44 protein-coding genes, 1 tRNA gene and 1 riboswitch (2 of these 46 cut by a window edge) are annotated in these 57,671 nt (G+C 60.1%); of the genes, 22 read left to right on the top strand and 23 right to left on the bottom strand.

From position 1 onward, the window contains the following. Nucleotides 1-835: the 5' portion of a potassium/proton antiporter gene (locus U9R61_RS11805; protein ID WP_322489015.1), read on the bottom strand. The gene continues 695 nt to the left of window position 1, outside the view; only the first 835 of its 1,530 coding nucleotides appear in the window; the start codon lies at nt 833-835; its stop codon lies off the left edge, out of view. A 79-nt stretch (nt 836-914) separates the two neighbouring features. Next, nucleotides 915-1,730, bottom strand: a complete 816-nt coding sequence (locus tag U9R61_RS11800) for a hydroxypyruvate isomerase family protein (RefSeq protein WP_322489014.1) — start codon at nt 1,728-1,730, stop codon at nt 915-917. A 272-nt stretch (nt 1,731-2,002) separates the two neighbouring features. Between U9R61_RS11800 and U9R61_RS11795 the strand changes: the two genes are divergently transcribed. From U9R61_RS11795 to U9R61_RS11785, 3 genes are all read left to right on the top strand, one after another. Beyond that, nucleotides 2,003-2,449: a hypothetical protein gene (locus U9R61_RS11795; RefSeq protein ID WP_322489013.1), complete on the top strand. Its 447-nt coding sequence runs from the start codon at nt 2,003-2,005 to the stop codon at nt 2,447-2,449. A 107-nt stretch (nt 2,450-2,556) separates the two neighbouring features. Next, nucleotides 2,557-2,808 (top strand): hypothetical protein, encoded by a 252-nt coding sequence (locus tag U9R61_RS11790; RefSeq protein WP_322489012.1) that lies wholly within the window; start codon nt 2,557-2,559, stop codon nt 2,806-2,808. 24 nt (nt 2,809-2,832) lie between these two features. Beyond that, nucleotides 2,833-3,552, top strand: a complete 720-nt coding sequence (locus tag U9R61_RS11785) for a Crp/Fnr family transcriptional regulator (protein ID WP_322489011.1) — start codon at nt 2,833-2,835, stop codon at nt 3,550-3,552. 248 nt (nt 3,553-3,800) lie between these two features. On the opposite strand, the gene U9R61_RS11780 is transcribed toward U9R61_RS11785, so the two are convergent. Beyond that, entirely contained in the window at nt 3,801-4,778 is a 978-nt protein-coding gene (locus tag U9R61_RS11780) for a deoxyhypusine synthase family protein (RefSeq protein WP_322489010.1), read from the bottom strand. 424 nt (nt 4,779-5,202) lie between these two features. On the opposite strand from U9R61_RS11780, the gene U9R61_RS11775 reads away from it, so the two are divergent. The 4 genes from U9R61_RS11775 (at nt 5,203) to U9R61_RS11760 (ending at nt 9,521) form a co-directional block, all read left to right on the top strand. Continuing rightward, on the top strand, nt 5,203-5,484 hold the full coding sequence (locus tag U9R61_RS11775) for a DUF4212 domain-containing protein (RefSeq protein ID WP_322489009.1): 282 nt from the start codon (nt 5,203-5,205) through the stop codon (nt 5,482-5,484). A gap of 39 nt (nt 5,485-5,523) precedes the next feature. Further along, nucleotides 5,524-7,683 (top strand): sodium:solute symporter family protein, encoded by a 2,160-nt coding sequence (locus U9R61_RS11770; protein ID WP_322489008.1) that lies wholly within the window; start codon nt 5,524-5,526, stop codon nt 7,681-7,683. A gap of 102 nt (nt 7,684-7,785) precedes the next feature. Then, on the top strand, nt 7,786-9,096 hold the full coding sequence (locus tag U9R61_RS11765) for a DUF5010 domain-containing protein (RefSeq protein WP_322489007.1): 1,311 nt from the start codon (nt 7,786-7,788) through the stop codon (nt 9,094-9,096). A gap of 107 nt (nt 9,097-9,203) precedes the next feature. After that, nucleotides 9,204-9,521 (top strand): helix-turn-helix domain-containing protein, encoded by a 318-nt coding sequence (locus tag U9R61_RS11760; protein WP_322489006.1) that lies wholly within the window; start codon nt 9,204-9,206, stop codon nt 9,519-9,521. A gap of 46 nt (nt 9,522-9,567) precedes the next feature. Here U9R61_RS11760 and U9R61_RS11755 read toward each other — a convergent pair whose 3' ends face one another. Both U9R61_RS11755 and trxA read right to left on the bottom strand, forming a co-directional pair. Then, a complete protein-coding gene (locus U9R61_RS11755; RefSeq protein WP_322489005.1) occupies nt 9,568-9,891 on the bottom strand; it encodes a metal-sensitive transcriptional regulator in 324 nt (107 codons plus the stop codon). Continuing rightward, complete coding sequence (trxA, locus tag U9R61_RS11750) at nt 9,888-10,220, bottom strand: thioredoxin (RefSeq protein WP_066788653.1); 333 nt, start codon at nt 10,218-10,220, stop codon at nt 9,888-9,890. Before trxA ends, U9R61_RS11755 begins: the two co-directional genes overlap by 4 nt. A 222-nt stretch (nt 10,221-10,442) precedes the next feature. Here trxA and U9R61_RS11745 point away from each other — a divergent pair, with 222 nt between their 5' ends. Then, the gene (locus tag U9R61_RS11745) at nt 10,443-11,174 is read left to right on the top strand and encodes a metal-dependent hydrolase (protein ID WP_322489004.1); all 732 of its coding nucleotides are present in this window, start codon (nt 10,443-10,445) and stop codon (nt 11,172-11,174) included. Between the two features lie 102 nt (nt 11,175-11,276). Continuing rightward, the gene (gene glyA / locus U9R61_RS11740) at nt 11,277-12,533 is read left to right on the top strand and encodes a serine hydroxymethyltransferase (protein ID WP_322489003.1); all 1,257 of its coding nucleotides are present in this window, start codon (nt 11,277-11,279) and stop codon (nt 12,531-12,533) included. A 38-nt stretch (nt 12,534-12,571) separates the two neighbouring features. On the opposite strand, the gene U9R61_RS11735 is transcribed toward glyA, so the two are convergent. Further along, nucleotides 12,572-13,957 (bottom strand): peptidase MA family metallohydrolase, encoded by a 1,386-nt coding sequence (locus U9R61_RS11735; protein WP_322489002.1) that lies wholly within the window; start codon nt 13,955-13,957, stop codon nt 12,572-12,574. Nucleotides 13,958-14,114: 157 nt separating this feature from the next. On the opposite strand from U9R61_RS11735, the gene U9R61_RS11730 reads away from it, so the two are divergent. Further along, nucleotides 14,115-15,308, top strand: coding sequence for a DUF3095 domain-containing protein (locus U9R61_RS11730; protein WP_322489001.1), 1,194 nt, complete (start codon nt 14,115-14,117; stop codon nt 15,306-15,308). Here U9R61_RS11730 and ppk1 read toward each other — a convergent pair. Next, nucleotides 15,292-17,394 (bottom strand): polyphosphate kinase 1, encoded by a 2,103-nt coding sequence (ppk1, locus tag U9R61_RS11725; RefSeq protein ID WP_322489000.1) that lies wholly within the window; start codon nt 17,392-17,394, stop codon nt 15,292-15,294. The genes U9R61_RS11730 and ppk1 overlap by 17 nt on opposite strands. A gap of 205 nt (nt 17,395-17,599) precedes the next feature. On the opposite strand from ppk1, the gene U9R61_RS11720 reads away from it, so the two are divergent. The 7 genes from U9R61_RS11720 to pgl all read left to right on the top strand — a co-directional run bounded on the left by U9R61_RS11720 (nt 17,600) and on the right by pgl (nt 28,015). Then, nucleotides 17,600-17,676, top strand: a tRNA-Val gene (locus U9R61_RS11720). A gap of 91 nt (nt 17,677-17,767) precedes the next feature. Then, on the top strand, nt 17,768-19,006 hold the full coding sequence (locus U9R61_RS11715; RefSeq protein ID WP_322488999.1) for an MFS transporter: 1,239 nt from the start codon (nt 17,768-17,770) through the stop codon (nt 19,004-19,006). A gap of 165 nt (nt 19,007-19,171) precedes the next feature. Continuing rightward, nucleotides 19,172-19,459, top strand: coding sequence for a hypothetical protein (locus U9R61_RS11710; protein ID WP_322488998.1), 288 nt, complete (start codon nt 19,172-19,174; stop codon nt 19,457-19,459). Between the two features lie 333 nt (nt 19,460-19,792). Beyond that, complete coding sequence (locus tag U9R61_RS11705) at nt 19,793-22,237, top strand: flippase activity-associated protein Agl23 (RefSeq protein WP_322488997.1); 2,445 nt, start codon at nt 19,793-19,795, stop codon at nt 22,235-22,237. Nucleotides 22,238-22,406: 169 nt separating this feature from the next. Further along, entirely contained in the window at nt 22,407-25,778 is a 3,372-nt protein-coding gene (locus tag U9R61_RS11700) for a flippase activity-associated protein Agl23 (RefSeq protein WP_322488996.1), read from the top strand. Continuing rightward, on the top strand, nt 25,775-26,764 hold the full coding sequence (locus U9R61_RS11695) for an aminoglycoside phosphotransferase family protein (RefSeq protein WP_322488995.1): 990 nt from the start codon (nt 25,775-25,777) through the stop codon (nt 26,762-26,764). Before U9R61_RS11700 ends, U9R61_RS11695 begins: the two co-directional genes overlap by 4 nt. A 510-nt stretch (nt 26,765-27,274) precedes the next feature. Continuing rightward, nucleotides 27,275-28,015, top strand: coding sequence for a 6-phosphogluconolactonase (gene pgl, locus U9R61_RS11690; protein WP_322488994.1), 741 nt, complete (start codon nt 27,275-27,277; stop codon nt 28,013-28,015). 89 nt (nt 28,016-28,104) lie between these two features. Here the strand turns inward: pgl and bchL are convergent, their stop codons facing one another. From bchL to bchM, 16 genes are all read right to left on the bottom strand, one after another. Beyond that, on the bottom strand, nt 28,105-28,923 hold the full coding sequence (gene bchL / locus U9R61_RS11685) for a ferredoxin:protochlorophyllide reductase (ATP-dependent) iron-sulfur ATP-binding protein (protein ID WP_066789072.1): 819 nt from the start codon (nt 28,921-28,923) through the stop codon (nt 28,105-28,107). A 150-nt stretch (nt 28,924-29,073) separates the two neighbouring features. Continuing rightward, complete coding sequence (locus U9R61_RS11680) at nt 29,074-30,360, bottom strand: Coenzyme F420 hydrogenase/dehydrogenase, beta subunit C-terminal domain (RefSeq protein ID WP_322488993.1); 1,287 nt, start codon at nt 30,358-30,360, stop codon at nt 29,074-29,076. Then, the gene (locus U9R61_RS11675; RefSeq protein WP_322488992.1) at nt 30,357-32,003 is read right to left on the bottom strand and encodes a ferredoxin:protochlorophyllide reductase (ATP-dependent) subunit B; all 1,647 of its coding nucleotides are present in this window, start codon (nt 32,001-32,003) and stop codon (nt 30,357-30,359) included. The genes U9R61_RS11680 and U9R61_RS11675 overlap by 4 nt, the downstream gene beginning before the upstream one ends. 12 nt (nt 32,004-32,015) lie before the next feature. Further along, nucleotides 32,016-33,293, bottom strand: coding sequence for a ferredoxin:protochlorophyllide reductase (ATP-dependent) subunit N (bchN, locus tag U9R61_RS11670; RefSeq protein WP_322488991.1), 1,278 nt, complete (start codon nt 33,291-33,293; stop codon nt 32,016-32,018). Between the two features lie 238 nt (nt 33,294-33,531). After that, a complete protein-coding gene (gene hemF / locus U9R61_RS11665) occupies nt 33,532-34,440 on the bottom strand; it encodes an oxygen-dependent coproporphyrinogen oxidase (protein WP_322488990.1) in 909 nt (302 codons plus the stop codon). 155 nt (nt 34,441-34,595) lie between these two features. Next, on the bottom strand, nt 34,596-35,912 hold the full coding sequence (hemL, locus tag U9R61_RS11660; RefSeq protein WP_322488989.1) for a glutamate-1-semialdehyde 2,1-aminomutase: 1,317 nt from the start codon (nt 35,910-35,912) through the stop codon (nt 34,596-34,598). After that, nucleotides 35,909-36,979, bottom strand: a complete 1,071-nt coding sequence (gene hemE, locus U9R61_RS11655; RefSeq protein ID WP_322488988.1) for a uroporphyrinogen decarboxylase — start codon at nt 36,977-36,979, stop codon at nt 35,909-35,911. The genes hemL and hemE overlap by 4 nt, the downstream gene beginning before the upstream one ends. Before the next feature lie 61 nt (nt 36,980-37,040). After that, nucleotides 37,041-38,099 (bottom strand): porphobilinogen synthase, encoded by a 1,059-nt coding sequence (hemB, locus tag U9R61_RS11650; RefSeq protein WP_322488987.1) that lies wholly within the window; start codon nt 38,097-38,099, stop codon nt 37,041-37,043. Between the two features lie 149 nt (nt 38,100-38,248). Then, a complete protein-coding gene (locus tag U9R61_RS11645) occupies nt 38,249-39,004 on the bottom strand; it encodes a uroporphyrinogen-III synthase (RefSeq protein WP_322488986.1) in 756 nt (251 codons plus the stop codon). Beyond that, nucleotides 39,001-39,975: a hydroxymethylbilane synthase gene (gene hemC / locus U9R61_RS11640; protein WP_322488985.1), complete on the bottom strand. Its 975-nt coding sequence runs from the start codon at nt 39,973-39,975 to the stop codon at nt 39,001-39,003. The genes U9R61_RS11645 and hemC overlap by 4 nt, the downstream gene beginning before the upstream one ends. Nucleotides 39,976-40,190: 215 nt before the next feature. Continuing rightward, nucleotides 40,191-41,540 carry a glutamyl-tRNA reductase gene (hemA, locus tag U9R61_RS11635; RefSeq protein WP_322488984.1) on the bottom strand — a complete coding sequence of 450 codons (1,350 nt, stop codon included), beginning with the start codon at nt 41,538-41,540 and terminating at the stop codon, nt 40,191-40,193. Between the two features lie 178 nt (nt 41,541-41,718). Further along, nucleotides 41,719-43,017, bottom strand: a complete 1,299-nt coding sequence (locus tag U9R61_RS11630) for a BCD family MFS transporter (RefSeq protein ID WP_322488983.1) — start codon at nt 43,015-43,017, stop codon at nt 41,719-41,721. Then, complete coding sequence (locus U9R61_RS11625) at nt 43,014-46,751, bottom strand: magnesium chelatase subunit H (protein WP_322488982.1); 3,738 nt, start codon at nt 46,749-46,751, stop codon at nt 43,014-43,016. The genes U9R61_RS11630 and U9R61_RS11625 overlap by 4 nt, the downstream gene beginning before the upstream one ends. A gap of 128 nt (nt 46,752-46,879) precedes the next feature. After that, nucleotides 46,880-48,007, bottom strand: coding sequence for a magnesium-protoporphyrin IX monomethyl ester (oxidative) cyclase (acsF, locus tag U9R61_RS11620; protein ID WP_322488981.1), 1,128 nt, complete (start codon nt 48,005-48,007; stop codon nt 46,880-46,882). Between the two features lie 62 nt (nt 48,008-48,069). Continuing rightward, nucleotides 48,070-48,405, bottom strand: coding sequence for a hypothetical protein (locus tag U9R61_RS11615; protein ID WP_066789123.1), 336 nt, complete (start codon nt 48,403-48,405; stop codon nt 48,070-48,072). 44 nt (nt 48,406-48,449) lie between these two features. Continuing rightward, on the bottom strand, nt 48,450-49,130 hold the full coding sequence (gene bchM / locus U9R61_RS11610; RefSeq protein ID WP_322488980.1) for a magnesium protoporphyrin IX methyltransferase: 681 nt from the start codon (nt 49,128-49,130) through the stop codon (nt 48,450-48,452). Between the two features lie 510 nt (nt 49,131-49,640). Between bchM and ltaE the strand changes: the two genes are divergently transcribed. The 5 genes from ltaE to cobN form a co-directional block, all read left to right on the top strand. Further along, a complete protein-coding gene (gene ltaE / locus U9R61_RS11605; RefSeq protein ID WP_322488979.1) occupies nt 49,641-50,714 on the top strand; it encodes a low-specificity L-threonine aldolase in 1,074 nt (357 codons plus the stop codon). Between the two features lie 21 nt (nt 50,715-50,735). After that, nucleotides 50,736-52,511: a sensor domain-containing diguanylate cyclase gene (locus tag U9R61_RS11600; protein WP_322488978.1), complete on the top strand. Its 1,776-nt coding sequence runs from the start codon at nt 50,736-50,738 to the stop codon at nt 52,509-52,511. After that, on the top strand, nt 52,498-54,015 hold the full coding sequence (gene ilvA / locus U9R61_RS11595; protein WP_322488977.1) for a threonine ammonia-lyase, biosynthetic: 1,518 nt from the start codon (nt 52,498-52,500) through the stop codon (nt 54,013-54,015). The genes U9R61_RS11600 and ilvA overlap by 14 nt, the downstream gene beginning before the upstream one ends. Nucleotides 54,016-54,091: 76 nt before the next feature. Beyond that, nucleotides 54,092-54,237: riboswitch (cobalamin riboswitch) on the top strand. Nucleotides 54,238-54,362: 125 nt separating this feature from the next. Further along, the gene (gene cobO, locus U9R61_RS11590; RefSeq protein ID WP_322488976.1) at nt 54,363-54,965 is read left to right on the top strand and encodes a cob(I)yrinic acid a,c-diamide adenosyltransferase; all 603 of its coding nucleotides are present in this window, start codon (nt 54,363-54,365) and stop codon (nt 54,963-54,965) included. Between the two features lie 155 nt (nt 54,966-55,120). Then, nucleotides 55,121-57,671: the 5' portion of a cobaltochelatase subunit CobN gene (gene cobN / locus U9R61_RS11585; RefSeq protein WP_322488975.1), read on the top strand. 1,670 nt of this gene lie beyond the right edge of the window; the window shows 2,551 of its 4,221 coding nt (coding positions 1-2,551); it begins with the start codon at nt 55,121-55,123; its stop codon lies beyond the right edge, outside the window.

Below are 57,671 nucleotides of genomic sequence, written 5' to 3'. Positions count from 1 at the left end.
TCTGGCTGAGCCACGCGACGCCGTCGTGGAAGCGCAAGATCGAGCGCTTATGCACGATGTTGGCGTTGCCGAGCACAATGCCGGCCAAGTAGACCGCCAAAAAGCCGTTGCCGCCGATGAGCGCGGTAAAGCCGTAGGTCAGCAGCGTCAGCGCCATCGTCAACACGACGTACAACCCCTCTTGTTGCAGCCGGATGCGATTGACGACCCAGATCATCAAGCGGCCAAAAGCGTAGCCGCCGGCTACGCCCAGTACCATTTGGAAGATAAAGGCCGGTACAAGGCTGATGATGGAGCCTTGCGGGTTGATGAGTAATTGCGTCAGCCCGATCGTCAGAAAGACCGCAATCGGATCGTTACTGCCCGATTCCAGTTCAATCAGCGGTTCGAGCCGGTGTTTGAGATGAATGCCGCGGGTTCGCATCACGCTAAAGACTGCCGCTGCGTCGGTTGATGAGACGATCGCCCCTAATAACAATGCTAGCGGCCAGTCGAAGCCGAGGATGAGCCGCGCCCCCGCCGCGGCAATGATCGTACTGACCAATACGCCAACATTGGCGAGGATCAATCCCTCAGTGAGCACTGGCTTGATAATCGGCCAGTCAGTATCGAGCCCGCCGGAAAAGAGAATGTAAATCAGGGCGATGACGCCGATCAGTTGGGCTGCGGCGGCGTCGGTGAAGGCGATACCACCCGGCCCGTCAGAACCAGCCAGCATGCCAACGGCCATAAAGAGAATGAGCGCCGGCACGCCAAACCGGTTCGAGGCGCGGGTGGCGGCAACGCTAATCGCCAGTAACAAGCCGGTAATGAGTAACAATGGTTCGGTTGCCATGGTTGTGCTCCGCTATACAATGCATAAGTAGCATAACATGTATAGCAGTTGCGAACACGGCTGGCCGATGAAGTCTACTCTATTCTGCCCATTGCAGCCTTGCCGGGTCAATCGGTTCACGCCGGTTGGCCGGCAGCCAATTGAAACATGCCTCTATGTCACCGCGCGGCACAAACTCTAATCCGATGTAGCCGGTGTACCCGCTATCGGCAATGGTGCGGAAGATGAAGGGGAAGCGCAATTCGCCAGTGCCGGGTTGGTGGCGGTCAGGCGCATCAGCCACCTGTATGTGCCCGATCCGGTTGATGTGCTGGCGAATGGTGCGGGTAATGTTGCCTTCCATCAATTGCATGTGGTAAACATCGTATTGGTAATGCAGATTGGGTGCGCCAACCCGATCGAGTAAGGCAAGCGTCTCAGCGGTGGTAGTCAATAGATAGCCAGTGTTCTCCCACGCGTTCAGTGACTCGACGACTACTTCGATCCCGGCTGTTGCAGCCTGTTCGCATACCCAAGCCAGGTTGTCACAAACACGTGCCAGTTGGGTCTCGCATGGTTCGTTGGGTAAGAGTTTACCCACCAGCGCGTTCATGCGCCGGCAGCCGATCTGATCGGCAAATGCTAACGCTTGCGGGATGGCAGCCCGCCATTCGTATTGGCGTATGGGATGGTTGAGTAGACCTCGTTCGCCGTGACTAAGCTGACCGGCAGGAAAATTGATGAGTGCGACCTGCAATCCGGTATCGCGGATGTGACGGGCCAGCACAGCGAGATCGATATCGTCAGGCCACCAACATTCAATGGTACCAAACCCTAATCGGGCAGCGGTGTCAAGCCGTTCATGCCACGGTGTTTCTCGCATTGTCAACGAAACATTGAGTGCAAAGTAGAGCATAGCAACTCTTGAATCGAACCTTTTTCTGAATGATCGGCAGGATAGCAAGCATTGTAACCGACGTTGTGCAGCACGTGCAATATGTTCGTGTGCGTTTTTCGGATGGTCGGCAGGATAGCGAACATTGTAACGACTGTCAAGTCAAGTGAATATCTCGGATGCTGAAGGATTTGGCTTTTGCTCCAGAAATGTAGGCTAGCTCACAGAAAGCGAATTGTGCTCGTGTTACTGTGAGATTGCCGAGTGAGCAGTTGCAACGTGGAGGTGTGAAAATGATGGATGTCGTTCACCAACAGCAAAGTGTCTCGCAACGGATTATTGCCGGCGTGATCGGTGGTTTGGTTGGCGGAGTAGTTTTTGGCATGATGATGGCGATGATGGGTATGCTGCCGATGATTGCATCGATGGTGGGGAGCAGCTCGGCAGTCGTTGGATTTCTAATTCACATGGTGATCAGTGCGATAATCGGAACCGGTTTTGGCCTCTTTTTGGGCGGGCAAAGCACCGATTTGCGGCAGGGTTTGCTGTGGGGTCTGGGCTACGGCTTCCTCTGGTGGATTCTTGGACCACTGGTATTGATGCCGTTGATGATGGGTATGGGTGTTCAGTTCGGTGCAGCCTTTACCCCACCAATGTTGATGAGCCTAGTCGGCCATCTGGTCTATGGTGCAATTACCGGTATAGGTTGTGCGTGGTATTTACACGGTCGGTCACGCTAATTCGTCTGCCGGTTGCAGCACGACATATGCTTTTGCCTGATCTGCAGCCGGCCTTTTCATTGCGTTTATAACCGGCATCTGCTAAGATAGGAGCGGAGATTTCTGCCATGCTTCCCCTTCGCATCTACGTCTCGGCCACCTGTGCGGTTTGTCAGTACACCTACGAACTTGTGTGCAATGTGCAACGGCTACGTCCACACTACCCAATTGAAGTGATCGATCTCGATGATGAACATGCTCAGAAACCGGCCTTTGTATTTGGAACACCGACCTATGTCTTGGGTGAGACGATCATCGCACTCGGTAATCCTAATGTGGATTTCTTGGTACAACTACTTGATCGAGTGATGCAGCTATAGAGGGGGTAACAACAAGGAGAAGTTATGAATGATTTATCACCAGAAATCATTCAATATAAAGTGCATTATTTACGTACTATCGACATTTTCTGTGATCTTGATCCCTCTGAAATTGAATTGTTAGGCAGGCAAACGCCGATGCAGCGTGTGCCTGCCGGTACGGTATTCTTTTCACCCGAGCAGCGAGCAGAGGTGCTTTTCCTCTTGAAAGAAGGTCGGGTGCGTATTTATCGTCTCTCACCCGATGGTAAAGTACTAACGACGGCTATTCTTGAGGAACGAACAATCTTTGGCGAAATGACATTGCTCGGTCAGCAGTTACATTCTCACTATGCCGAAGCGCTGACACCATGCCTGTTGTGTCTGATGAGTCGCGACGATGTCAAACGACTGCTACTCAGTGATCCGCGCATTGCGACGAGGATTGTTGAGATTCTCGGTCAGCGATTAGTGAGTGCCGAACAACGTTTATCCGATTTTGTTTTCAAGAATCTTCCACAGCGTCTGGCCAGCTTGTTGTTGCAATTGAGCCAAGCACCGAAGCCGCGTCTATTCCGGCCATCATCTGCCCAGCGGGAGATCAGTCTCACCCATGAAGCGTTGGCAGAGATGGTTGGGGCTTACCGCGAAACGGTTACAAAGATATTGAATGAACTGCGCGGACAAGGTTTAATCGAGCTGCGCCGTGGGCGGATTATTTTGCTTGATGAGGATGGTTTACGGCGGTTAAGCGAGCAGGTGTAACTTCAAAGGTCGGGGGCGCTACGGGGTTGGGCGTGTCAAAGGGAAAGCCTCGTCACAACCGAGCTGCACAGCCCAACCCTCACAGGCCGGGCGCTGCGGGGCCAGACGACAGTTCCCGGCATCTCAAAGGTTGGGCTTTCTTCTTCACAGAGAATTGATTGAGCTGGAGCGTCTACTTGACGATATGTTCCCGGCACCTCAAAAGTCGGGATTTCTTCTTCACGAGCTGGTGCTTCTTTATATTCTCATCACCATCCCAACACCATTGCAAAGATCAACGGTGCCACAATCGTCGCATCCGATTCAATAATAAACTTTGGTGTATCGACGGCCAACTTGCCCCACGTAATCTTCTCGTTGGGGACGGCGCCGGAATACGAACCATAGCTCGTCGTCGAATCGCTGATTTGGCAGAAGTAGCCCCATACCGGTACCCCTTCACGACCGAGGTCTTGATGCAGCATCGGCACGACGCAGATCGGAAAATCGCCGGCGATACCGCCACCGATCTGGAAGAAGCCGATGGAGGCCTCGGCTGAAGTGCGGGTGTACCAATCGGCCAGATCGATCATGTATTCGATCCCGGTGCGGACGGTATGGACATTCTTAATCTCGCCGGTGATACAGTGGGCCGCGTACATATTACCGGTGGTTGAATCTTCCCACCCCGGTACGTATATCGGTAAATTACGCTCCATCGCGGCATAGACCCACGAATCGCGCGGATCGATCTGATAATATTGCTCAAGCTTACCCGAACGCAACAGGCGATAGATAAACTCGTGCGGGAAGTAACGCTCGCCGGCACTATCGGCTGTCGTCCACTCAGCGAGGAGTGCCTTCTCAAGCCGACGCATCGCCTCTTCTTCGGGAATGCAGGTATCGGTCACGCGATTCATGTGGCGTTCGAGCAGGGCTTGCTCATCGTGTGGGTTGAGATCGCGATAGTGGGGCACCCGCTCGTAAAAGTCATGGGCAATCAGGTTAAAAATATCTTCTTCAAGGTTGGCACCGGTACAAGAAATGGCATGCACCTTGTCTTGCCGGATCATTTCGGCCAATGAGAGGCCAAGTTCGGCCGTGCTCATTGCACCGGCGAGGGTGATCATCATTTTGCCACCGTTAGCCAGATGTGCGTTGTAGGCATCAGCCGCATCGACCAACGCAGCCGCGTTGAAATGGCGAAAATGATAGCGGATAAATTGGTTGATGTGTCCATTAGTCATGAATTGTTTCCTTTCGTCGTTGGAGCACAGCGGCGCTGCGCCCGTACTGCGTGTCGTGGGGACCAGCGGCGCTGCGCCCTTCCGAGGCGTTGTGCTCTGATGCAGCACAGCGTTCTGTCGCCGCCGATTATAGCACGCTGACATGCAATGTGGGATCGTGAAAGAAGCCACACGAAATAAGGGGAGAATTTACCAAAACTTTACACAAAACTTAACCTGCGCTGAAAAAGGGTTGCTACAATCATCCCACCGCGATATGAGATGCATAACTGGCATGTTGCGTGTGGGTCATTGTGCCGTTTGAGTTGCCGACCGTGTTTGTGGCGCGCCTCACCCTGTTCGTGAGATTCGGTATGGTGATCGCAGCAACCGCAGGAATGCATCGCCTGAAGGTGAGCAGTGCAGCGCATGTGAAGGAGGTCCTATGTCGGATCTATCTAAGCTCCCGGTAGCGGAGCGGAATCGACGGTACTGGCAAGAGAATTTACGCCTGATCACGATTTTAATCGTGATTTGGTTTGTCGTTTCGTATGTGCCGGTACTGTTTGTTGAAGCCTTGAATAACATCGTCATTGCCGGTTTTCCCCTTGGGTACTACATGGGCAGTCAGGGTTCGCTGATCGTGTTTGTGGTGGAAATTTTCTATTACGCCTACGCCATGAACAAGCTGGATGCGAAGTACGGTTTGAGTGATCGCAATCGCTAGTTCAGCATCAATTTCTGTAGTTGCAGAGGAGAAACGCCCATGTCTGCTTCGGCCCAGAGCCAGAGTGTCTTCCGCAACCGGATGGCACGTTATTACGGCTATTTCACCATTGGGTTCATTAGCGTTAGCCTGCTGATGCTGTTGCTCGAGGTGTTTGCCGGCCTACCGACCCAAATCATTGGCTGGGTCTTTCTTTTGTTGACGATGGCGCTCTATGCGACGATCGGCATTCTGTCGCGCACCAAGGCGCTGGACGAGTACTATGTCGCTGGCCGCAATGTGCCGGCGATCTTTAACGGTATGGCTACCGGCGCCGACTGGATGAGCGCGGCGTCGTTCATCTCGATGGCCGGTACGCTCTGGCTGCTTGGCTACGATAGTCTGGCCTATATTATGGGTTGGACGGGCGGTTACGTGTTGCTGGCGCTGCTCTTTGCACCGTACCTGCGCAAGTTCGGCCAGTACACCATTCCCGACTTCGTTGGTGCGCGCTTCGGCGGCAATACCGCCCGCGTGGTGGCGGCGATCTGCGCGATTATCGTTTCACTCACCTACGTGACCGCGCAGGTGGTCGGCGTCGGTCTGATTATGCAGCGCTTCGTCGGCGTTGATTTCACCATCGGTGTTATCCTCGGTCTGTCGGGTGTGCTGGTCTGTTCGTTCCTTGGCGGTATGAAGGCGGTGACATGGACACAGGTGGCGCAGTACATTATTCTGATCATTGCGTATCTGATTCCGGTCACCGCACTGTCGATCCAACTGACCGGTTTTCCGATCCCGCAGTTGAGCTATGGTCAGGCGTTGCAGCGCATTCAAGTGCTTGAGCGGGAGCAAGGTCTGGCGAAAACCACCGAATCGCCGTCAGTGCCTGGAAGGTTCATTACCAGCGGCTACATTCCGCCGTTCAATGAAGGTCTGAGCAATTCTGCGGCCGTTGATGCGGTGAAACAGCTTAATACGCAGTTTGGTTTGAATCTCACTCCTCCAACTCTACAGACCATCCCCGATGCTAAAAAGCCGGAGTTGGGTGACTGGCGTGGTACCCCGTGGAACTTCCTTGCGCTGATGGCCTGTCTGATGCTGGGGACTGCCGGTCTGCCGCATATTCTCATCCGCTTCTACACCGTACCGAGTGTGCGTGAGAGCCGGATGAGCGTCGGTTGGTCGCTCTTCTTCATCTTCTTGCTCTACTTCACTGCTCCGGCGTATGCGGCCTTCTCGCGTTGGCAGATCCTTGAAAATGTGGTCGGGAAGCAGATCAGTGAGCTACCCTCGTGGACGAAGACGTGGGCGAGCAATGGTCTGATCGTGATCCGCGACCTGAAGGCAATTGATGGCGTCGAGATCGGTAAAGAGCCGACGTGGGTGAAGAACCTGATCACTGCGAAGTCGTTGGTAGTGGAAGATGCCAACGGCAATGGCAAGATCGATCTCGGACCGTGGGAAGATATTGGTGATGGTAAAGGCCGTGCCGGTGAGATTTCGGGTACGGTAGTCACAAAGGCGCGCACCGACGGTATCTTGCAGCTTAATGAGTTGGGTCGTACCACAGCCGATGGTATTGATGGTGACCTTGTAGTGCTGTCGACGCCAGATATTGCCGGTTTGCCCTTCACCATCGGTGCATTGATCGCGGCAGGTGGTCTGGCGGCGGCGCTCAGCACCGCTGACGGTCTGCTGGTGGTGATTGCCTCGGCGATCGCGCACGACATCTACTTCCGCACGATCAACCCCAAGGCTAGCCTCAATACCCGCATTGTGCTGGGTAAGTCGATGATTGTGGTAGCCGCAGTTATTGCCGCATTGTTGGCAATGCCACGTCTCGCCCTGATCGCGCAGATGGTGGCTTGGGCATTCTCGATGGCCGCCGCAACGTTCTTCCCGGTGGTATTGCTCGGTATCTTCTGGAAGCGGGCTAACGGTCCCGGTGCGATTGCCGGTATGATCGGTGGTTTGGCCGTGACCCTCTTCTACATGTTCAATAACTACACGAACCCGGCGTTTAATGTGCTGGGTATCTCGCACCTCGGTTCGGGTATCTTCGGTCTGCCGGTGGCGATCATCTTGATCATCGTCGTCAGCCTCCTGACGAAGGAACCCTCGAAGGAGATCCAAGATCTGGTTGATAACTTGCGCAACCCGATCACTGATGACGAGGGAATGACCAAGATGCTTGATAAGGTGGCGACGGCGAAGTAGGTTGGCATTCACCAGCAACCACGGCGCGAGCAACCTGCCCGCGCCGTGGTTGTGTTTTGGTAGACCGCCGACTGGCGCTCGATCGTGCTATACTGCCTATATATGGATACGATCAAGACTCTCCTAGCGCCTATACGATTATTCATCGCGGTTGTGCTGCTCGTTACCGTCGCTGCTTGTAGTCCGCCGCGCGCCGCCGAACCTACACCGGCAACGCCAGTTTCTTCATCGCCAAGCGATGCTGGGCCAACGCTACCGGCGCCAGTGGCAACGCCAGTGCCCTCGCCGCCCAACGAAGCCGGCCCAACCCAGCCGGCGGCAACCACAGTTCTCCCAACGTCGGTACGGCGCGGGCCGCCGATTGGTACCTTCTTTTTCTATTGGTATAACTGCCCCCAACAGGAGTGTAACGTTGACCAACTGCGCGCAGTCCCTCCCGGTTGGTTGACGCCGCTGCCCGATGATCCCGATCCGCGCGATGGGCTCAGCTATTCTTCGTATAACTATGACTGGTACGAGCGTGAATTACGTACGATGGCCGCCACTGGGATTGATATTGTCTTTCCGGTGAGTTGGGGTGATCATCCGCATCCGTGGTTTCAACAAGATCGCATCAACTTGCTGGTGCAAGCGAATGGTGTCTTAGCGCGGCCCTTGCAGATCGGGATGTTCCTCGATACCACGGCTCAGCAAGGCATGTACCAAGAGTTTATCGGCAATGGCTACCGGTTTGGCCCAAACGTGCCCCGTTTACCACTGAGTGACCCGCGCAGCGGCTATTTCTTCTACAACCTGCACATTCGAGATTTCTTTCAGCGGGTGCCGCGCGAGATGTGGGCCACGATCGATGGCCGCCCGATGATCGTCACCTATACGGCCCTGTGTTGCGATAATCTCGAACTGAGCGGCGCGCTGTGGCGAGCAGTCAAAGATGCCTTTCGCGCCGATTTTGGCGTCGAACCATGGCTGATCCTCGAAGAGACGTGGCTCAACCCGCAAGCGCTAGCCCCGCCGGCGGGCTTGCCGAGCAGCGCAGAAGTGGCGGATGGCGTCTATCGCTGGGGGACGGCGCTGGTGGGGCCGTATATCGGCGAACTGCGCGGGTTCAAGGTGAGCAGCGCCGGGCCGGGGTTTGATAACTCGCGCATTCCGGGGGTAAGCGACCCGCGGGTGCAGCCGCGTGATGAACCTCCCGGCGGCGGGCCGGTTGCTCCGGGCGCCTTCCTGCGCGCTAGCCTCGCGGCCATCCCGCCTGATACTGATCTGGTGCTGATCGAGACGTGGAATGAATGGCCAGAAAATACCGCCGTGGCGCCGGCGGCGTACACCGACCGCGATGGTCGCCCCTTGCCGCCCGATTTCTACCTGCAAATCATCCGCGAATGGCAGGCAACCTTTGGGCCAGCGCCGTGAAGTCGCTCATTAGTGGGGTGTGTATCCTTCCCCTCGCTTGTAATCAATAACGCTGGTACAATATTATGAAATGAGTATTTGCGGTATACGTCTAGAAAGACGATCGTATGAGTTGGACATTCCTGACCAACCATGCGCAGGTCTTGCTCTGCATTGCCCACAACCCGCGGGTGACAGCGCACGACATTGCGCAAACGGTTGGGATTACCGAGCGAGCCGTGCAGCGCATCTTGCACGATCTGCACGAGGCCGGCTATATTTCGCACGTGCGCGAGGGCCGGCATAACCGGTATACCATCTATGTTGATCGCCCGTTGCGCCATCCGGCTCAGCAAGGGTTGGCAGTGCGCGATTTACTGACCATCTTGCTCAACGGGAAAGCGACGGAGATTGGTGAAGTAGCAACCGCAATCGGTTCTGAATAGCATCCGCCGGGAGTGAGCTACTCGCTCACCCCCGGCGCATAGCGGGCTAACACACTTCTTTAAATAGCTCGATCAGCTCGCTGATCGTCTCAGCGCGGCAACGTTCACTATCGCTCAGGCAATTTTGCGCATAGCATTCGAGCACAACGCTATTGGCGCTGGCCAATGCTTGCCTGATTGCCGCGATCTGGTGGACAATATCGCGGCAGTCGCGGCCTTCTTCCACCATGCGCTGAATGCCGCGCACTTGGCCTTCGATGCGTCGCAAACGGCGTATCAGTTCGTCGCGCCGTTCGGGTGCTAATGGATGACCACCGGCGTCCATAGGCCGTTCACTTGCCGGGTCGGGCGTTGGTGGCGGAGTGCTCACGCCATTGCCAGCACTTTGTCGAAGATCTCGCGATACATCGCTTCCGGTCGCGCGCCGATCAACCGCCCGACTTCTTTGCCATTCTTAAAGATGACTAGTGTCGGAATGCCCTGAATGCCGAGCTGGGAAGCGTAGCGGACGTTATCGTCGGTGTTGACCTTAGCGATGGTGAGCCGGCCTTCGTACTCATTGGCCAGCTTGTCAAGGATGGGGGCGATGACACGGCACGGCCCGCACCACGGTGCCCAAAAATCGACCACGACCGGCGTGCTCGATTGCAAGACCTTCTCGGCAAAATCGGAATCGTTTACTACGATGGGTTTGGCCATTGGTTCTATCCTCCTCAATGATACGTGAGCGGCGGTTGGTTGACCGCAGTGCGGGTGGTAAAAAATATACCCTCCGGGGGTATACTATACCCGGCACTAAACCAGTTGTCAAGAGGAAGATGCTCTGTGTTATACTGAAAGTGCGATCTGCACCAAGCTGGGTTTCCATAGATCTCATCGGCCCGTAAGTAGTTCGTGTTTTGTGACCGGAAGGAGGCAACCTTGGCAACGCTAGGGCATGATGTCACCATTACATTTATTGGTCATAGCACCTTCCATCTGACGACGCCGGAGGGCCGTAATATCTTGATCGATGCGTGGGTTGACAGCAACCCGGTCTGTCCGGAGCCGTTGAAGGCGCGGGTGCGCGAGAACTTGGCGGCGATCTTTATCACCCATGGCCACTTCGATCACATCGGGGATGTCGTCGATTTGGCGCGCGAAACCGGGGCGAAAGTCGTTTGCCAATATGATATGGTTGCGTATCTCGAAGGCGAGGGCATCCCGGCGGCGCAATTGGTTGGGTTCAATAAGGGCGGCACGGTGACGGTGGCCGATGTGCGCGCGACGATGACGACGGCCCATCACTCTAGCACCATTTACGAAAACGGCCAAATTATCAATCTGGGCACGGCAGCCGGTTACGTCTTGCGCTTCAGCAACGGCTTTACCGTCTATCATACCGGCGATACCTGCGTAACCATGGATATGCAGATCATCGGCGATCTGTATCGCCCCGATCTCGTCATCCTGCCGATTGGCGATCACTTTACGATGGATCCGCGCCAAGCGGCGTATGCGCTGAAGCTGATCGGCGCCAAGTATGCGATTCCCGAACATTACGGCACGTTCCCGATCCTCGCCGGCACGCCGGAGGCGCTGGCTGAGCACTGCCGTGAGTTTGGGGTAACCACCGAGATCATCGCGCTGAAGCCCGGTGAGTCGGTGAGCTAAACGAGCAGCGATGATGGCTCGTTCGTTCTGTTTGCCGGTTCGCGCCGGCGAACAGAACGGCTTTTTCGCTTTTGAACAGCACTACGACAGGGAGAAGAAACGATGCTCGAACATTTGCGCGCAACCGATCCGATCATTGCTGACTTGATCGAGCGCGAAGCGCAACGCCAGCGGCAGGGTCTTGAGCTGATCGCCAGCGAGAACTATACCAGCCTTGCGGTGATGGAGGCACAGGGGTCGGTGTTGACCAACAAGTATGCCGAAGGTTTGCCCGGACGGCGCTACTACGGCGGCTGTGAGTTTGTTGACGCAATCGAGCAGTTAGCGATTGACCGCGCCTGCCAGTTGTTTGGCACGACGCACGCCAATGTCCAGCCGCACAGCGGAGCGCAAGCCAATATCGCGGTGTTCACCGCGCTGTTGCAACCCGGCGATACTATTCTCGGCATGCGGCTTGACCACGGTGGTCATCTCACCCATGGCAGTCCAGTCAATTTTTCCGGCAAGTGGTATAACGTGCAGTTTTACGGGGTTGATTTGCAGACTGGCCAGATCGATTATGACGATCTAGCCGCCAAAGCGCGCGCAATCCGACCCAAGTTGATTACGTCGGGCGCGAGCGCCTACCCGCGCATCATTGATTTTGCCCGGATGCGCCAGATTGCCGATGAGGTCGGCGCGTTGTTGATGGCCGATATTGCCCATATCGCCGGGTTGGTCGCGGCTGGCGAGCATCCGTCGCCGGTGGGGCATGCGCATATCATCACCACCACGACCCACAAGACGTTGCGCGGCCCCCGCGGCGGTCTCATCCTGATGGGGGAAGAGTTGGCCAAACAGATTAATTCCAGCGTCTTTCCGGGGACGCAGGGCGGGCCGTTGATGCACGTGATTGCTGGCAAAGCGGTTGCCTTCGGCGAGGCGCTCCGGCCCGAATTCAAGCAGTACGCCGCTCAGATCCGGCTCAATGCGCGAGCGCTGGCGGAAGGATTGCGCGGGCAAGGGCTGACGTTGGTCAGTGGCGGCACCGATAATCATCTGATGCTGGTCGATTTGCGGAGCACCGGCTTGACCGGCGCACAGGCGCAGCGGGCATTGGATAAAGCGGCGATTACGGTCAACAAGAATGCCATTCCCGACGATCCGCAGCCGCCGATGAAGACGAGCGGCATCCGGATTGGGACGCCGGCAGTGACGACGCGCGGCATGCGCGAGAGCGAGATGGCGCAGATTGCGGCGTGGATCGGCGAAGTGCTGATGTACCCCGACGACAACGCGCGGTTGGTGCGCATTGCGTCCGAAGTGGCTGAAATGTGCCGCCATTTCCCGGTGCCGGCTGATATGGTACAGGTGCGGTAACGTCCACTGGTTGGCGGGCCGCACGGCAGTGCGGCCCCTTACCACGCTTCCGGCGCCGGCCACAATTGGCGCCCGATCAACCGGATCGCCAGTCCAGCCGCGCCAAAGAAGAGCAGGGCAGCGGCGAGAGTGCGCTGCTGTTCGGCGAGGCTGCGGCGCAGCGCTAACGCGTTATCGCGCCGCACCTCATCACCCAAAGCGGCAAACTCACGTGCAGCCGCTTCAGCGTTCGCCTGCGCGCTAAAAATGTCAAACCGGCGGGCTTGCGCATCGGCCCGGCGCAGCGCCTCACCGGCTTGTAACCCGCGCGCCACCCGCGCCCGATACTCGGCGAGCACGGTCGCTTGGCGGTTGTCATTGATCTCGCGGTAGGCTTGCTCGGCTTGCCCGATCAAACGCTCGGCCTGTTCATATTCGCCGTTGAGCAACGCGGTGCGGGCGGCTTCAGTTAATTGATTAGCTCGCTGCCCTATTTGGGCCCGCGCTTGCAGCGCAGCGATGCGGTTTTGCGTCTCGGCATCGGCAATGGCGTCAAGGCGTTCGAGTTCGCGCAAGGCGCGATCATAATCGCCGGCGGTGAGCAATGCCTGTGCCGGCGCGAGATCAATCACTGCCGGCGGAAGAGCAGCCGGTTCAAGCTGCAAGAAAGCGGGCAGCCATGTCCGCCATTCCCTTTCAAGGGTGGTGGCCGAGACGCCATAGATTGTCGCCATCGCTGAACGGTAGCCGCTGCTCTGGGGTAATGCGGTGAGCAATCGGCGAAACTGCTCGAAGCCGTCACGCTCGATCAAAAAGGTAACGATTGACCACGTTTGCGGGTAACTCAATTCGGGTTGGCCATAGATCGCGTTACGATCATCTAACACGGCCCACGTCCACAACTCCCCGCGCTGGGTGAGATCGCGCAAAATGGCGATTTTGTCGTCGCGATCCGGCCCCGGCAATTCCATATACTGCGCAATCCCCTCTTGCAAACCAACATTCAAACGGCCATTACTGAGCTCGGCGGCAAAGATATGGGTCAACTCGTGGCGCAAGTTGTTGATCTGCGCCGGCTCACTCTGGCGGCGCGCCCGCTCGACAATCACCACCACTTCGCGGCGACGAAAATCGGCGTGGGCAATGACGCCGGGGACATTGCGCGCGGCGGGGTTGGCGGTGAAGTAGGACTCGCTGGTGGGGTAGAGGCGTAAGGTTAGCGGCGGAGTGGGTTGCAAGGCGAACGTGGTGCTCAATTCGTCGTAGATGCTATCGATGATCGCAGCGTATTGATCGGCGATGAGTGCATCACTTGGGGTGTAGATAATGCGAAAATAGGTGGTACGCTGCTCGATCCACTGTGGTTGGGCGAGCAAGGTACTAATTGTGGCTAACGCAAGCAGGATGCCGAGCAGGATCGGCCAGATTCGTAATCGGATCATCATCTTTATCATTTAGCAGTCCATGATGATATCAGTGTACCATACTACTAGTTCAATCCGCTAGTACGGGGAGTGGCAAAGTAGGGGAGACATGAGGTAGAGTGAAGATAGGGTTGAGAGTAGTCTGTGGTCGCATGGTAATAAACAGAAAGGCACACATATGACAGCCAATTTCTTTGCCCAGCTTCCCTTGCTTACTCGCTTTCGCGAGATTACCGATTTGAACGCATACCGGCCGTTGCCCACGGATTGGACGGTTTTTGTGAGTGATGTCCGAGGATCGACTCGTGCCGTCGCCGAGGGTCGCTATAAAGAAGTGAATATGGTTGGTGCAGCAACGATTACCGCAGCTTTGAATATTGCCGGCGAAGTAGAAATACCGTTTGTGTTTGGTGGTGATGGGTCGGTTCTGGCAGTACCGCCAACATTGGTTGAACCGACGAAACAAGCCTTGAGTGCGGTGAGTGGGCTTGCCCGCGAGGCTTTCAACCTTGAGTTGCGGGTTGGCGCCGTACCGGTGCAGACGATTTTGGATGGCGGGTATCAGGTGTTTGTAGCGCGTTTAGCACTCAATACGCAGGTGGCACAGGCGGTATTTAGTGGAGGCGGTGTTCGTTACGCTGAACAACTCGTCAAAGATGCTGTCACCGGTGGAGATTTCGCCATTGCACCGGGAGATACCGCTGCGGCCAATCTGAGTGGTCTCGAATGTCGGTGGGATACTGTACAACCTGCGCATGGTATGGCGCTCTGCGTGATCGTTCAGACACTACCCCAACCTGATCCGGCGATAACGATGGCGATCTATCGTGACGTGATCGATGAGATTGAACAAATCTACGGTGGTGATCAAGCGTACCATCCCCTCCACTACGACTTGATGCAGATAAGTATGAGACCGCAGGCTCTTTGGGCAGAAGCGCGGTTGCGTGGCGGCGAGAGTCGCTTGTCTCAATTGGCCTATTTGATGCAAATCTATGCGCTCAATCTCGGTGTGTACGGGTATCGGTGGCTGCAACAGTTACGGGGTGAAAATCCGTGGTGGAATCAGTATCGCAAACACGTTGTCACCGCTGTCGATTATCGCAAGTACGATGATGTGTTGCGGATGATCATTGCCGGTACCGAAGCACAACACGAAGCATTAATCACCCGCCTAACGGCACGTTTTGCAGCGGGTGAGTTGGTCTTTGGACTTCATCGCTCGCCTGAGGTTATGCTGACGTGTCTGGTTTTTGAGCGGATGGAGCGGCAAATTCATTTTGTCGATGGTGCTGATGGCGGTTTTACCCTTGCTGCTCGAGATTTGAAACAGCGTTGGCAGCAGTACACGGTCGTTAACAGCCGGGAATAATGCGAGCAGGGTCTTGGCTGTCGATCACCTCGTGACCGTTGGGCGCCACCCGCACGTACCGGCCATCAGGTTGCAGCTCGCGGGCGCGGAGGTTATCGGTAAGATAGGTGTTCAGCAACGTCTCGGTGACGTAGTGCATAGCCGCCGGATCGGTCAGCGGGAAGAGTTCCTCGACGCGGCGATCAAGGTTGCGTTCCATCATATCGGCGCTGCCGATGTAAACCTTGGGTTTGCCGCCGTGGTAGAAATAGTAGATCCGGCTATGTTCGAGATAGGGGCCGACAATCGAGCGCACGCGAATATTGTCGGATAGCCCGGGCACTTGCGGGCGGAGCGAGCACATCCCGCGCACGATCAGATCGATCTGGATGCCGGCCTGCGAGGCGGCGTAAAGGGCATCGATAATCTTGCGATCAACCAGTGCGTTCATCTTAAAGATAATCCGGCCATTGCCGTGCAAGCGGTGGAGCGCGATCTCCTCTTCAATCAGCTCGATCATCCGCCGGCGCAGATTGACCGGGGCGACCAAGAGGGTGCGGTACTCCTTCTGCCGGCTGTATGCCGTCAAATAATTGAACAGATCAACCACATCGGCGGCGATTTCGGGCCGGCAGGTGAGCAAGCCGAGGTCGGTGTAGATTCGTGCCGTCATCGCGTTGTAGTTGCCAGTGCCGAGATGGACATAACACCGGATGCCGTCGCTCTCTTGGCGCACGACCATGGCCAATTTGGCATGGACTTTGAGGCCGACCAAACCATAGACGACATGCACGCCGGCCCGTTCCATTGCCCGTGCCCACGTAATATTGTTCTCTTCGTCGAAGCGGGCTTTGAGTTCAACCACTACCGTCACCTGTTTGCCCTGCTCGCGGGCATGCATCAGCGCCTGCACGATGGGCGAATTGCGCCCCACGCGGTAGAGCGTTTGCTTAATCGCCAGCACATTCGGGTCTTCGGCGGCAGCCTGAATAAAATCAATGATCGGCGAAAACGAGTGATACGGATGGTGGAGCAAAATATCACCCTGCCGGATGGTATCGAAAATATTATTCCCGTCCTTCAACACCGCTGGCAGCCGCGGCACATACGGCGGATCCTTCAGATCAGGGCGGTCGAGGCGCGTCAATTGCATCAAATCGCTCAACCCAAGCGGCCCGCGCACCGAATAGATATCTTCGGGGCCGACTTTGAGGTTGGCAGCCAGCAACTGGCAAATCCGTTCGGGCATCCCATCATCAATCGCTAGCCGCACCACCTCGCCGAAGCGCCGTTGGCGCAGGCCTTGCTCAATGGTTGCCAACAAATCATCGGCCTCGTCCTCTTCAATCTCGACATCGGCATTGCGGGTGACGCGGAACGGATAGACCTCAACCACATTCATACCGGGGAAGAGGTGTTCGAGGTGTTCGGCGATCACCTGTTCGAGCCAGACAAAGCAGTGGCAGCGACCGGGTGGAATATCGCCCTTAGGCGGGCAGAGTTCAGCGGGCAAGGGGATCAAGCGTGGCAAGACTTCGGGTACCTTGACGCGGGCAAAGAGCGCGCCTTTCGCTTGATCGCGGATCACCACCGCCAGATTGAGGCTCAGATTGGAAATGAACGGGAAAGGCCGGCTCGAATCGAACGCCAATGGTGTCAGCACCGGGAAGATCTGGCGGCGGAAATAATCAGCGACCCATGCCCGTTGGGCCTCATTCAGTGCGACGGTATTCAGGATCGAAATACCGTGTTCGTGCAGCGCCGGGAGCAGATCGTTTAGCAGCAGATCGCGCTCTTGTTCAAGAATCGGCAACAGGGCGCGGCGAATAGCGCTCAACTGCTCGCTGGGGGTTTGGCCGTCGGGGGAACGTTTCTGGACGCCGGCGCGGATCTGTTGCTTAATGCCGCTGACCCGGATCATAAAAAACTCGTCGAGGTTAGAGGCAAAAATCGCCAGAAACTTCACCCGCTCGAGCAGCGGGTTGCGCGGATCCATCGCCTCTTCGAGCACACGGCGGTTAAACTCAATCAGGCTTAATTCACGATTGAAATAGCGCGACTCAATGACTGGCTGCACATCGGGCAGCGGTGCTGGTTGAACCGTCATAGGCGTGACCGTAAACGATAAGAAACCCGTTGGCGATACAGACACTTACCGGCGTGGGTGAAGCGTGACATCGGGCTGATGATGAAGCGAACGAGCGGCAGATGTATCGTTTGATGGATGGCAACAGCTCTGTATGGAGATAGTATAGCTAGGATCAGCGATTTGCACAAACTGGCCAGATGTGCTATACTCTTCGCCAGAACGCGGGCGATTAGCTCAGTTGGTTAGAGCGCATCGTTCACACCGATGAGGTCACTGGTTCGAGTCCAGTATCGCCCACCACCCCACCTGCGCGGCCACGTGGCCGCGCACTGATTTTCACGCCGATCGAGGATCGCTCGCCGCGGATTGTGAGCCGATCAAAGGCAGCAGCATGCGACCGCTCATCTCGCGCGCCGAGTTGCGCGCGCTGGTACGCCCAACCGATGTCACCGAACGCAATATTCGCAACGTGCTGATCGATGGGATTGGGGTTGGGATCGTCACTGGCGTGGGCGTGTTTTTGCCCGTCTTTTTAGCCCGGTTGGGCGCATCGAGCTTGCTGGTCGGTCTGATCACCTCGCTGCCGGCGCTGGCCGGCGCGCTGTTTGCCTTGCCGATCGGGCGGTTCCTCGAACGGCAGCGCAACGTCGTGGTCTGGTATTCGGGCATGCGGTTCTGGGTGCTGGCCTCGTATGCGGTCTTCGGCCTCTTGCCGTTCGTGCTGCCGCTAGCAGCAGTGCCGTGGACGATTATCACCATCTGGGCGCTAGTGACGATTCCCTCAACCTTTGTCAATGTCGCATTTACGATTGTGATGGGCGGGGTGGCTGGGCCGCAGCGCCGCTATACGCTCATGAGCATGCGCTGGTCAATGCTGGGCTTGACGACGGCGGTGACAGTGGCGCTGATCGGCGGCGTGCTGGATCAGATGCCTTTTCCGCTTAACTATCAAGTGGTTTTTATCGGCTCGGTCGCCGGCGGGTTACTTAGCTTTTTCTTCTCGCGGGCGATTACGTTGCCTGATCGCGCACTCACAGCGACGCAGCGCGGTGACAATTCGTTGCTCGTGGCGCTGAAACAAGCGCCGCCAGCGTTTATGCATTATGCGTGGAGCGCGTTTGTGTTCCGCAGCGGCGTGGCGATGGCGATCCCGCTGCTGCCGCTCTACTACGTGCGCGAGACTGGTCTTAACGATAGCTGGATTGGCTTGATCAGCATGGTCGGCAATGGGGTATTATTGGTTGCTTACGCGGTTTGGTCGGCGGCGGCGCCACGGTTGGGCAATAGCGGCGTCTTGCTGGCGAGCAGCCTCGGTATGGCACTGTATCCGTTTGGGGTGGCACTGACCGATTCGCCGTGGTTGCTGGCCGTGCTGGCCGGACTGGTAACGTTCTGTGTCGCCGGCAACGATTTGGTCAATTTTGATTTGGTGTTGAGCACAATTCCCGCTGAGCGGCAGGCGACGTATGTTGGGCTGTTTCAAACCTTGCAAAACCTTGCGCTGTTTGTGATGCCGCTGATAGCGACGCTGTTCGCCGACGTGATCGGGATTATGCCGATGTTGTTGGTGGCTGGTGTAATCCGGTTGCTAGGGGTGGGATTGTTTGCATGGCTGCGAGTAGGGAAGTAGGGAGTGGGGAATAAGGGGTAGGGAATGTCGATAGAGGGTGGGATTTGACTGCTGAATGTTGGTTGCGGTTCGTTTCATTCCCACATCCTTGATTCCTTGATGCTTTGTATTATGCATTGATCCACCAAGATAGCGGTTACAGATTGGCGAACATGTAACATCACTATGGCACAACCATCACTTCGCACCATTTCCGTCATCCGGCGCGGGTATGGCCGGCGGTATACCGATTTGCCGGTTGATGAGCTGAGCCAGCAGCGGATTGTGATTGATTGCGCTGGCGGCTATTTGCGCCCGGCGTTGATCGATTTGCGGCAAGGCGATATGGTCTATTGGCGCGAGCAAGAACGCTATGTGGGCGGGCAGATCAGCCATGTGCGGCGCGACGATCAACGGGTGATTGCGATCTTGAAGGATGTGCAGGTGATGCCAGAGGACTTTTTTCCGTATTGAGTCTATTGAGTCTATGGAGTGCGGCAGTCAAACGGCCGCACTCCATGTTGTGTTGGACATATATTGTCATTGCGAGCCGCGTGAAGCGCGGCGATGCAATCTCCTGCTGAGGCGGGAAGGGTCAGTTTCGCCATAGGTTCCGCTGAAGCGGGAGATTGCTGCCGGGGCTATGCCTCCTCGCAATGCTATACGGGAACACGCCCCCGGCGCAATGATTATAGTTACTTTGTTGGGCGTCAATGAGAAACTGCTATTGAAACGCTTGCCCTGCGCCTAGCGTTCGTGTACAATGCCTGCGATTTAGGATAAACCGATCACGGCGTGCTGAAAGCTATGTCGATGCCTGAAGCCGTTACACGGCGCTGGACTCCTACAGTTGAACAGGTGGCCTATGCGGTCATCGCGGTGCTTGCGATTGTGAGCCGGTTGTGGGCATTGGGTGATCGCGCTTTGCACCACGACGAGACCCTGCACGCCGCGTATTCGTGGTACCTCTTGAGCGGGCGCGGCTATATGCACGACCCGCTCTTGCATGGGCCGTTCCTTTACCATCTTGGCGCGTTGGTGTTCTTTCTGTTTGGCGATAATGATACGACCGCGCGCCTTAGTGCGGCTTTGTTTAGTATTGCCCTTACCCTCAGCCCGATCTTGCTGCGACCAATCATTGGGCGACCGGCGGCGCTGATCGCGAGCATCTACCTGCTGATCTCGCCGGTGGCGCTCTATGTGGGGCGCTTTTTTCGTCACGACATTTATTCGGTGGTGTTTGAGATACTGGTTTTGGTGGCAATTGTGCGCTACGCCGCCGATCCGCGCCCGCGCTGGCTCTACCTTGGTGCGGTGGCGTTGACGTTGATGCTGACCAATCAAGAGACGACCTATCTCTACATCTTGATTATGGCAGCGCCGCTAGCGGCAATCTTCTGCTGGCGCGTGTTCCATCCGGGGTTGGCGATTATTGGCGGGTTGGGGCTGGCGCTGGCGCTGCTGATCTTTGTGTTGCCCGGCACGGCGGTGGTGGATGGCGGGCATCATGCGCAGCGCGATGCCAACGGTGCGATCGTGGTTGATCAGGCGGGGCCGCTGTTCGGCTGGCCGCCGCTGGAAACGGAAGATAACGGATATGCGCTGTTGGTGCGCAACCGTTCGGATAGCGATGGCGGGCGCTCGGTGTGGGAAAACGGCGCACGATATCTAGCCGACATTGGCCGGTTTGTGAACCATCCGGCCATTATCAGCGCGTTCATCGTGCTGACCGGCGGTTTGGCATTGCTGATCTGGCTGATCTGGTACCGACGTGACGCGAGCGGCGCGACGCCGTGGGAACGAGCGCTAGCACGCGGCGATCCGGCGGCGACGGTGGCAGCGAGTCTGGCGGCGGATCGGCGCTGGCAAATTGCGTTGGCCATCGCCGGCGCGATCTATGCGCTGCTATTTACGGCCATGTTCACCAACCTGCTCGGCCTGATTTCGGGGATGGCCGGTTCGTTGCTCTATTGGTTGGCGCAACATAATGTGCAGCGTGGCAGCCAACCCGGCCATTACTATGCCGTGATCTTCGCCACCTACGAGCCGTTGCTGCTATTAGGGGCGGCTGCCGGTTTGCCGCTGGCAATTCAAGCGGTGCGGCGGCGCTGGCCGGAAGCGTTTGCGGCCGGTTTGATTGCGTGGTGGTCGGTGGCTGCGTTTGGTATCTACACATGGGCCGGCGAGAAGATGCCATGGCTCACAATTCACATCACACTGCCGTTGACCCTGTTGTTTGCATGGACGCTGGCGAAACTGATGGCGCTGGCGCAAGCGCAGGCAGCGCGCTGGCAAGAGGCATGGGAGGCGGCGACGACACCGGCAGCGACCGAGGCGGCGGTGCCGGTAGACACGGTAGGCGCCGGTGATCTGGTGCCTACGCCTGCCGGCGGCTGGCACTGGCTGGATGAATGGCGTCCGGGAGCGTTGGGATTGCCCAAGGGATCGTTGCTCAGCTTTGGCTTGCTGTTCGGCTTGATCATCAGTCTGGGCTTTCTGCTGCTCTTAATTACAGTTGCTGCTGGCCCGGCCTCGCCGATCCGGCCGTGGATGGCGGTACTGTTCACGCTGACTCTGTTCACCTTGCTGGTGATCGGGGCTGGGTTGCGCTGGAGTTGGACGGTGACGGCGGCGCTGATGGCGATCTGTCTGGCATTGGCGATTGGTCTTTATACGGTGCGCGGCAGTGTGCGGCTGGTCTATCAGACTGGCGACGTGGCCCGCGAGATGATGGTCTATACCCAGACTTCGCCTGATGTGATGCGGGTGATCCGGCGGTTGGAAGAAGCGGCGATGCGGCGCGGTGGCGGCACGCGCTTGCCGGTGATGTACGATAACGAGACGGTGTGGCTCTGGTATTTGCGCGATTGGCCGGGAGCGATCGCTGTGCCGGGAGGGCGTTTGAACGGGCCACCGGCGGAAGACGTGCAGGCGGTGTTGCTCTTGCAAGAGAACCTCGACCGCTACCCCGAAAATCGGGCGTACTTGGAAGGCTTTGTGATTCAGCGTTACCCGCTGCGCTGGTGGTTCCCCGAAGACCAAGCGTATCGGTTGAATGGCAGCTCGCTGCTCGACCGGCTGCTGCGGAATCCGTTTGATTACGAAACGTCGGCGCAATTGTGGCGTTACTTGATGTTTCGCCAGCCGCCGGCAGGATTGGGATCAACCGATTTTGTGATTGCGGTGCGCCCGGAGTTGGCGCGGCAGATCGGGGTGGGGTTGGGCGGCTCGTTGCGGATGCCGGAGCGATAGGGGGCTACTATGCCCTTTTTCTAGGGCACAGCGCCGCTGTGCCCGTACGGAAGAGAGCTGGATGGGCAGGAGGACGAGCGGCCCGCGCTCCGGCGAGGGAACCGAGCGGGCGAGCGGCCCGCGCTCTAACGGATGATATGAACGAGTTGGCGGCTCTTACATTCATTTTATGGCGACACAAACACTGACAACCGACACGTTGCTCGATCGACGCTTGCGGGCCGGCTGGCTGCGTTGGGAAACGGCGCTCTATGCGTTAATCATATTGGCCAGCGTGATCGCCCATCTGTGGGGTCTAGAGCGCATGGCGCTCCACCACGATGAGTCGATCCATGCGTGGTCGAGCTGGCGGCTCTACAGCGGCGCGGGGGCGTTCTCGTGCTGGAGCGGCCTTGATGAGAATGGTAATCCCCGTGGCGGTGTGTTCCACGAGACCTACTGCTACGATCCGGTTTACCACGGCCCGTCGCTCTACTTCCTCACTGCGCTGGCCTATTTTCTGTTTGGTGACGGCGATGCGCAGGCCCGCTTGCCGATGGCGCTGGCCGGAATTGGGTTGGTAGCGTCGGCGTGGTGGCTGCGGCCATATCTTGGCCGGGCCGGAGCCTTGATTGCGGCGCTCTTGCTCGGTTTTTCGCCGACGTTACTCTACTACACCCGGTTTGCCCGCCACGATGGCCTGATGGTGTTGTGGGAAGTGTGGATGGTGATCGGCGCGCTGCGCTGGATCGATACCGGCAAGCGGCAGTGGCTATACTTGACTGCGGCGGGGTTGGCGCTAGCGATTGCCACCCACGAGCTGTACTATATCTTGCTGTTTATTTTTGGTATTTTTGTACTGATGCGGTTGCTGGCCGAAAGCCGGTTTGCCCGTTATCTGAATATCGTGCTGCTGGTGGTGATCGGTATCTGCGTGGCGCTAATGATTATCAACCCGCCGCTGCCGTTCGGGCGCGGGTTGTATATCGGTGAAAAGGCCTTTCTGGTCGCTTCGGCCTTGGTGTTGGCATGGCTCTGTCAGCGCCTGTGGCCGCCAGAACCGATTTTGAGCACGCGACTCCGTCTGCTCTGGCAAGAGGATCGTCCGGCGCTGTGGAAGGCGCTGGCGATTTTGGCTGGCATCTATCTCGTTCTCTATACCAGTTTCTTCACCTATCTGCCCGGCGCAATTGATGGCATCACCGCCGGTTTGATTTACTGGCTGGGCAGCCAGCAAGAGTATGCCCGCGGCGATCAGCCGTGGTATTACTACCTGATGTTGTTGCCTTTGTACGAACCGCTGGCAGTGCTGACCGGGATCGGCGTGGTGGTCGCTATGATCGTGGCGGTTGTCCGGCGGTGGTTGGCGGGCCGGCGCGCGGTGCGACCGGCGGCGAAGGTGGCCGAGCAGGATGCGGCGGATGTTGACGAAACCGCGCGCCTCATCGCCTTCGCGCCGTGGCCGCTCTACCCATTGTTGGTGGTGTTTTGGTTCTTTACCGCGATCATCATCTTTTCGTGGGCCGGCGAAAAGATGCCGTGGCTCGTTGTTCACATGGCGTTGCCGGGGAATCTGCTGGCGGCGTGGGTGATCGGGCGGATGATCGATCTGATCCGGCGCGAGCGGTCGCCCGTGCAAATCTGGCTCATCCCGCTGATTGTGATCTTGCTGGCGGCAGCGATCAGCGTGACCTTCTGGCGATTGGGCAGCGGCGGGCAAAACGCATTTCTACAAGCGATTATTCCGTTGCTGATCGTGTTTGGCTTGATCTATGCGCTGCTCACCTTGATTGGGCGGTTGGGCGTCAAGCCGGTGCTAGCAGCGTTGGGGCTGACGGTCGCAACCTTGCTGTCGGCGTATATGATCCGCGCTTCGTGGTTGGTGGTCTACGACCACCCTGACGTGCCGATCGAGCCGTTGATCTACACGCAGACCGCGCCTGATGTGCCTCGGTACGCCGCCGACATCCGCGATTTGGCGATCAATCTGACCCGTGGCAACCGTAGTCCGCAAGACACGACTGGCGGTTTGTCGATGCCGCTCATTCTCGATGGCGGCGACCGCACCGCTGAGGGATCGCTGGCATGGCCGTTGCAGTGGTATTTGCGCGATTTCAAAAATATCGTTTGGGTCAATGGCAGCGAACTAGGGCGAGTGCCGTCGGTTGATCAACTTACGGTGACGATGCCGGACGGTAACCGCGATCTGGCGCCAATGGTCATGCTCTACCGTCCGTATGTCACCGACCGGCTGCGCGACCTGTTGCGCGAGTCGTATGTGCAGCCCTACGGTAAAGCGGGCGTGTTCAATTGGTGGTTCCCTGAAGGCAGCAAATGCGCCCCACGCAGTCCTGGTTACAAGCGATTTTACTACAGCACGTGGTCATTGGCAGCGGCCCAAGAGGATTGCGGGCGCGACCTCAGTAGTGAATTGAACGGGCCGTTTGACGCGCTGTTGTGGCCGTTCCGGCGCGAGAACTGGCCGGCTTTGGGCCGTTACCTGCTCTTCCGCCAATTGCCGGAACCGCTGGTTCCCGGTGCGCGTGAAGTTGAGGTGTGGCTGCGGCGCGATCTGGACGGTGGCGCAGGGCAGACGACCACGACGGTGACTGCTGCGCCTACGCTGCGGCTCGCCGCGCTCAACGAGATCAGGCTGTCGACCGGCAGCGGTGGTGCGACCGGGATTGCGCTCGACCGGCAGGGCAATATCTACGTGGCCGATACGCTCAACCACCGGATCGAGGTCTTCGGGCCGGATGGCACGCTGCTGCGTAATTTCGGCACGCAGGGCAACGGCCTCGATCAGTTCTACGAACCGCGCGGCTTGGCCTTCGATGCGCAGGGCAACCTCTATGTTGCCGATACGTGGAATGCGCGGATTGTGAAATACGATACCGGGTTGCGTCCGGTGGCGAGCTGGGGCAGCGGCGATCTCGATCTTGGCGACGGGCGGCGAGCGACGATTACCGAAGGCGATCCGGCCCGCAATGCTGCCGCGCCGCTCGGTTTCTTCGGGCCGCGCGGGGTGGCGGTTGACGCCGCCGGCAATGTCTATATCGCCGATACCGGTAACAAACGGATCGTCGTCACCGACAGCAACGGCAACTTCCTATACCAATTCGGCGGCGCCGGCAGCGCTCCCGGCCAATTCAACGAACCGACCAATCTTGCGCTCGATGCGGCTGGCAATCTCTACGTGGCCGATACGTGGAACGGGCGAGTGCAGGTCTTTACCCGCGCCGCCGATGGCCGGATCGATCCCATCCCGCTGGCGACGTGGCCTGTGGCAGGTTGGCAAGCCAATACCTACGACGACCCGATGCTGGCGGTAAGCCCTGACGGGACGGTCTACGTGGCGGTGCCGGCGCGCCAGCACGTGCTGACGGCGAATGCCGGCGGCGAGGTGCTGTTGCGTTGGACGGGGGTAGGTAAGGATGGCGTGCCGATTGCCAGTCCCAGCGGGTTGGCGGTAGCGACAGACGGCAGCGTTTGGATGGTGGATCGGATCGGCGGGCGGGCGGCTCGCTTTAGCTTACCGGCGTTAGCGCCGGCAACGCCATGATTGTCACTGACTTTCGCCATCTCAATCATTTCATCTCGCCGGCGGCGACCGAGCTGAGTGAAGCTTGGCAGCGCAGTTTGAGCCGGTTAGGGGACTACACCAGCATGGTGGTGCGGGCACTGAACTTGCGCCCGCAAGCGGCAACGCTTTACCGGCAGACCGAGCGACACCTGCTCGTGCGCCTGACCTTGCCTACCGAGCACGTCATCCTGCGGGTGGCGCCGGAAGATGATCTGGCGGCGCATGTGGCGTTCTTGCGGGGGATGGCACTGGAAGGCATGCCGGGAGCGCGCATCATTCACCGTGACTTGAGCAAAACCTTCGTGCCGTTTGCGTATACGGTCGAGAGTTTTATCGCTGGCCAGACGGCGGCTGAGCTGACTGATGATCACTTGCTCCACAGCATTGCCCGCCAAGCGGGGCGTGCCTTGCGGCGGCTGCACCGGCAGCGTATGCCGGGAGCGGGCCGACCAACCATCAGCGGGAGGTGGCCGCGGCTCAGTTGGCAGCACGTCTTGAAAGCGATTGGTCAGCGGCTGGCCAGCCCGCCGGCGCCGCAGTTGGTCTTTAGCGAGGCAGAGGCGCAGGCATTGCAGACGGTGCTCGTCGATCCGCGGCTCGATTGCCCAACGCCGGTGTTGATCCATGGCAACTTCGGCCCGCAGGCGGTGCGGTGTACGGTGGGAGGCCAGCACGTCCACTTAGAAGCGTTGGAAGAACCGGGTTGGTTCATCAGTGGCGACGGTCTTTTCGATCTGGCGTTTGGCTTACGGTCCCACCTGCCGGCGGCATGGCGCGAGGGTTTGTACGAGGGCTATTGCAGTGCTGGCGCGCTGAGCCAAGCCGAACGTGAGCGGTTAGAGGTGTTGCGCCTGCTGGCCTGTGCGTGGAGCGCCTGCGACCGGTATGTGCGCGGGTTGCCGCACGAGGCTGACGCAGAAGCGGCGCGGCAGATGCTGGCCGAGCTGGCGGCAGTGGGATCATAACCACGAAACGCCACAAACATTGTTGCGGCATTTGGGTTTTTGGTGACGCTTCCCGGTGGCAGCAAAGGCGGGGTGGGGCGTCATCTCGATGACTGCGTGGGGTATGGCAGTGAAACTGCCGCACTCCATTAAGGAAGGACCCGCGTAGTGCTACCGCTCCCTCCTGATGGCGGGTGAGGGGGCGCCAGTTGCGGGGCGGACAGCAGGGAACGCGGGTGACAAAACCCGCTGTGCGGGCTGGGGGCATCGCCACGAAAAGCCACAGACGACCCAAACATTTTGTTGAGTGCGGCAGTGAAACGGTCACACTCCATAAGGAAGGGCCAAGCCTATCGCCTCGCCGTAGCGCCCCCGCTTCCGCCGTGAGAGGGGGAGCCGCAGATGGGTGACGACTGGCACGGGACGCAGCAGCCCCCTCTCCTGCGCTAGTGGCAGAGGGGCTGGGGGTGAGGGTGAAATGGCTCATCTCAAAGCCATTAACCCCGCAAGACCGCAGAGAAGGAATGCCCTATGACTCCACAGCGCACCATTAAGGTCTACGACAGCGCCGACGAGCTATACCGGGCAGCGTCGGCGCTGGTGGCCGCGCAGTTGGCGGCAGCGATCAACGAGCGAGGGAGGGCGCTCGTGGCGTTGTCGGGAGGGAGCTTGACCACGCGCTTATACCCGCTGTTAGCGAATCCGCCGTGGCGCGACCAGATTGACTGGGGCGGGTTGAGCATGCTGTTCGCCGATGAGCGGTACGTGCCGTTCGACGATGCCGAGAACACCTACCGCGCCACCCGCCAAACACTGCTCGATCACGTGCCGGTGCAGGCCGATCAAGTCTTCCCCGCGCCAACCTACTACCGCGATCCCGAACAGGCGGCAGCGATTTACCAGCAGCAGGCAGCGGCGCTCTTAGCTGCGCATGGGGGCGCGTTCGATGTGGTGCTGCTCGGCATGGGACCGGACGGCCACACCGCCTCGCTCTTCCCGCGCCACCCGGCGTTAACCGCGCCGGCGGATCGGCTGGTGGTGGTGGTGCGCGACTCACCTAAACCGCCGCCGCTGCGCCTGAGCCTGACGCCGGCTGCGCTAAATGCAGCGCGCGCCGTGATCTTTGTGGTCAGCGGGGCCGACAAAGCGGCGGCAGTAGCGGCAGCAGTGGCGGAAATGGGTGATTCGCTCGACCAACCAACCCGCTTGATCCAGCCAGCGGGAGGGCGAATCTATTGGCTGATCGATCGAGCAGCCAACTCACAGGGGTAAAGCCGCACGGCAGTGTGTCTCACGAGTAAGAGGGCAACGCAGCAACGTATAGCACGTGTGCGTTACTGCATTGCCCGTAGCTTAGCTCATCACCGCCAGCCGCCGATCGCCTCGAAGATCGCGCGATCGTGGTAGGGGTTAGGAATGGTGGCTTCGGGTTGGGCGAGCAGATACTCAGCCATCTCCTCGAAGGGGCGAGTGCATTCCTCTTTGCCCGGCCCCTCCATCTCAAACAGGGTCTTGCCGGCAAGGCGCGAGCGGCGGATGAGGTCGTGATAGGGCACGCGCCCGATCACTTTAGTGCCAACCTTTTCGGCGAACTGGTCGAGCAAGGTGGTGCCGCCGAATTCGTAATCAACCCGGTTGGCGACAATGCCGGCCAGCTTGACTTTGTGGCGCTGCGACTTCTGCGCGATGGCGAGACAGAGCCGGTTGGCGGCAAAGATGCTGTCGAAGTCGTTGCAGGCAATGATCAGGCCGTAGTCGGCGTAGTTGAGCGGGGCCGAAAAGCCGCCGCAAACCACGTCGCCGAGCACGTCGAAGACGATCACATCGTACTTGTCGTAGAGGCCGAACTCTTTCAGCAGCTTCACCGTCTCGCCGACGACATAGCCGCCGCAGCCGCTGCCGGCGGGAGGGCCGCCCGACTCGAGTGTATCGACGCCGGCAAACCCGGTGTGGATCACATCCTCTTTGCTGACATCTTCAAGATGGAAGTTCACGCTGTCCAGCACATCGATCACCGTCGGCTGGAGGTGGCCGGTGAGCGGAAAGGTGCTGTCGTGCTTAGGATCGCAGCCGATCTGAAGCACTTTGGCGCCTTTGAGCGCCATTGCCGCCGACAGGTTGGCCGAGGTGGTCGACTTGCCGATCCCACCCTTGCCGTAGATCGCGAGGATGAGGGACATGGACAACTCCTTCTCGTAGGCCGGCGATGCCGGCATCTCATACCGAAAGCCTATTGAAACTCATCACGCACAGGCGTGAAGGTGCGTTCATTTGTTCCCTCCCTCCACCCGTAAGCGAGTCGAGGGGAAGCTATTTACCAACCGTAGCGCCTACGCGGGTGGCGCTAACTCACGGCCAAACTCGCGCCGGTAGACATCGGCGTAGCGAGCCAGCGCACGGTAGACATAACCGGGTACAATGCGGCGTTCGAGCCGGCCATGCCGTTCGCGCACGAATTGCAGATTGCGCAGCAGCTTCATCTCGATCACCGAGCGGGCGAATTCGAGACCCTTCGGCCCGCTGCGGCGCTGAATGAAGGCGACCAACTGGCGGATCGGCCACGGCGCGCGCCGCGGCGGTTTGCGCAGCATCTGGATGTAGGCCGGCATACCGCGGGTGCGATCGCCGCCGCTGATCGGGGCGCGCTCTTCGACGTACGGCCGCAGCAACTCGTAGAGTTCGGCCCCGTGCTCGGTGCGGATGAGCGTCCACTGCCAGCGTTCGGTCGGCGGCAGCGGCGCCCCCATGTAACCGATGGTCAGGTCTGACAACCCATTTTGGTAGTCGAAACAGCTCAGGCAGGCCGGCGGGAAGACGCCAAGCTCGCCACCGAGCTTGCTGACATCGAGATCGACAAAGTTGACCTTCTCGATCGAGCCATCTTCGTGCTTGAGCCAGATGCGGAAATCCTGCATAAACTCGTGGTGGACGACCGTTTCCGGCGAGCGCGAGACGACCTGCAAAAAGCGTTGCAAGTCGGGATAGGTCGTGTTGTCGGTGCAGGGAATCCCGATCACGTAGAGCCGTTCGAGACCGAGCTGATCCTCGATGGCGCGCAGGGCATGGACTTGGCAGCCGGTGCCAATGTAGGCGATCCGGCGCAGGCCGGATTGTCGCACTTGGGGCAGGATATCGAGGGTCGGCGCAAGACACGGCTTATTGCCGCGGGTTGCGCGCACCTCGTCGGGGGTACGGGCAAGGATGGGCAGCGGCGCGAAGCGGGTGCCGGGAGCGGCGGCGGTGGTGATCACCCCCTCGACCAACCCGCGTTCGAGCAGTAGCGCGCCGAGGCTAGTGACCGCGCCGCTCCACTGAGCGTCGGGCACTGGCGGGTTCATGCGAAAGACGCGCAGTTCGCGATAGATACCGAAGAGCAGCTCATCGCCGTCGCGCCGATTCCGCCCGTGCAGACGGCGTTCGATCTCCTCGGCGCGGTTATTGACGAAGACGCAGCTCTGCGCCATGAAGGGGCGCAACTCGCCGGTGCAGATGCCGCAATCGCTGCACAGCTTGGGCCGGCCCGCCAGCCGCTCTTCGCGGGCCAGCAGCGCGATTTTAGCCAACTGGCGCGGCGGTTGCGGCGGGCGCGGCGCTTTGGGCGAACGGGCGGTACTCATGCGCCAAGCTCCTCTTTGGCGGCTAGCAGCACTTGGGCGGTAATGACGGCGTGGCCGTGCTGGCGCGCATACTTCTCGACGTTCCCTCGCACGCGCCCGCGCACGAAGAAGGGCACCTTCTTGAGCATCGCTTCCGCGTCGGCGGCCCAGACCGGATCGACCGGCGCAGCTGGGTCGGCTGGGGCAGATGACGGCGCGGGGGCAGCGACGGGAGCCGGCGCAGCCGGAGCAGCCACTGTTGCGACAGCCGGTTCATTGACCGGTTTCGGACTCTCGGCGGCGACTGCCACCGGCGCAGGATCGGGCGGTGCAGCGGTTTTGACCTGCTCAGGGAGATCGAGTCCAGCATCCCCAAACAGATCAATCAGGTGCTTCTCCATGCCGAGCGTACAGGTCGTATAGACCTCATCGGCGATCACATCGGCGCCATCGAAGCCGAGGAAGGGGCGATAGGCGAGCAGGTGATTTTCGATGTGGGTCGGCGGCGAAATCACCATACAATTCAGATCGTAGCGGCGCGAGGTATGGCGCTCCATCTGGGTGCCGCAGACCAATTCAGGGCGCAGCTCGGCGATGCGGGCCGCCACCGTCTGAAACTCGTCGGTCACGAGCAGGTCATCGACATAGCCGGCCAACTGCTCGCGCACCCAATCGGCCTGATGCTTGACATACGTGCCGGCGCCAGCGATCGGCATGCCCATTTCGTCGCTGAGGAAGCGGGTGATGCCGACTACGTGGGTGGCATCGCCGAATACAAAGGCCGGCTTGCCAGAGAAGCTATCCATATCGGCGGTGCGGGCCAGCCATGGCACAGCGGAAGGGGCCGACATCCCATCGAGTGAAAAGGCAGTCAGCGGCGGCATCGGCACGTTAGCCCCGGCTTGGGCCAGCATCTCGCGCAGGCGATCGATCCAGCGCAAGGTGGGTTGGACGCCGATCGGCGCATCGAGCAGGGCCGGCACGCCAAACTGCTCTTCGAGATAGGTGGCGGCGCGCAAGCCAAGCTCGCGGTACGGGGCGATGGTCAGCCACGCTGCCGGCAAGCGGTGCAGATCATCAATCGTCGCTCCCCACGGCGCAACCACGTTCACTTCAATGCCGAGCGTCTTGAGCATGCGGCGCAGGCTGATCAGATCGTGGCGAGCGTGGAAGCCGAGTGACGTCGGGCCGAGAATATTGACGGTCGGGCGGGGGGTGCGGGGTTGGGGTTGGGCAAACCGCTTGACCAGATCGGTAAACAGGCTTTCAGCGGCGACAATCTCTTGCATGCGGTAGGGATTGGCGTCGTAGACCATCACCTCGCACTGCAAGCCGGCATGCTTGGCGGCAATCTCGAGATTCTCTTGCAGCAAGATCGTCGAGCACGAAGCCACCACCACGATCAAATCGGGACGGACGCGCTCTTCCACCTGCTTGAGCGTTTCGGGCAAGCGGATCGTGCCGCGGGCCAGATCGGTGCCGCTGACCACGCTGGTCGTCATGGCAGGAAAGTTGGGCGTGCGATCGAGCATTGCGAAGATTGCATTGACATAATCGTCGCCCTGTGGAGCGTGAAAGACGGCGTGGACATTGCGCATGCTATTGGCGATCCGGCCAACGCCGTGATGGGCCGTGCCCTCGTACATCCAATACGCTAGACGCATGGATCATCTCCTCTATGACTGCAACGAGATGACGCCACCGGGGGAGCTAGGCATCATACCGGTCAACCAGATCGGATCGGAGCCGAGCGGATCGAGCTTGGCGTGGCGTTCGAGGGCGCGGGTGAAGGATGTCACCAGCGCGTTGACGCCGGCCCAACCGTGGATCGGCAAGAAGCAGTACTCAGTGCCCCACTTGGCGACCACGCCTTGGCCGACCAGCGGGTTGGTAGTGATGATATTCGAGATAATCAGGTCGGGTTTGGTTTCGGCGATGGTGCGCAACTGGCGATGGAAATTGGCCTGCTCGACCAGCCGCACACCGTCAAGCGCAGCGAGCTCAGCAGCGTGGAAGCGGCGGTTGATATAGGGAGTTGAGCACTCGACTACTTCAGCACCGCACGCCTTGAGGAAACGGGCCAGCGGCAGCTCCATCAGGGTATCGCTCGCGAAGAAAATCTTCTTGCCGCGCAGCAGATCGGTATGGCGCTTGATGCGCTCCCACGCCGCGGCTTCGCGATCGCTCAGATCGACCTTCATGCCAAACTGGGCGGCCAAATCCTCCCAGAAGCGGCGGGTGCCGTCAGGGCCAAACGGAAAGAGCGAGGAGAGCACCGTGCAACCGCGCTCGTTGCGCAGTTGGGTGGCGGTTTTGTGCAAGTAGGGTTGGAGCGGGGCGATGATCGTACCCGGCCCGATCGGCGGCAACTCGTGGAAGTGGCTGGCGGGCAAGAACCCAGCTACCGGAATGCCCAGCCGGGCCGCTTCGAGGGAAAAATCATCGGCGATGGCGTCGTTGACCGAGCCGAGGAAGACGACCCGCTTATCTTCGGGTGGGGCCGGCGGGCAGAACGGGATGAGCGCCTGCAAGACCGAATCCTCGCTCTGCGAGAAGGTATAGTCGAGGCCGGAAGCGGGCACGAAGAGTACTGGCACTTCGGGCGTGCTGACCGAGGCCGCCAACCCTTCAAACTCCACCTTCATCACTTCGGGCGTGCATGACGAGAGCAAAAAGATGACCGAGGGATGGTGCTCGCGCTTGATCTCTTCGATTTGGGCTGAAATATCGGGTTGCGACGAACTGAGATCCGCTTCTTCGAGCAACGAGACGGCAAAGCGTGGGCGGGCGAAGATCATCACGCCGAGCGTATTTTGGAGCAGGTGGGCACAGGTGTGGGTGCCAAGGATGAGGAAGAAGCTATCCTTGATCTTCTGGTAGAGCCAGCCGACGCTAACTAAGCCGCAGAACGAGTGATAGAGGCCATCCTCGCGGATGGTGCTCGCCTTATGCATAGCGCCTCCTCGCACGGTGTAGTACCGATTTGGAACTACTGACTTTAATAACATTGTAGCATAAAAAGCAAGAAGGTGAAGTATAAACAAATCCCGTGCAAAATTAGTGCATATGATGTAACAGCGATTGATGGGTGGATCGACGCACGGCGGTGCGGTTTGCTGGAGCCGCGCGGCGGTGCGGCGCGCCACCGACGTACCGTCGGGTGGTTTGCTGGAGCCGCGCGGCGGTGCGGTTCTACTGGGCGGCCCAATCACGCGGTTTAAGAAATTCGGCCATGGCCGCTTCGGGTGAACCGGGTTCGGGCCGGTAATTGAATTCCCAGCGGGCGAGCGGCGGCAGCGACATCAAGATGGCTTCGATGTTGCCGCTGGTTTGCAAGCCAAACAGGGTGCCACGGTCGTAGATCAGGTTAAATTCGACGTACCTGCCGCGCCGGTAGAGCTGCCACGAACGTTCGCGCTCGCCGTAGGAGGTGTGCATGCGCCGGCGCACGATCGGCAGGTAGGCGTCGAGAATGGTGGTGATGCCATCGCTGACAAACGCAAACGCGCGATCGAAGCCGTCTGGCCCGTTTGGGTGGAGATCGTCGAAGAAGATGCCGCCGATGCCGCGCATTTCGTTGCGATGTTTGAGGAAGAAGTAGCGGTCGCAGGTCTCTTTCATGGTTTGGTAGTCGGCGATCGGATGGCGGGCGCAGTAATCGCGGAGCGTGACGTGAAAGTGGCGAGCGTCTTCTTCAAAGCCATAGCTTGGCGTCAGATCCATGCCGCCGCCAAACCACCATTCATCGCCGGCCTCGAAGTAGCGGAAGTTGGCGTGGAACGCCGGGACGTAGGGGTTGCGCGGGTGCAGCACCATCGAGATGCCGGTGGCGAAGTAGGGCTGGCCGCGGGTTGAAGGGCGGTGTTGCCAGATGCTCGGCGGAACCTCGGCGCCGTAGACGGCTGACACATTGACCCCAGCGCGCTCGAAGACGGCGCCTTCGGTCATGACGCGGGCCGTGCCGCCGCCGCCGCCGGGCCGTTCCCAGCTCTGTTCGGCAAACCGCTGCTGGCCGTCGGTCTCTTCAAACGCGGCGCAGAGTTTTTGCTGGCCGGCGCGCATCAGATCGTGAACGAGCGAGCGAGTGTCGGTGATGGTCATTGGTCGTCTCCTTTGACGTAAGGACGCAAAGCAAGCAAAGGCGCAAAGAACGCGAAGGGCGCAAAGGGTTTGGATGATCTTTGGTCGCGCTGCCGGCTTGCGGCGCGGCGGAACGCGCTGGTGGCGTACCCAAACCCTTTGCGCCTCGGCGTTGGTTACAGTTGGGCGAACGCTTCTTCCGCTGCGGCCAGCGTCTGCTCGATGTCGGCGACGGTGTGGGCCGTGCTGACGAAGCCGGCTTCAAACTGCGATGGCGCCAAGTAGACGCCGCGTTCCGCCATGGCCCAGAAGAAGCGGGCATAGCGCTGGGTGTCGGCGTTGGCCTTGGCTTCGGCGTAGTTGGTGATCTGGGCATCGGGATGGCGCAGGAAGTAGCAGCCGAACATCGTACCCACGCTGCCGACTTGCAACGAGATGCGGTAGCGTTCACCCAGCTCGCGCAGGCCGTTGGCGAGATTGGTAGTCAGCGTGACCGCTTGCTCGAACGCAGCGCCATCGTTGGTGAAGGCGGTGCGCAGGGTGGTTAGTCCGGCGACCATCGCCAGCGGGTTGCCGCTGAGGGTGCCAGCCTGATACATCGGCCCGGCGGGTGCGACCAGTTGCATATATTGGCGTTTACCGGCATACGCGCCGACCGGCAAGCCGCCGCCGATCACCTTGCCCAAACAGGTCAGGTCGGGGTCAAGCCCCCACAGCGCCTGCGCGCCGCCGGGGGCGACGCGGAAGCCGGTCATCACCTCGTCGAGAATGAAGATGGCGCCGTGGCGCTGGGTAATCTCACGCAAGCCGCTGAGGAAGCCGGGTTTGGGCAAGACGAACCCCATATTGGCGGCGATGGGCTCGACGATAACGGCAGCGATCTCAGCGCCGCGGTTGGCGAAGAGGTTAGCGACCGCATCGAGATCGTTGTACTCGACGGTGATCGTCTCGGCGGCGACGGCAGGCGGCACGCCGGGGCTATCGGGCAGGCCGAGGGTGGCGACGCCGCTGCCGGCCTGCACCAGCAGCATATCGGCGTGGCCGTGGTAGCAGCCGGTGAACTTGACGATCAGTCGGCGACCGGTGGCAGCGCGAGCTAGCCGCAAGGCGCTCATCGTGGCTTCGGTGCCGCTGTTGACAAAGCGGATCTGTTCGATCGACGGCACGAGATCGATCACCAGCCGGGCCAGCTCGGTTTCGAGTTCGGTCGGCGCGCCGAAGCTAGTGCCGCGCTGGGCCTGCTCGGCGATGGCCTGCGCAACCGTGGGATGGGCATGGCCAAGCAGCAGCGGCCCCCACGAGAGCACGTAATCGATGTAGCGATTGCCATCCACATCCCAGACATAGGCACCCTGACCGCGATCGAAAAAGATCGGTGTGCCGCCGACGCCACGGAAGGCGCGCACTGGCGAATTGACCCCGCCGGGAATAACGGCTTGGGCAGCGGCGAAATTAGCTTGCGAGCGAGCGTAGCGCTCGGTGGCGACACTCATTGCATAACCTCCTGTAACGCAGTCGCTTCGGCTGGCAAGGGGAACGACTGCACAAACTCGACCAGATAGCGCACGTGATCGACCGGCGTCTCGGTGAGAATGCCGTGGCCGAGGTTGAAGATATGGCCGGGACGACCGCCAGCGCGCTGCAAAATCTCGCGGGCGCGGGCCGCGATCAGCTCGCGCGGCGCAAAGAGAGTCATAGGATCGAGGTTGCCCTGCACCGCGTGCTCGTAGCCATACTGCGCCCATGCCACATCGAGGTCGATTCGCCAATCGACGCCGAGCACATCGGCTCCGATCTGGCGCAATTCACCGGCGAGGCCGGCCATATCAGTGCCGAAGTAGATGATCGGCGGCGCGGCTTCGCCGAGGCGAGAGCGGACGGTCGCGACCACGTTTTGGGTATGGCTCAGCACAAAGTCCCGGTAGTCGGCGGGGGCGAGCGCACCGGCCCAGCTATCAAAGATCTGCACCGCATCGGCGCCAGCCTCGACCTGTGCGATCAGGTACTCGGCGACCAATTGGCTGAGCCGTTCCATCAGATCGTGCCATGCCGTCGGCTGCTCATACATCAAGCGCTTGGTCAAGCGATATTCTTTCGAGCCGCCGCCTTCGATGGCGTAGCTCGCCAACGTAAAGGGCGCGCCGCTAAAACCGATCAGCGGCAAGCCGTTCAATTCACGCTTCACCAGCCGCAGCGCGGTGAGCGTATAGGCGACGGTCTCGCGCGGATCGCTGCTATGAAGGGCAGCGACATCGCGCGGTTGGCGGATCGGGTTATGGATTACTGGCCCCTCACCCTTTTCGTAGGTGAGCTGGAAGCCCAACCCCTCAAGCGGGGGCAAAATATCGGCAAAGATGATCGCCGCATCCACCCCAAAGGCCTGAATCGGTTGCAGTGTCACCTCGGCGGCTACTTCCGGCGTCTTGACCATCTGCAAAAAGCCGTAGCGCTCGCGCACGGCGCGGTATTCAGGCATATAGCGGCCCGCTTGGCGCATCAGCCAAATCGGGGTGCGATCAACCGGTTGGCGGCGGCATGCGCGCAGGAAACGATCTCGCATAGACTCCTCACTATTTCAGAATGACCGCAGCGAACGCTTGTCTTTGCCTAGAAATACCCGTTTAGCCTAGCCACTCCGCCGCCTCTTTAGCCCAATAGGTGATAATCATATCGGCCCCGGCGCGGCGAATGGCGGTCAATGTCTCAAGCGCGATGCGCTGTTCATCGAGCCAGCCTTGCAAGGCAGCCGCCTTGACCATGCTGTACTCGCCGCTGACTTGGTAGGCGGCCAGCGGTAGGGTGTGGCGATCGCGCACTTGGCGAATGATATCGAGGTAGGCCAACGCCGGCTTGACCATCAAAATATCGGCGCCTTCGGCCACATCGAGATCGACTTCGCGCAGCGCCTCGCGGGCATTGGCCGGATCCATCTGGTACTGGCTGCGGTCGCCGAACTGGGGCGGGCTTTCGGCGGCATCGCGGAAGGGGCCGTAGAACCCGCTGGCATACTTGGCGGCATAGCTCATAATCGAGGTATGGCTCAGACCGGCTGCGTCCAGCGCCGCGCGGATCGTGGCCACCATCCCGTCGATCATACCCGACGGCGCGATGATGTCGGCCCCGGCGCGGGCATGCACCACTGACGCCTCGGCCAGCAGGGCAAGAGTTGGATCATTCAACAGATAGCCCTCACCGAGCTGCGGTTGGAAATCGCTGCGGCCAGGCGAATTGAGCACACCGCAATGCCCGTGATCGGTATACTCGCAGAAACACATATCGCTGATCACGACCATACCGGGCACGGCCTCCTTGATCGCCCGAATCGCTTGCGGCACAATCCCATCGGGATCGGCGTTCTCACTGCCGCAGGCATCCTTGTGGGCGGGGATGCCAAACAGCAGGACAGCGCGAATCTCGCGTTCGGCCAGTTCGCGCGCTTCGCGGGCGGCCTGATCGGGCGACATCTGGTACTGGCCGGGCATCGAGCGAATGGCTACCCGCAGATCGCGCCCGTGGCGGACAAAGATCGGCGCGATCAGTTGGGCAGGCGTCAGCCGGGTTTCGCGCACCAGATCGCGCAGGGCGGGACTGATGCGCAGCCGGCGCGGACGTTGCACCGGTGTAGGCAAGTGGTTGGTGATGCCATGTGTGACCTGCGTGTGTGACGAGAGCGTTTCCATGCGTTCACTCCGTGGTTTCAGAGAACCGTAGCCGTACAAGGTGAGGTTTTCTTGGCCCCCACCCCTAGCCCCTCCCTCGCAGGGGGAGGGGCTAGGGCCTCCATTCCCGGCCCCTCCCCCGCAGGGGGAGGGGAGAGGCTGGGAGTGGTTTAGGGATAGGCAAACTTGTGCGTAATAAACACCTGCTCGAGCGCCGCGATCAGCGCCTCATCGTTAGGTCGCTCGGCGACGGCGGCGACCGGCAACTCAACCGCAGCGCAGACCGCCGCCGTACTGGGGCCGATGCAGACGAGCGGCGGCGGCTGGGTATGCTGCGGGAGCAGCGCGTGCAATTGGCACGCCGCTGAGCCGCTGGCCAGCACAATCGCATCGACTTCACCGGCGTAGAGGGCGGCGGCAAGTTCGGCGGCGCCGGGGCCGGCGATGGTGCGGTACGCAGTGACCCGATCAACGCTGGCCCTCGCCGCCTGCAACGCTTCAGTCAAGGTGGGCGGAGCGATGTCGGCGCACGGCAGCAACACGCGCATTCCGGCAAGGTTGCCCATGGCTTGGGGCAAGGCTGCACCGAGTTCCTCATCAGGTACGCTGGCCGGTTCGCGCCCCCACACTCGCCGGCAATCGGCGGCAGTGCCTTTGCCGACGGCGGCGATAGCGGTGGCGGCGGGCACAATCGCATCTGCCAACGCCTGCACGGTTTGGCGACTCGTTACCACCAGCCAATCGTATTGCCCGGCGGCCAACCGGCTGAGCGCCTGTTGCAGCGGGGCCGGATCAGCGGGTGGAGCATAGGCGATCAACGGCGTCAGCAACGGGATCGCACCCAGCGCGCGCAACCGTTCGGCCAGCGTATCGCCGCGCCCGGCAGGGCGGGTGATCGCGATCCGGCGACCGGCAAGGGCGCTCATCGCCGCGCCTCCAACTGGCTGCGAATCACAGCTAAAATGGCATCGCCGCCTTGAGCAAGCAACGCTTCCGCCACCGCAATGCCAAGCTCTTCTGCTTGCTCGACGGTGCCGGTTTGCTCGGCGAAGACCAACGTGCTTCCGTCGAGCGCGCCGATCATACCGCGCAAGCGCAGACCGCTCTCGGTGACAGCCGCATGGGCCGCCACCGGCACTTGGCAACCGCCTTCAAGCTGGCGCAGCAACGCGCGTTCGGCCAGCGCCGCCGCACGTGCCGCCGGATCGTCGAGGGCCGCAACGAAGGCGCGGGTGGCGGAATCGGCAGTGCGGGTCTCGATCGCTAGAATGCCCTGCGACACCGCCGGCAGCATCACCAACGGATCGAGCGGATACACCACGGCTTCACCGATCGTCGCGCCGGGCGTGCCATCCCACAACCCCAACCGGCGCAGACCGGCGGCAGCCAGAATCAGTGCGTCGTATTGGCCTTCAGCCAGCTTGCGCAGACGGGTATCAACATTGCCGCGCACATCGGCTAATTGGAGATCAGGCCGGTGATAGCGCAACTGGCTGGCGCGGCGCAGGCTCGACGTGCCGACCCGCGCGCTTTGGGGCAGCGTATGCAGGTCGGAACCCATGCCGGTGTGGCGCAGCACGAGCGCATCACGCGGATCTTCCCGCACCGGAAACGCCGCCAACATCAGACCTTCTGGCGTCTCGGTCGGCATGTCCTTGGCGCTATGCACGCACAGATTGACTTCGCCGGCCAAGAGCGCCTGTTCCAACTCCTTCACGAACAACCCTTTGTCGCCAACCGCTGACAAAGCCACATCAAGTACCCGGTCGCCGGTGGTCGAAATAATCCGCAATTCCACCGCAAGGTCAGGGAAGGCAGTGCGGAGCGCATTGGCCACCCACTCTGATTGGGTGCGGGCCAGCGCCGAGCCGCGGGTGCCAAGAAGCAAGCGTGCCATACTTCCTCGCAAAGTGCTAAGGTAACGTCACCACCATGTTTTGTGCGCCATCGTGTCGTTGCGCAGGAGGGCAGAGCAACGCGACGAATCAGCGCCTAAAGGACGCAAAGCAGGATAGCTCGGTGAGGCGAGAGATTGCTTCGCCTCGCGTGGACAGAGCGTCGCTCTGTCCCTACGCTCGGCTCGCAATACCAAGGCCAATACCGGGCGCTTGGTTATGATGTTTCCGTATTTCCCACCATGCTTGCGGTTCGTTCGCCTACGTGTTCGAGGTTAAACAATTCGGCGAGAATGGTGGCATAGCGCTTGCCCTGACCATGCGCGGCAGCTTCGCGCAAGCAGCGGGTGGGTGGGTGCAGCAGCTTATTGACGATACTGCGCGACAAGCCCTCGATCACGGCTTGTTGTTCGGGCGAAAGGTTGTTCAGCCGGCGCAGCGCGCGGGCCAGCTCCTCGTTGCGCACCTCTTCGGCGCGCTGGCGCAGCATTGTCAACACCGGCAACGCCTCTTGGGTGCGCATCCAGTCGAGGAACTCCTGCACTTGCTCTTCGACAATCTTCTGGGCAATCTCAATCACTGCGCTACGCAGCTCGATCGTATGGCTGACCACCTCGCGCAGATCATCAACCGTAAACAGGTGAACGCCGGGGACGGTGGCGACGTCGGCGGCAATATCGCGCGGCACGGCCAGATCGATCAATAACATTGCCGGCGGATCGCAATCGCCGCAAGCGCGGGCGCGCAGCTTGTGGTCGAGCGCCTCGATCACATGGTGGCGATAGATGATCGGCACCGGCGCCGCGGTGGAACTGATCACAATATCGGCGCGGGCAAGGGCTTCGGGCAATGCGCCGAAATCGAGCATCTCGGCGCCGTATCGTTCGGCCAGCGCCGCTGCGCGGGATGACGTGCGATTAACAATCGTCAATCGGTCAGCGCCGTTGGCGATCAGGTTCTGCGCCGCCAGCTCGCTCACTTCGCCGCCGCCGATCAGCAACACCTCGCGCCTGCGCAGATCACCGAGCCGGCGCTTCGCTAATTCCACTCCGGCCTGCGACACACTCGCTGCGCCTTTGCCGATGGTCGTTTCGTGACGCACCCGCTTGCCGGCGACTAAAGCGATCTGAAACAGACGGTGCAAGACCGAGCCGACGCTGCCGATGCGTTGCGCCGACTCATAGGCGGTGCGCACTTGTCCCTGAATCTGTGCCTCGCCCAGTACCAGCGAGCGCAGGCCAGCCGCGGTCGCGCACAGATGGCGGGCAACCGCTTCCCCCTGATAAAAGTAGAGCGTATGGACGAAGGCATCGGCGGGCCGCCGGTGAAACGCGGCTAGAAAATCAACCACGTGTTGGGCGGTGGTTCCCGGACTTGCGACCCCATAGATCTCGACCCGATTGCATGTCGAGAGAATGACGGCCTCGGTAAAGAGTGGCGCAGCGCCGTTGTCGGGATTGGTCAGTTGCATCAACGCTGATGGTAGATCGGTTTGGCTGAAGGCAAGCTGTTCGCGAATCTCGACCGGCGCAGTCGTGTGATCGAGACCGGCAAGGAACAGATTCATACGCCTGATCCTTTGCTCTGCAAGGCTTTTACGGTAACAGTGTGACGATCCCCTCCATCCAGCCGGGCGTGTGGCAGCAAACAGCCCGGTATGCCCGCGCCGGTGCGCCGTTGCAAGGGCGCGGGCCGCCCTATTATACCTCTATTCAGTTTCAAAACCTACAAATTTCTATATTTTTCTATGCATCGCCAATCACCGCCACCAACTGGCCCAGCTCGCGGCGCTGGCTGCGGAAGGCGCTCACATCAATCGTGCGCAGCATGACCAACGCAGTGCAGAGGATGAGCGCTTCAACGAGGAAGACAGTGGCGTAAGCGCTGGTGGGGCCGACCACAAGCGCGGTAATGTCGCGGAGCATGCCGGCCAGCAAGTTGCCCAAGCCGCGCGCTGCCGCATCGGCGACGCCCCACGCGCCGATGAAGAGTCCTACCTGTTGTGGCGTGGTCATATCGAGCATGAGGGCGAGGTTGGTGGCGGTGGCAATACCGGTGCCGAAGCCGAGCAGGGCGACTGCCGGTACAAACAGCGGTTGGATATGCAGGATGCCGCTGAGCGCAATCAGGTTCAAACCGGTGGCGGCAATAGCTCCGCCCAACATTGCCCCGCGCTTGTTGGTGAGCCAGCGGCTAAAGAAGATACCGTGCAAGAGGAGCGCCAGCAGCGTCGCGCCGCCCCATGTCGCGGTCAACTGGGTGGTCTCGCGCACGCTGAGGTCAAACGCCTGCGCGCCATACGGTTCGAGTAACACATCTTGGCCGAGAATGGCCGACAGCATAAACATCAGATAGATAAAGAACCGGCGGGCCAGCGGATCACCGAGCACCGTGCGCACCGAGTCGGCGGCGCTATGGCGCTCTTCGTGGCTGACGGGGGTGGCATTGCGCGGCTCAAGGCCGATCAAGCCAAGGGCGCCAATAGTGAGCGCAATTCCGGCCGCGATCGCGAATACCTCAATCAACCGTTCGGGGGTATAGTGCTCGAGCGCGCGTCCGGCGCCAATCGCAGTGCCGATCACGGCGGTAATCATCATAAACCACATCACCGCAATCGTGCGCGAGCGCAGGTGTGAGGGCGACATATCGCTCGCCAGCGCGAGGTACGAGACGACGGCGGTGTTGAAGCCAATGCCCCACATCCCGAAGATGATCAATGCCAGCGCAAGCCCCGGCCAGAAGTTGGCATCCATCGCGAAGGCGGCGAATGGCGTCAATGCCGCGCCAACTACGCAGAGCAAAATGCCGAGCGCAATGTAGGGGGTGCGGCGGTAGCCCCAGATCGGATGCCGATCAGAAAACTGGCCAATAAAGACCTGTATTGGCGAGAAGAGGTGCGGCAGGATGATCAGCGCCGCGACGACGCTGGCCATGATGCCCAGTTCGTGGATCATAATCCGGTTGAGCACGCCAGTGATCGGCACCAAACTGATAGCAACAGCTACATGCAGCATGCCAAGACGTATCATTTTGAACCAGCTCATCCCACACTCCTCTCTTCGGTAATGCCTTCGAGACGATCTTCGAGATCGTGGTAAATCTCTTGCAAGCGGTTGAGGGTTGCTTCATCGGCGGCCCAGAAGCCGCGTCCGGCGGCTTCGAGCAGTCGGCGCACAACGCCGGCGGCAGCGGCTGGATTCAGCGCGGCCATGCGCTCGCGCATCGCATCGTCGAGCGCGTAGGTCGCGGCAATCTCGTCGTAGACCCAATCTTCGACCGCGTTGGCGGTGGCGCTCCAGCCGTAGGTATGGCCGACGCGGGCTTCGATTTCGCGCACGCCAGCGAAGCCGTGGGCCAGCATCGCTTCATGCCATTTCGGGTTGAGCAGCTTGGCGCGGGTTTCCAGCCGCAGCATAGTTTCAATCGAGGCCACCCGGCTAGCGCCGGGAGCGCTGATGGCGTCGGCGACCAGCACCGGCGGCGCTTGGCCGCGAATCCGCTCGACGCTCTTTGCCATGCCGCCAAGGTTCTCGTAATAGTTGTCAATATCAGTCAGGCCAACTTCAAAGCTGTCAATATTCTGGAAGGTAGCTTGGACGTGGCGGAGCGCCCCTTCGAGCAAGCCGCGCGCTTCGCGCCATTGGCCGTTAGCGGTGCGGACAAAGCTCTTGCGCGAGAGGAAGGCGTCGCTCAGTTGATCCTCGCTCTCCCATGTGCCGCTCTCGACAAGGAAGTTGACGTTGGCGCCGTAGCTGCCGGGAGCATTAGCAAAGACACGGATGGCCGCTTCTTCCAGTGTGACGCCGCTCTCGGCCATTTGCGCCCGTGCGTGAGCGCGAACGAAATTCCATTCCGGCGGTTCATCAGCCGCTGCCGCGAGGTAGGCGGCGCGGTCGATCAAGCGCATCTGGTTGCCGAGCAGGTCGCGGAAGATGCCGCTCACCGTCACGACCACATCAATGCGCGGGCGACCCAGTTCAGCCAATGGCCGGAGGGCAATATCGGCCACGTTGCCCAATTCGTCGATCAACGGGCGCGCGCCGATCAGCGCCAGCACCTGCGCCACCCCTTCGCAATCGCTCTTGAGGTTGTCGGTGCCCCACAGCACGATAGCGATGCTCTGCGGCCATGCCCCCTGCTCAGCGCGCAGCCGGGCCAACAGCTCGTTCGCCAGCGCCTCGCCGCGTTGCATCGCTGCCGGTGTCGGCACCCGGTAGGGGTCGAGCGCAAACAGGTTGCGTCCAGTGGGCAACACCGCCGGGTTGCGCACCGCGTCGTTGCTCGGTGATGGCGGGATGAAACCGCCGCGCAGACCGTGTAATAGGTTGCGCAGCTCGTCGTTGGCGAGCAGGCCGTTGCGCAGCTCGGCCAGTTTGGGCCAGAGGGGGCGCAGCGCAGTGGCGGGGACGAGATCAGCCAGCTTGGCGGCGGCGGCTCGCGTGCCGGCCTCGGCATCGTGAGCCTCGGCGTAGGCCAGCAGCGCCGCGCGGCCACGGGCCTCGATCGCGCGCATCTGGTTTTGGGCCGCCAAATCGCTGCTCAGGCGGGCGCAGAGCTGCTGGTAGTCGATCCCCATCCCGCGCGCAATCAGAGCCGGCAGGCCGCCATCGGCCTGCAAACTAGCGTACAGCAGCAAGAAATCGGCCAATTCGGCGGGGGCGGGCGGTTGGCCGAGGACGTGCAAACCGAGCGGGATCATACGCTGCTCGATGCGCAGCAACTCGTGGGCCAAGCCAGCGACGTCGGCATGATCGTCGCCACTGCTTTCCATAGGAATGCCCAGTTGCGCCGCCCGATCGCGCAGATCGGCCACCAGCGCTGGATCGGGATTGCGCTCGTACTGCTCGATCGCGTCGCGCAGCGCGCGCAACCCTTTGTAGAGACCGGCCTGCTGCACCGGCGGCACAAGGTAGCTGACTAGCGTGGCTGCGCCGCGCCGTTTGGCGATGGCCGCCTCGCTCGGATTGTTGACGCTATAGACGTAGAAATTGGGCAGCGGCCCGATCAGACGCAGCGGCCAGCAGCGCGCGCTGAGACCGACCTGCTTGCCCGGCATAAACTCCATCGCGCCGTGGGTGCCGAGGTGAATGACCGCATCGGCGCGGAACTTGTGGGTCAGCCACGTATAGAACGCGGCGAAAGCATGGTTCGGCGCGGCGTCTTTGGCGAGCAGCAACCGCATCGGGTCGCGCTCGTAGCCAAAGCTCGGCTGCACGCCGATAAAGACATTGCCAAACTGGCGGCCAAGGATGCGGATACCGCGGTTATCGCGCCACAACTCACCCGGTGCTGGCCCCCAGTAGGGTTCGATCTCGGTGTAAGCCGGGAAGAGGCGGCGATACTCATCGGCGCTGAGCCAATCGGCGATATGGGCATCGGCCCCGTGGGCCGGGCCATCGGCCAGTAACAGGCGGCGCAGCTCATCGACGCTGCGCGGCACTTCCACCCGGTAGCCATCGGCGGCCAGCGCCTGCAACAGGTTAAAGAGGCTGGCAAACACATCGAGATAGGCCGCGGTGCCGACCGTGCCCAACGAGGGCGGGAAGTTGTAGATCACCACCGCCAAGCGTTTCTGCGTGTTCGGCGTGCGGCGCAACGCCACCCGGCGCGCAATCCGGTCAGCGATCTGCTCGATCTCGGCTTGGGCCGGTGCAAAACGTTGGCCATCGGCAGCCGGCCCGCCAAAGATGATCGGCTCGGCAGCGCCTTCCAGTTCAGGAATGGCGACACTCAACGCCTGCTGCACCGGCACCAACCCATTATCATCGGTGCGCCAATCATCGATCCGCTGAAACGCGAGTGGCACCAACCCCAGATAAGGCCGGTCGAACCGGGTCAGCGCCTCGGCGGCTTGCTGGGGCTGGCTCTCGGCGGGGCCACCGACCAGCGCGAAGCCGGTCGCGTTCACCAATATATCGACATCAGCCAGTTCCCTCTCAAGCAGCGGGCGCATATCGAGACCGGCGGCGTAGGCGACGCGCGCCTCGAGACCGCGGGTCTCGATAGCGCGGGCCAGCGCATCAATATGTGGCGTATTTCCGCTCAACACCACCGTGCGCAAGGTGAGGATGCCAACGCTGCCTCCACTGGGAATCCGCTTGCCGCGCCAGCGCCGGTAATCGTTGAGCGACGCGAACAGTTCCGGCGCATCGGGATGGTAAAGCGCCGTATCGGGATAGCTCAACGGATCAAGCTGGGGCAGTTTAGGCCGCGGCTGCGGACCGTAGCGCGCAATCAGCACGCAGAGCAAGCGGTAGAGATTTTCCGGCGAAGCGTTGAGCCAATACTGGTGGCTAGTGATATAGGTATAGAGATCGCGCGAGGTGCCGGGGATTACCTTCAGCACCTTGCTCAGATTGCGCAAGATCGCAAGCTGGCGGCGGGCCTCACCAGCCCCACCCTGCGGGCGCAGCTTCTGCACCCAGCGTCGGATCGGCCCCGGCTCGCTATCGTGCTCGCGGCGCAGCGAAAAGCCGCCGATGTGGGTGCAACGGATCAGCGCCGGGTTAGAGGTAATGATCAAGGTCGGCTTATCGAGGTGAGCCAGCCGGTCGGCCAGCGGGCGCACTAAATCCTCGCTAAACAGGCGCGCGCCGAAAACGAAATCCGCTTTGACCAGATCGCGATCAAGCTGCGCCCATCCGGCGGCGTCGCGCAAGGTAGCCGCATCGTACACCGCCAGCGTCAGCGCGACCTTATGCTCGTGCCGCAGACGGTCAGCAGCCGCCAGCAGCGCCGGACGATGGTTGCCGTCGATGGTTAGAACCACGAAATGCATTAGCGTTCCTCACCACTCGTACCGGGCGAAACCAGTGTTTTCAGTAAAAGCGAACCCATGGCGACAGGAATGGCTCCTGCCGCCGGAGCTAGAACGTGTTTCGTTCGGGCAAAGGCGCTCTGTAACCGCTAATCGGCTGCCATCACCCGCTGCGGCCGGTTAGGGCCGGGGTAATTGGGGAAGCCGGGCAGGCCCTTCCAGCGAATCGCCTCGGTGGTCTTGCGGGTGGGCAGGCGATAAATCGCCAGCAGGCGCAGCGCGATTGCCGCCTTGAGGCGCGCCAATTGGGCCAACGCGATCGGATCGTTGCGTCCCTCCAGTTCGCGCAACGTGCGGTCATACTCGACCAGCTTATCCATATAGCCAAAGAAGCGCGGGTCATCCAGATTCATTGTCTCAGGATAGACCTGCGTTGAAATATCGTTGCACAGCCGGATGACCTTCTGGTCATAGTCGCGCCAATTGAGGCCAAGGGCAGCGTAGAAATTGGCCCGGCGCGCATCGTTGAGGTACATCGTCGCGTAAACGGCGAGCAGGAAGAAGCGAATCCAGCGCAGGTTGGCGCCTTGCAGCATCTCAGGCTGCGAGCGCATCAACAAGGCAAAGAACTCGCCGTGGCGATACTCATCGTTGCACCACTGCTCGAACCATTTAAAGATCGGGTGAATGCAGTATTGCGGGTTTTGTTCTAGGTGACGGTAGATGTTAATGTAGCGCGAATAGCCTATTTTCTCCGAGAGATACACCGAGTAGAAGATAAACTTGGGTTGGAAGTAGGTGTACTTCTTGCGCTTCTGCAAGACGGTCAGATCGAGCGCGACATTCAAGTCGGCCATGGTGCGGTTGAGGAAGCCGGCGTGGCGGCCCTCATCGCGGCTCATATACTTGAAGATCGCCTTCATAGTCGGATCGTGCAGATGCTTGACCATCTCGGCATAGAGCAGACAGCCGCTAAACTCGGCGGTGCATGAGCGCTCGAGAAAATCGATAAACGAATCGCGCTCAGGCATATCGTCAAAGTTCTGCAAAAACTCGTCGGTACGGCGGAAGTGCGTGCGGTTGTAGTCGTAAGCAAACTCGTCGCGGATCCAGTCGAACTCGTCGCGCAGGCCATTGCGATCGATTTGCAGGTTATCGATGGCCTTAAAGTCGGTGGTGTAAAAGCGGGGTGAGAGGATGGCTTCTTTGAGGGCATGGCGAGTGGTACGGCTAAACTCGCCGGGCATTTCCATCATCAACGGATTGATCCAGAACATGCTCCGCTCCTTTGCGTTCGGTCACTTGATTTATGCTCCGGGCTGTAGGCCCAACCCCAACTCTACGGATGCTCGACTAGCTCGTTGATCTCGACGAGGCTGCTCTTCTTGGTCAGAAAGCGGCGCAGCCAACTGGCCTTATAGAGCCGGATGGGGCTGCGGTAGCAAATCTCGCCGTTGGTGCGACCATCTTCGGTCGGCGGCAGATGCATAATTTCGAGCGTATCGCCGGGCTGAATCTCCATACCGGGCGGCAGATCGACGTGAAAATGGAAATGCTCGTGCTCGCTCTGCAAGCGAACAAACCCCTCCCCCTCGAGCAACACCTCGCGGTTATACCACTTGTGCAGCGCAAACGCGGCTGCGCCAAGGGCCACCAATGCCAGCAATCGTCGCATGTCTCGCTCCTGTAGTCGCGTTGCTGAACTACATCCTTATGAAACTAGGCCCGATTGGCCTCGATCAACGTGACGTGATAGAACCGGCTGCGGATCGGCTGGACGCGGCACACGCGCAATCCGGCGCGGGCCAGAATGCTAACGACCTCTTGGTCGCGGATCATCTGAATTTCAGTGCGGCGTTGGCTATGCGGAAACCAGCCGCCGATCCGGTGCAGGGCAGCGAGCAATGCGCTGTATGGCGCGTATGTCAGCAGCAACGTCTGCTCGGTGAGGTGAGCGAGATGGGTGCAGAGCTGACCAAAAGCCGGTTGCGGGTAATGGATCAAGACATCGAAGCAGGCGACCACCTGCGCCGGTTCGCGCAGTGACTCGATATCAGCTTCGATACACTCAATCCGATCTGACAAGCCGGCTTCAGCGGCGGCCTGCTGGGTAGCGGCAACCATCTGCGGCGCAATGTCGGCGGCGCGCACCCGGTAGCCACGGCGGGCTAACATGAGGCTGAACAAACCAACGCCGCAACCAACATCAAGCGCCGTCGTCGGGGGTGGTTGATCAGCCAGCCACGCATCGGCGACCGCCAGCATGCGGTTGTGGCCTTCACGAATACTCTGCCGAACAAGGGACAGCGGGGCGTTGCCGTAGATGGCTGACCAGCGTTCAAAGCCCAAACCGTTGAAGTAGTCGCGCAGTTGAGCTTTGTGCTGTGAGATCTCTAGCACGTCGTTCTCCTCTAGCTCGCCTGTAGTCCAAACTTGGAACTACGTTCACAAAGAATGACCGCGTGCCGAATGAAGAATCGCAACCGAAATATCAGACGAGAGTTGTAGTGCGGAATCAAAACTACGAACGTTCAAGCAAATTGTAGCATGAGAGTCAACAACATGGAATATAGACAATCTTTGTGCAAAATCTTTGCGTTTGGTTAAAAATGGTGAATTGGGCATTAGAATGCGGGGTTATTCGGTAGAAAATACCATGTCACGCGGTGTATCAGGGGTGATTTTTTACATGAGTTGTGAAATCACCACCCTGTAATGCTGCGCACGGCTGGGCGTGGCACGGCTGTATACGGCACAGCGGTCTGCGGTGCGTGGCATGAGTCGCCTATCAATTCTAGTGCGTACAGTTCGCAATCCGACCGATGGTGTTTTGCCAACTTTATCGGTGCGCCGCGTGATATAATGGGGCAATGCTATGTCAATGATGTGCCACGGAGGATTACTTCCACTATGCAAGGCTATGTTCTGCCTGTCGTCGATGCGCCGGACGATCGGATCGATCTGCGCAGCGATACGGTGACGCTGCCCAGCCCGGCGATGCGGGCAGCGATGGCTGAGGCGGCATTGGGTGATGATGTGTACGGTGAGGATCCGACGGTCAATGCGCTTGAGCGCCTGGCTGCCGAGCGGGTTGGCAAAGAGGCGGCGGTGCTGGTGACCAGCGGCACGATGGGCAATCTGGCGGCGCTGTTAGCCCATTGCCAACGCGGCCAACGAGTGATCCTCGGCAACGAAAGCCATATCTACCATTATGAAGCCGGCGGCGCTAGTGCGTTAGGCGGGCTCGTGTACCATCCGCTCCCGACCGCAGGTGATGGCACGATCGATTTGGCAGCCTTAGCCGAGGCGGCAACCACGATTAATGATAACCACTTTGCTCCGCCCGGCGTCATTTGTTTAGAGAACACCCATAACCGCCGTGGCGGCGTCGTGTTGGCGCCGGAGTATCTCGCGCAGGTGCATGCGCTGGCGCGCGCGCAGGGCTTGCCGGTGCATCTCGATGGTGCGCGCATCTTTAACGCAGCGGTGGCGTTGGGGGCGCCGGTGACTGATCTGACGGCGCACGTCGATACGGTGATGTTCTGCCTCTCGAAGGGATTGGCCGCGCCGGTTGGCTCGTTGGTCGCCGGGTCAGCCGAAGTGATTGCCCGCGTGCGCCGCGTGCGCAAAATGCTTGGCGGCGGGATGCGGCAGGCCGGCGTGATTGCGGCAGCCGGTATCGTTGCTCTCACCGAGATGGTTGATCGGTTAGCTGAAGATCATGCCAATGCGCGGTTGCTTGCCGCTGGTCTAGCCGAGTTGCCGGGTGTGCAGATCGATTTGAGCAAAGTCCAGACCAACATCGTGCGCTTTACCTTGACCCATCCGCGCCTGAGGGTAGACGACTTTCTGGCAGCGTTGCGCGCACGGGGTATCTTGATGGGGAGCATGAGCCATACGAGCATCCGTGCGGTGACTCATTATGGTATTGAGCGGATGCACATTGAGCGCGTGATCAGTGTTGCGGCTGAGATCTTGGCCTAATCTCGCTGACAGTGGGCGGGTATGAAGGTTGATCTGTTCGGTACATCTGAACTGTCCATCCTTGTGTCGCCTAACGGCCAGATGATCGCTGCAAGCGAGGCGATGTTGCCGCTCCTTTCGTATGTGGAGCCGTTGTTGCCAGATTTCGTTCAGGCTGCAAATGGCGCGGATGTCTTCCTCAACGGGTTGCAATATGTCATGCAACGCCAGTTGTTGTGGCAAGCAGCGGGAGTGCCGTTCGGTCTGTTGATCACGTTCCGGCAGCCAATGCAAAATCTGCTGGTTGATCACCGGCTCGGTGAAATGGCGCTCACGCTGTCCAGTAAACTTGAGATGAACCATGTGCTGGAGCATGTGGTGCGCTTTGCGATGGATCTGCTCGATGCTGATGCTGGCGCGCTCCCGGTGTACGATCCGGATCACGATCGCTTGCTGCCCGGCCATCTCGTGAATCTGCCAGTTGATTTGGTGACACCGGCCAAAGGCTCGCAACGCGGGTTGATGTGGCAGATGATCGAGCAGGGGAAGTCGATCCTTATTCCAGACTACGCCGCCCATCCAATGGCCTTGCCGGAATTAGCGCGGATTGGGGTTTCTTCACTGCTGGCGACGCCGATTATGCATGGCAAGACGCCATTGGGTATCTTGGCAGTGTATCGCCTCCGGAACGAGCCTTTTCAAGAGAATGATCGCGATCTCTTGCAAGCCATCGCCCACCAGACCGCGATCGCCTTGCAAAGCGCCCGTATGTACCAGCGCGCCATTCGCAATGCCGATGAACGCTACATTCTTTACCAAGCTAGTATCGAGATTGGCGCCACGCTTGATCTCGAACAACTCTATCAGGCCATCCATCGCGCTGTCGACCGGTTGATTCCCCACGCTGGTTTTGTGATTGCTTTGTTGAATGACCAGCAGATGGTCGAGTATGTTTATCTGGTGACACCGACTGGTCGCCAACCGGAGTTACAACTGCCGTTGACGCACGGCATTGCTGGCTACGTGCTCCGTTTCGGCGTCTCGCTGCGGCTGTCAGGAGTGCACGCCCTGCCTGCACCGGCAATACAACCGGCGCTTGAGGTTGAAGGCGACCTGCCTCAGCGATCACTCTTGGCAACGCCGCTCGTGGTTGGTGATCGAATTATTGGCGCATTGCTAGCGTGGCACGATCACCTCGATGCCTATACGATGTCTGATTTGAGCGCACTCGAGATGTTGGCGGCGACGGTTGCAGTGGCTCTACATCAGGCGCTGCGCTTTACCCAGATTCAGGCGTTGGCGATAACCGACACCCTGACCGAACTGGTCAACCGGCGTCATTTTTTTCATATCCTCCAGCACGAGTTGGATCGTTCGCGCCGTTATCAGACGCCGGTAAGCGTGGCGATGATCGATATTGATCATTTCAAGCAGGTAAATGATATCTACGGCCATCTGGCCGGTGATCACATTTTGCGCGAATTGGCGCAGCGGTGCCGCCAGCATCTGCGTGATGTCGATATACTGGCCCGTTATGGCGGCGAAGAGTTTGGTTTGATCTTGCCGGAAACGGTGTATGAGACGGCGTTAGTTGTCGCCGACCGTTTACGCCAAATGGTGGCGACGACGCCGTTGCTGGTTGATGGGCGACAGGTTACGCTCACGCTCAGTATCGGTGTTGCTACCTTTCAACCCGTTTCGCATCCTGATCCGTCTTCCCTTATTGCTGATGCCGATCGGGCGCTCTATCTCGCCAAGCGGCGAGGGCGCAACCGTGTCTGTGGCGCACAGGAGCTTTCTACCTATGCCGAACCCTGATTTTACCTATGTGCAACGGATTCTGACCAGCCGGGTCTATGATGTGGTGCAAGAGACGCCTCTCCAACCGGCTCCCCTGCTTGGTGCGCGGCTCGGCGCGCAGATCTTCTTTAAGCGCGAGGATCTGTTGCCGATCTTTTCGTTTAAGCTGCGCGGGGCGTATAACCGGATGGCCCATCTGAGCCCGGCGGAAAAGGCGCGCGGTGTGATAACTGCCTCTGCCGGCAATCACGCCCAAGGGGTGGCTTATTCTGGCCAGCAGTTGGGCATTCGCACGCTGATTGTGATGCCGGTGACGACGCCGGAGATTAAGGTCGCTGCGTGCCGCCGCCGCAACGCTGAGGTGGTGCTCTACGGCGATAGCTATAGCGATGCCGAGGCCCATGCCTATCGCTTGCAGAAGGAATTGGGCCTGACCTTTATCCATCCTTATGACGATCCGCTGGTGATCGCCGGGCAGGGGACGATTGGACTCGAGATTTCGCAGCAGATGCGGGCCGAACGCTATCAGGTCTTTGTGCCGGTGGGAGGTGGCGGTTTGATCGCTGGGATTGCGATCTTTCTTAAGAGCATTAATCCCAATATCGAGATTATCGCCGTTGAGCCAGACGATTCCGATGCGATGTATCAGAGCGTGCGGGCCGGTTATCGGGTGACGCTCGATCAAGTTGGCATTTTTGTTGATGGCGTAGCGGTGCGGCGCGTTGGCGAGCATACCTTTGCGATTGTGCAGCGCTACGTTGATGATTTTGTCCGGGTGACGACCGATGAGGTGTGTGCGGCGATTAAGGATGTGTTTGAGGATACGCGCGCAATTATGGAGCCGGCGGGGGCGTTGGCGGTGGCCGGTCTCAAGCGGTATATCGCCGAACGCGGGGCCGATTTGCCGGTAGTGGCGCTGACTTGCGGCGCGAATATGAATTTCGACCGCCTGCGCCACGTCGCCGAGCGGGCCGAAATCGGCGAGCGGCGCGAGGCGCTGTTTGCGGTGACCATCCCCGAACGGCCCGGTTCGTTTAAACAATTTTGCCGGGTGATCGGGCCGCACAATATCACCGAGTTCAATTATCGCTATGCACCGCGCCCCGATGCCAACGTCTTTGTCGGTATCCAATTGACCGACGCGCGTCAGCGCCATGAGTTGGCCGACCAGCTCCGCAACGCCGGTTATACGGTCCTCGATCTGACCAACGATGAGTTGGCGATCATCCATCTGCGCCACATGGTCGGCGGGCGCGCGCCAGAAGCGACCGACGAGCGGCTCTTTACCTTCGAGTTTCCCGAACGACCGGGGGCATTGCTCCAGTTCCTCGAATCGCTCGATGTGTCGTGGAATATTAGTCTGTTCCACTACCGCAATCACGGCAGCGCCCATGGTCGGGTGCTGGCCGGGATTCAGGTGCCTGATGCCGACCTCGACCGGTTTTACGCTTCACTCAGCCGGTTAGGCTATCCGTACCAAGAACAGAGCGATCATCCGGCGTACCATCTGTTTTTGAAGTGAGACCATCTAGCGCAATATTGCCATTGCTAGCGCATGCGAGATTCTGTGTTATAATCAACGTACTAATGCACATACGCAATTCCATACCCATCGCGGTGTCCCGCTAGCCCGGATGCTAGGGCGTAAAGGTGGAAGCTGGTGCAAGTCCAGCGCTGTGCCGCAACTGTAACCGGCCCTCTTGGGCCGGAAGCCAGGATGCCTGCCGCGATGTTGAGGTTCGTTCAGCCCTTCTCGCGCCAAGAAGGATGAGCGAAGCGCGCGTACCTTATTGCGCTATCGTTTCATAACCCCGGCCAGCGAGTATGGCCGGGGTTGTTGTTTTTGGCTGCTAACGCAAAGGCGGATCGATGGAAGATGCAACCACGACCGGGTCGGGTTCCTCGCCCGAAGCAGAGGCGCGCCGCAAGGCGGTGCGGGCCAGCCACCAACCCAAAGGTTTGGTGATCGTCAATACCGGCAATGGCAAGGGCAAAACCACTGCTGCGCTTGGCGTGCTGTTGCGGGCATGGGGCCGCAACATGCGCGTGGGTGGCGTGCAGTTTATCAAGCACGAGCAGGCTAAGTTCGGCGAGTTGCGCGCACTAGAGCGGATGGGGATTACGCTGACGCCGCTCGGCGATGGTTTTACGTGGACGAGCCGCAATCTCGATGAGACGCAGGCGCGGGCGCTGCACGGCTGGGAGCTGGCTAAGCAACAGATTGCCAGCGGCGATTTCGATGTCTTTTTGCTCGACGAGTTTACGTATGTGATGCACTACGGCTGGGTGCCGGTCTCTGAGGTGGTGGAGTGGCTGAAAGCGCATAAGCCGCCGATGCTGCATCTGATTATCACCGGCCGCTACGCGCCGCCGGAGTTGATCGAGTATGCCGATTTGGTGACGGAGATGCACGAGGTGAAGCATCCGTTCCGCGATCAGGGCATTCGCGCCCAGCCGGGGATTGAGTATTGAGGGATCGCAGCGGGGATTTTTTACCGCAGGGACGCAGAGAGCGCAGAGGATGAGAGTGGTGGGTCGGCAAGCTCGGTTTCGAGCGTGATAGATAAGACAACCCTCTGCGTCCTCCGCGCCCTCTGCGGTAAACCTAACACGAGCAGCGAGGAACCATGGCCGAATCGCTCAAACGCAACATGGTGCAGCGCCTCGACGGGCGGATGGTCAATGCCGGCGCGCGGCGTGGGATGCTGATTGTCTGCACGACTGGCTGCTGCTGCGGCCACACCGAGCGCGGCTTTGCGCCGGTGCCGACCGATCTCTACCACAGTGAATGGGAGCGGCGGCGGCTGCGTAATCGGGTGCATCTGAGCCAAGGCGGTTGCTTGGGGCCGTGCCCGCTAGCGAATGTGGCCCTCTTGCTGATGGATGGCAGGCCCTACTGGTTCCATTCGCTGAACGATCCAGCGCTCATCCCGATCTTGTACGATTTTATCGAAGAGCTGTTGGCGACTGATCAGCCGTTGCCGCCGCCGCCAGCATTAGCGCCCCACCTGTTCAACGGTTTTAGCTGGGATGGGGTGAGCGCGCCGGCAGCGAGCGCCGAGCGCCTGCCGGCAGTGGCTGGCGATGGCATCCTCGTGCTGAGCCAAGCCGATACCGACCTGCTCGCGTTAGAGCAGGCGCTCGACCTGTTGCCCGACGGCTTTGCGCCGGTGCGGATGGCGCACGTGGGCCGGTTGGTCGACCCGGCGGCGATTGACCGTTTGCTTGAACAGCATCTGCCCGCGGCGGCGATTGTGGTGGCGCGCTTGCACAGTCCGGCGGCGTTTGCCTATGGTCTCGAACGGCTGCAACAGTGGGCGGCGGCAACCGGCGGCTTCCTGCTCTGCCTGCCGGCAGTCGAGCAGGTTGATCCCGATCTGATGGCGCGTTCGACGGTTGGGGTGCCGTTGGCAATGCTGGTCAGCGCCTATTTTCACGCTGGCGGTGCAGCCAATCTCGCCAACGGCTTGCAGTGTCTGAGCGATCACCTGCTGGCGAGCGGGTGGGGCTCCGATCCGCCGGTTGAATTGCCGCTCCACGGCATTTACACCCCACCCCAACCGCGCCGGCGCAGCAAGGCGACCCAACCAGCGTTGCCGGCGGCTGATGCGCCGGTGGCCGGCTTGCTCTTCTACCGCGCCCATCTGCTCAGCGGCAATATCGCTTTCGTCGATGCGCTGATCGCCGGCTTGCAGGCGCGCGGCTTGCGCGTGCGCGCAGTCTACACTCAATCGCTCAAAGATCTGAATACGGTGGGGATGCCGGTGGCGCTCGAGCTGCTACGCCAAGCCGGGCCGGTCGATGTAATCGTCTCGACCCTCAGTTTTGCGCTCGGCGATAGCGAGCCGCACCCCTTTGCCCAACTGGATACGCCGGTGGTGCAGGCGCTGGTCAGCAGTAGCAGCCGCGAGGCGTGGCAGCGCGACGGTCGCGGGTTGGGGCCGCTTGATACGGCCATGAATGTGGCTTTGCCCGAACTGGATGGCCGGATCATCGGCGTGCCGATCGCGTTTAAGACCCAAGCGGGCGAAGCGGCGGCGCGCTCGGCGCCTGACCCAGAGCGGATCGAGCGGCTGGCCGGCTTGGTGTGGCGTTTGGCGCAGTTGCGGCCCCTCCCGAATGCGCAGAAGCGGATTGCGGTCATCTTGACCAATAGCAACGCCAAAGCGCAGCGGATCGGGAACGCGGTTGGCCTTGATGCGCCGGCCTCGCTGATGCGACTGTTTGCTGCCTTGCGCGCCGCCGGCTATGAGGTCGGTGAGCTGCCGGCAAGCGGCGACCAACTGATCGCCGATCTGATTGGACGCTGCTCGTATGACGAGACGTGGCTGACGACTGAGCAGTTGGCCCAAGCGTACCGGATTCCGGTAGCTACCTACCAACGCTGGTTTGCCGAGCTGCCGGCGGAGACGCAAGTGGTGATGACCCGCCAATGGGGGCCGCCGCCGGGCAAGGCGTATGTGCATGGCGGCGCGCTGGCGCTGGCCGGCCTCACATTCGGCAATGTCTTTGTGGCGCTGCAACCGCCGCGCGGCTACGATATGGATCCGGACGCCGTCTACCACCGGCCCGACCTGCCGCCGCCGCACAATTACTACGCGCTCTACCGCTGGTTGCGCGATGAATGGTGCGCCGATGCGATCATCCATCTCGGTAAGCACGGCACGCTCGAATGGTTGCCCGGCAAAGGCGTCGGTCTTGGCGCGACCTGTTTCCCTGATCCGTTCCTCGCCGATCTGCCGCTGATCTACCCCTTCATCATCAACGATCCCGGCGAAGGTACGCAGGCCAAGCGGCGTGCCCACGCGGTGATTATCGATCACCTCACCCCGCCGATGACCAACGCCGGCGCGTATGGCGATCTGGCCGAATTGGCCCAACTGGTCGATGAATACTACCGCATGGAACGGCTCGATCCGAGCAAGCTGCCGCTCTTGCAGCGCCAGATTTGGGAGGTGCTGCAACGCAGCCAGTTAGCTGACGATCTGCGCTACATCTTGCAAGCCGATCACGGCGATCACCGGCACGATTGGGATGGCAGCGTGCTCGAAGATGGCACGCCGACCGTGCTGACCGAATTGGAGGGGCGTGAAGTCGCGCACCTGCTCGAAGACATCGAAGGCTACTTGTGCGAGTTGACCGGCGCGCAGATCCGGGATGGTCTGCATATCCTTGGTA

Source organism: Chloroflexus sp., from assembly GCF_034431535.1.
In the GTDB taxonomy this organism is placed as follows: domain Bacteria; phylum Chloroflexota; class Chloroflexia; order Chloroflexales; family Chloroflexaceae; genus Chloroflexus.
This window is presented reverse-complemented; position numbering and strand designations above follow the sequence as displayed.

What these genes read in the sequence shown, in the direction of transcription:
- U9R61_RS11800 (WP_322489014.1), bottom strand. Translation starts at nt 1,730, where the DNA reads ATGCTCTACTTTGCACTCAATGTTTCGTTGACAATGCGAGAAACACCG.
- U9R61_RS11795 (WP_322489013.1), top strand. Translation starts at nt 2,003, where the DNA reads ATGATGGATGTCGTTCACCAACAGCAAAGTGTCTCGCAACGGATTATT.
- U9R61_RS11790 (WP_322489012.1), top strand. Translation starts at nt 2,557, where the DNA reads ATGCTTCCCCTTCGCATCTACGTCTCGGCCACCTGTGCGGTTTGTCAG.
- U9R61_RS11785 (WP_322489011.1), top strand. Translation starts at nt 2,833, where the DNA reads ATGAATGATTTATCACCAGAAATCATTCAATATAAAGTGCATTATTTA.
- U9R61_RS11780 (WP_322489010.1), bottom strand. Translation starts at nt 4,778, where the DNA reads ATGACTAATGGACACATCAACCAATTTATCCGCTATCATTTTCGCCAT.
- U9R61_RS11775 (WP_322489009.1), top strand. Translation starts at nt 5,203, where the DNA reads ATGTCGGATCTATCTAAGCTCCCGGTAGCGGAGCGGAATCGACGGTAC.
- U9R61_RS11770 (WP_322489008.1), top strand. Translation starts at nt 5,524, where the DNA reads ATGTCTGCTTCGGCCCAGAGCCAGAGTGTCTTCCGCAACCGGATGGCA.
- U9R61_RS11765 (WP_322489007.1), top strand. Translation starts at nt 7,786, where the DNA reads ATGGATACGATCAAGACTCTCCTAGCGCCTATACGATTATTCATCGCG.
- U9R61_RS11760 (WP_322489006.1), top strand. Translation starts at nt 9,204, where the DNA reads ATGAGTTGGACATTCCTGACCAACCATGCGCAGGTCTTGCTCTGCATT.
- trxA (WP_066788653.1), bottom strand. Translation starts at nt 10,220, where the DNA reads ATGGCCAAACCCATCGTAGTAAACGATTCCGATTTTGCCGAGAAGGTC.
- glyA (WP_322489003.1), top strand. Translation starts at nt 11,277, where the DNA reads ATGCTCGAACATTTGCGCGCAACCGATCCGATCATTGCTGACTTGATC.
- U9R61_RS11735 (WP_322489002.1), bottom strand. Translation starts at nt 13,957, where the DNA reads ATGATGATCCGATTACGAATCTGGCCGATCCTGCTCGGCATCCTGCTT.
- U9R61_RS11730 (WP_322489001.1), top strand. Translation starts at nt 14,115, where the DNA reads ATGACAGCCAATTTCTTTGCCCAGCTTCCCTTGCTTACTCGCTTTCGC.
- ppk1 (WP_322489000.1), bottom strand. Translation starts at nt 17,394, where the DNA reads ATGACGGTTCAACCAGCACCGCTGCCCGATGTGCAGCCAGTCATTGAG.
- U9R61_RS11715 (WP_322488999.1), top strand. Translation starts at nt 17,768, where the DNA reads ATGCGACCGCTCATCTCGCGCGCCGAGTTGCGCGCGCTGGTACGCCCA.
- U9R61_RS11710 (WP_322488998.1), top strand. Translation starts at nt 19,172, where the DNA reads ATGGCACAACCATCACTTCGCACCATTTCCGTCATCCGGCGCGGGTAT.
- U9R61_RS11705 (WP_322488997.1), top strand. Translation starts at nt 19,793, where the DNA reads ATGTCGATGCCTGAAGCCGTTACACGGCGCTGGACTCCTACAGTTGAA.
- U9R61_RS11700 (WP_322488996.1), top strand. Translation starts at nt 22,407, where the DNA reads ATGGCGACACAAACACTGACAACCGACACGTTGCTCGATCGACGCTTG.
- U9R61_RS11695 (WP_322488995.1), top strand. Translation starts at nt 25,775, where the DNA reads ATGATTGTCACTGACTTTCGCCATCTCAATCATTTCATCTCGCCGGCG.
- pgl (WP_322488994.1), top strand. Translation starts at nt 27,275, where the DNA reads ATGACTCCACAGCGCACCATTAAGGTCTACGACAGCGCCGACGAGCTA.
- bchL (WP_066789072.1), bottom strand. Translation starts at nt 28,923, where the DNA reads ATGTCCCTCATCCTCGCGATCTACGGCAAGGGTGGGATCGGCAAGTCG.
- U9R61_RS11680 (WP_322488993.1), bottom strand. Translation starts at nt 30,360, where the DNA reads ATGAGTACCGCCCGTTCGCCCAAAGCGCCGCGCCCGCCGCAACCGCCG.
- U9R61_RS11675 (WP_322488992.1), bottom strand. Translation starts at nt 32,003, where the DNA reads ATGCGTCTAGCGTATTGGATGTACGAGGGCACGGCCCATCACGGCGTT.
- bchN (WP_322488991.1), bottom strand. Translation starts at nt 33,293, where the DNA reads ATGCATAAGGCGAGCACCATCCGCGAGGATGGCCTCTATCACTCGTTC.
- hemF (WP_322488990.1), bottom strand. Translation starts at nt 34,440, where the DNA reads ATGACCATCACCGACACTCGCTCGCTCGTTCACGATCTGATGCGCGCC.
- hemL (WP_322488989.1), bottom strand. Translation starts at nt 35,912, where the DNA reads ATGAGTGTCGCCACCGAGCGCTACGCTCGCTCGCAAGCTAATTTCGCC.
- hemE (WP_322488988.1), bottom strand. Translation starts at nt 36,979, where the DNA reads ATGCGAGATCGTTTCCTGCGCGCATGCCGCCGCCAACCGGTTGATCGC.
- hemB (WP_322488987.1), bottom strand. Translation starts at nt 38,099, where the DNA reads ATGGAAACGCTCTCGTCACACACGCAGGTCACACATGGCATCACCAAC.
- U9R61_RS11645 (WP_322488986.1), bottom strand. Translation starts at nt 39,004, where the DNA reads ATGAGCGCCCTTGCCGGTCGCCGGATCGCGATCACCCGCCCTGCCGGG.
- hemC (WP_322488985.1), bottom strand. Translation starts at nt 39,975, where the DNA reads ATGGCACGCTTGCTTCTTGGCACCCGCGGCTCGGCGCTGGCCCGCACC.
- hemA (WP_322488984.1), bottom strand. Translation starts at nt 41,540, where the DNA reads ATGAATCTGTTCCTTGCCGGTCTCGATCACACGACTGCGCCGGTCGAG.
- U9R61_RS11630 (WP_322488983.1), bottom strand. Translation starts at nt 43,017, where the DNA reads ATGAGCTGGTTCAAAATGATACGTCTTGGCATGCTGCATGTAGCTGTT.
- U9R61_RS11625 (WP_322488982.1), bottom strand. Translation starts at nt 46,751, where the DNA reads ATGCATTTCGTGGTTCTAACCATCGACGGCAACCATCGTCCGGCGCTG.
- acsF (WP_322488981.1), bottom strand. Translation starts at nt 48,007, where the DNA reads ATGTTCTGGATCAATCCGTTGATGATGGAAATGCCCGGCGAGTTTAGC.
- U9R61_RS11615 (WP_066789123.1), bottom strand. Translation starts at nt 48,405, where the DNA reads ATGCGACGATTGCTGGCATTGGTGGCCCTTGGCGCAGCCGCGTTTGCG.
- ltaE (WP_322488979.1), top strand. Translation starts at nt 49,641, where the DNA reads ATGCAAGGCTATGTTCTGCCTGTCGTCGATGCGCCGGACGATCGGATC.
- U9R61_RS11600 (WP_322488978.1), top strand. Translation starts at nt 50,736, where the DNA reads ATGAAGGTTGATCTGTTCGGTACATCTGAACTGTCCATCCTTGTGTCG.
- ilvA (WP_322488977.1), top strand. Translation starts at nt 52,498, where the DNA reads ATGCCGAACCCTGATTTTACCTATGTGCAACGGATTCTGACCAGCCGG.
- cobO (WP_322488976.1), top strand. Translation starts at nt 54,363, where the DNA reads ATGGAAGATGCAACCACGACCGGGTCGGGTTCCTCGCCCGAAGCAGAG.